Here is a 57671-nt window from a genome sequence, read left to right on the forward strand (position 1 = left end):
AGACTCTTGAGGGAACAGGACAAGTTGAAGACTATAGGCTGAAGTTGTCCGCTAAGAAACCAAGCCAACAATACAAAGTATTATAAATAAAAAGCCAGTAAATGAATTTATAAAAAACTCATTTACTGGCTATTTTTCTAGGATTTATATTCTATCCACATTTTAGTGTAATGATTAACGAATACCTTTCATTGCTTTAGAAATCTTAGGAATAAACGCTAATATAATTAACGTAATCACGGTTGCAACAACACCTAAGAAGATAAAGTAATTGGTTTGACCAAGTGGTTTAATTAATTTAACTAATGTACCGTTAATGGCCTGAGCTGAAGCGTTAGTTAATAACCAAAGGCTCATCATTTGTGCGTTAAATGCCTTAGGTGCTAATTTAACTGCTGCACTACTACCAGTTGGAGAGAGACAAAGCTCACCAATAACACAGATAACGTATGAAAGAATAACCCAGTTAACTGAGAATTGTGTATCCCCATAAATATGACCGATTGCTCCCATAAGTATGTAGGATGCGCCTGCTAAAATAGTACCAATTGCAAACTTAATAGGTAGGCTAGGTTGTTTCTTTCCTAGCTTTTGCCATAAAAGAGTAACCACGGGTGCAAATAATAAAATAAATAATGGGTTAATGGTTTGGAAAATAGCTTCACCAAAATGTGTTTTCCAACCAAATAAATTTAATTTCATATCAGAGTTTTCAATACCATAGATATTTAATACATTAGATCCTTGTTCTTGAATTGACCAAAATAACATACCTAAAATGAATAACGGAATAAATGCTTTTACTCTTGATCTTTCAGTATCTGTAACTTCTTTACTTCTAATCATTGTTGTAAAGTAAATGATTGGTAAAGCAATACCTAAAATTAAAACAGTATTACTGATTAAATTAAATGATAGCGTATGCGTAAAGTAAGCAATCATAAGGATTAATACTATTGCTATAACAACGATTCCGATGATTGTTCCGTACTTTTTCTTTTCAGAAGAAGATAATGGGTTTGTCGGTTTCATACCGATACTACCCAAAGTTTTTCGGTTAAATAGTAAGTACCAAACTAATCCAAGAGCCATCCCTATTGCTGCAATCAAGAAGCCGCCATGGAAATTTCTAATATCAATATAGTGTTGTAAAATAATTGGTGAAACGAGTGCACCCATGTTCACTGACATATAGAAGATAACAAATCCAGCATCCATGCGTACGTCGTTTTCTGGATAGAGTCTACCAACAATATTTGAAATGTTTGGTTTCATTAAACCTGATCCTACAATAATAAAGAACATAGAAGTGAATAAACCTACCATTGCAAAAGGAAGGCTTAAACATATGTGACCTATAATAATTAATATAGCTCCGATTAATGTGGCACCTCGGGTACCTGTAATTCTATCAGCTATCCAGCCACCTGGAATTGAAGACATATAAATTAATGATCCATATACAGACATGATAGACATGGCTGTTGTTTTGTCCATTCCAAGTCCGTTTTCCTGGAGTGCAAAATACATATAAAAAATAAGCATTGCTCTCATTCCGTAATAGCTGAATCTCTCCCAAAATTCTACGAAAAAGAGAACGCCTAATCCTTTTGGATGCCCGAAGAATCCATGTTGTGGTATTTCTTGAACTGCTTTTTCATGGGACTTATTTGAAGTCATAAATCATCCCAACCTTTCTTGCCCAAATCACCTTATTAAATTGTTTTAAGGTGATTTTACTATTGTGATAAGAAAATTTCAATAATTTTCAAAAAATTTAAAAAAAGAAAATTCTGTCAATTGATATAATCTGTAACATTTAATCCGATGATATAATTTCAATAATTTTATTACTATATTTATTCAATGACGCGCTATATATAAAATACGCTTTAATGCAGCAAAGTGCAACAAAAAATCTCTACCATCAAATATAACAGTAGAGATTTTTATAAAATATATATTAACGATTATCTATTTTTTCTGGATACATGTCATGATTCATTAATCGATGTTCAGCCATTTTTTCATATTTTGTATCAGGACGACCATAATTCGTGTAAGGATCTATGGAAATGCCACCTCTCGGAGTAAATTTACCCCAAACTTCAATATAATGTGGGTCCATTAAATTAATTAAATCATTCATAATAATATTCATACAATCTTCGTGAAAATCTCCGTGGTTTCTAAAACTAAATAAATATAACTTTAATGATTTAGATTCCACCATCTTGATATTAGGGATATACGAGATATAAATTGTCGCAAAATCTGGTTGACCCGTAATAGGGCATAGTGATGTGAATTCAGGACAATTAAACTTAACAAAATAATCACGACCTTGATGCTTATTATCAAAAGTTTCTAAAACTTCCGGTCTATAATCAAATTCATAAGTGTTATTTTGATTGCCTAATAAAGTAATATCTTTTAATTCATCTTTTTGACGTCCTTGTGTCAATTTTCTAGCTCCTTTAATTATTTTGATTTATAGTTGTTTCACGTCTTGCTTTATCAAACATATAGTAACTTGCTCCGATAATGACAATATATCCTACTGTTGCAAACATATCAGGTGATTCTCCAAACAGAATAAATCCAAATAATGCAGTAAATATTATAGACGCATATGTGAAGATGGAGATATCTTTTGCTGGAGCAAAACTATAAGCCAATGTTATACCAATTTGTCCCACAGCTGCTGATAATCCAGCGCCGAGTAAGAAAAGAATTTGAATTGTTGTCATAGGTGTATAAGTAAATATTGAAAAAGGTATAAGAACTACAACTGAGAATAATGAAAAATAAAACACTATCGTATAAGGTTTTTCACGAGTGCTGAGTGCTCTAACACATGTGTAGGCAGAAGCTGCAAAAATACCGGATAGTAATCCTGCTATTGAAGGAATAACTGATGATGAAAATTCTGGTTTAACAATTAATAGCATCCCTATTATAGCAATAATCATCGCCGTGATTTGATATTTTCGTACCTTTTCATGTAAAAAAATTAAACTAAGAACAATTGTCCAAAAAGGATTTAATTTCATTAATGTATCAGCATCACTTAATACCATGTGATCAATTGCGTAGATATTAAGTAAGACACCAATTAACCCAAGTGTTGAACGTGAGATGAGTAGGGGTTGACTACTTAATTTTCCAAACATAGGTTGCCTATATTTATAAATAAAAAATAATGGTATAAACATGGCTACAAAATTTCTAGCTAGAGATTTTTGAAAGACTGGTAAATCACCGGCCAATCTAAAAAAGACTGACATAAAACTAAAACCCACAGCTGAAATCAATATAGCAATAATACCTTTAACTTTTGAATTCAATATCATCGCCTCAATACTATATGATTAACGACATTATATTAGCATATAAAATCTAACTATGCATAAGTTCTTGATAATTCAATGGAAACGAGCTATAATAAAAAACGAACAAATGTTCGCTTTTAAAGATTGTTATTTCTTATGCGCAATTTAATAAAAAGCTAGAATCATGTTTTTAAAAATGTAATTTATATCTGTTATTGTAGAAATTTACGTAACTATTCTTTTAACCCTATATGTCTAATTTCAATAGAAAAGCAAGTAAAGACACTCAAAAAAATTTTTTTATTTTAAAATAATGACACTAATCTCGTAGTGATGCACTTTCCAAATGATAGGTTGTTTCTGCCATCAATTTTTAACTTTCATTAGTGATATGAGTTATGTATAATGAAACACAGAATATAGTATCAAATTAGAAATGCAAACACTATATATAGTGTTTAGCTGAGAATTTAACGTTGTAGAATTTAATCATTTTAATGCAATTTGACACTACTTTTATCTCGAAAATATTGCAATTATAGTAAAACCCTACTAAAAAGATAATTTATCATGTAGTGCAAATTTAAGTTTTAACCACTATATATTGTGGTTATTTATATATTTTAAAGGCTATTTACAGATTGAAAAAATTTTACGTAAAAGTAACTATTTTCAACTGTTTTTATAAGTAGATGATTTAAATTATATTAAAGATATTTAATCATTTCTAATCTACTTTTGGCTGAATCAATGGTTGACGAAAGAAGGTGATTCAATGAAAGTAGTATATTATTCATTTTCTGGTAATGTTAGACGATTTATTAGTCGTGCTGGTATTAAAGATACATTTGAAATTACTCAAGATAATTGTAACGAATCAGTTAATGAACCCTACATTTTAGTTACTGGCACTATTGGATTTGGAGAGGTGCCGCAGCCGGTTCAATCTTTTTTAAATGTAAATCATACTCAGTTACAAGCTGTTGCTGCGAGTGGAAATCGAAATTGGGGACAAAATTTCGCTAAAGCTGGCCATACAATTTCTGAGGAATATAAAGTTCCATTAATGATGAAGTTTGAAGTACAAGGGACAAATAAAGACATTATTGAATTTAAGGATAAGGTGGGCAATTTCAATGAAAACCATGGAAGAAAAGAAATACAATCATATTGAATTAAATAATGAAGTGACCAAGAGAAAAGACAATGGTTTCTTTGATTTAGAGAAAGATCAAGAAGCATTGAAAGTGTATCTTGAAGAAATCCATGATAAAATGATTTCTTTTGATGATGAAATCGAAAGACTTCATTATCTTGTTGATAATAATTTTTATTTTAATGTTTTCGAAAAATATAGCGAAGCAGAATTAATTGAAATTACTGAATACGCAAAATCAATTCACTTCCAATTTGCTAGTTATATGTCGGCAAGTAAGTTTTATAAGGATTACGCTTTAAAAACGAATGATAAAACTAAGTTTCTTGAGGATTATAATCAGCACGTCGCAATCGTTGCACTTTATTTAGCGAATGGTAATGTTAAACAAGCAAAACAATTTATTTCTGCAATGGTGGAACAACGTTATCAACCGGCGACACCAACATTCTTGAATGCAGGTAGAGCAAGACGTGGAGAACTTGTTTCATGTTTCTTATTAGAAGTAGACGATAGCTTAAATTCTATCAATTTCATTGATTCAACTGCAAAACAACTTAGTAAAATTGGTGGTGGTGTGGCCATTAATTTATCGAAACTTCGTGCACGTGGAGAAGCAATTAAAGGAATTAAAGGTGTAGCTAAAGGTGTTTTACCTGTTGCTAAGGCACTTGAAGGTGGATTTAGTTATGCAGATCAATTAGGACAACGTCCTGGCGCTGGGGCAGTGTACTTAAATATTTTCCATTACGATGTTGAAGAGTTTTTAGATACTAAGAAAGTGAATGCAGATGAAGATTTACGTTTATCTACTATTTCGACTGGTCTTATTGTACCTTCTAAATTCTTTGATTTGGCTAAAGAGGGTAAAGATTTCTATATGTTTGCACCTCATACAGTTAAACAAGAATACGGTGTGACTTTAGATGATATTGATTTAGAAAAGTATTACGACGATATGGTTGCAAACCCTAATATCGATAAAAAGAAAAAAGACGCACGTGAAATGTTAAATATGATTGCACAAACACAATTACAGTCTGGTTATCCATATCTTATGTTTAAAGATAATGCAAACAAAGTACATGCGAATTCAAATATTGGGCAAATTAAAATGAGTAATTTATGTACTGAAATTTTCCAATTACAAGAGACATCAGTAATTAACGACTATGGAATTGAAGATGAAATTAAAAGAGATATTTCATGTAACTTAGGCTCATTGAATATAGTGAATGTTATGGAATCAGGTAAATTCAGAGATTCTGTGTTCACAGGTATGGATGCTCTTACAGTTGTAAGTGATGAAGCAAATATTCAAAATGCACCAGGTGTAAAAAAAGCGAATAGTGAACTACATTCTGTTGGACTAGGAGTAATGAACTTACATGGTTATCTAGCTAAAAATAAAATTGGCTATGAATCTGAAGAAGCAAAAGACTTTGCTAATATATTCTTTATGATTATGAACTATTATTCCATCGAACGTTCAATGGAAATTGCAAAAGAGCGTGGAGAAAAGTATCAAGACTTTGAGCAATCAGACTATGCAAATGGTAAATATTTTGAATTCTATACATCTCAAGAATTTGAACCAAAATTTGAAAAGGTTCGCCAACTTTTTGATGGTATCGATATACCTACTTCAAATGATTGGAAAGAATTGCAAAATAAAGTAGAACAATATGGACTTTATCACGCTTATAGATTAGCTATTGCTCCGACTCAAAGTATTTCTTATGTTCAAAATGCGACAAGTTCTGTTATGCCTATTGTTGACCAAATTGAACGTCGTACGTATGGAAATGCGGAAACATTTTATCCAATGCCATTTTTATCACCAGAAACAATGTGGTACTACAAATCAGCATTTAATACTGACCAAATGAAACTTATTGACTTAGTAGCTACAATTCAAACTCACGTAGACCAAGGTATTTCAACGATACTTTATGTTAATTCAGAAATTTCAACACGTGAACTTTCAAGATTATATGTATATGCACACCATAAAGGCCTTAAATCTTTATACTATACACGTAATAAATTATTAAGTGTGGAAGAATGTACAAGTTGTGCGATTTAATTGATTAAGTTGTAAAGATTTTAGAGTAGAGTGATGAATTGATGTATTTCTTTAAATTATAGATTTACATTGGTTCAAAACTCTTTATTTTATACATAAATATGACAGGAGGATTTTAATGAAGGCGGTAAATTGGAACACCCAAGAAGATATGACTAATATGTTCTGGCGTCAAAATATCTCACAAATGTGGGTGGAAACAGAATTTAAAGTATCAAAAGATATAGCAAGTTGGAAAACATTAACAGATTCTGAGAAAAATACTTTTAAAAAAGCGCTTGCAGGTTTAACAGGTTTAGATACACATCAAGCTGATGATGGTATGCCATTAATCATGCTTCATACTACTGATTTAAGAAAGAAAGCTGTTTATTCATTTATGGCTATGATGGAACAAATCCATGCGAAAAGTTATTCTCATATCTTCACTACATTATTACCATCTAGTGAAACCAACTATTTATTGGATACTTGGGTTATTGAAGAGCCACATTTAAAATATAAATCAGATAAAATTGTAGAAAATTACCACAAACTTTGGGGTAAAGAAGCATCGATTTACGATCAATATATTGCTCGTGTTTCTAGTGTATTCTTAGAAACATTTCTATTCTATTCTGGCTTCTATTATCCATTATATCTCGCAGGACAAGGAAAAATGACTACGTCAGGTGAAATTATACGTAAGATACTTTTAGATGAATCTATACATGGAGTGTTCACAGGTTTAGATGCACAAAGTCTACGTAATGAGTTATCTGAAAGTGAGAAACAAAAAGCTGATCAAGAAATGTACAAATTATTAAATGAACTTTATGATAATGAAGTTTCATATACACATTTATTATATGATGATATTGGTCTTGCTGAAGATGTATTAAATTATGTTCGATATAATGGAAATAAAGCATTATCGAATTTAGGTTTTGAACCATATTTCGAAGAGAGAGAGTTTAACCCTATTATTGAAAATGCACTAGATACATCTACAAAGAACCACGATTTCTTCTCTGTTAAAGGTGATGGCTATACATTGGCTTTAAATGTTGAGCCTCTACGTGATGAAGACTTTGTTTTTGATAATTAATATAGTACTTTTAAAGAGATTTCTATTAAAATTAGTAGGAATCTCTTTTTTTATGAAAGTTGGTATTATAAAATATTTTGATGTATTATTACTGCTGGATAAAACATTTATAAAATTCCCAAAAAATATGAAAAAACTATTGAAAAAAGAAAATAGAGTCTATAATATTGATGTTAATGATAATCATTATCATTATCATTACTTTCGTATATTGACCTTATACATCTTTAATATTTAGCAAGGAGATTAACTAATGAAATTTATTTTTAAAGGTTATACCTTATTTATTTTATTAGTGATTTTAACTATTGTCTCTTTATTTATAGGGGTGAGTCAGCTCTCTCTAATAGATATTTTCCATTTAAGTGATGAACAAATAAACATTTTGTTTTCGAGTCGAATTCCCAGAACAGTTAGTATTCTACTTTCGGGTAGTTCACTAGCTTTATCAGGATTAATTATGCAACAGATGATGCAAAATAAATTTGTAAGCCCAACGACTGCTGGTACTATGGAGTGGGCAAAATTAGGTATTTTAATGTCATTGTTGTTCTTTCCTAATGGTCACATTTTAATCAAATTATTATTTGCTGTTGTTCTAAGTATTGTTGGAACGTTTTTATTTGTCCAATTAATTAATCTTATCCGTGTAAAAGATGTAATCTTTGTTCCACTTTTAGGCATTATGATTGGTGGTATTTTATCCAGTTTTACTACATTTGTAGCGTTGAGAACCAATGCTTTACAAAGCATTGGAAACTGGTTAACTGGTAACTTTGCAGTTATAACGAGTGGTCGTTTTGAGGTGTTGTATCTCACAATACCATTACTTATTTTGGCATTTGTATTTGCAAATCATTTTACTATTGCAGGTATGGGAAAAGACTTTAGTCATAATTTAGGTGTAAGTTATGAAAAAATCATTAAAATAGCATTATTCATAACAGCAACGCTAACAGCATTAGTTGTTGTTACTGTTGGAACATTACCATTTTTAGGTTTAATCGTACCGAATATCATATCTATCTATAGAGGCGATCATTTGAAAAATGCTTTACCACACACGCTTATGCTCGGTGCAATTTTTGTTTTAATTGCTGATATTATTGGTAGAATAATTGTTTACCCTTACGAAATTAATATTGGATTGACGATAGGTGTATTTGGCACAATTATTTTCCTAATCTTGCTAATGAAAGGTAGGAAAAATTATGCAAATGAGCGCTAATAAAAAAATAAGTATACTGGTCGTTATGGCAATTTGTATGGCAATTTTTTATTTATTGGTAGGTTTAGATTTTGATATATTTGAATATCAATTCCAAAGCCGTTTCAAAAAATTTATTCTTATATTATTAGTAGGAGCATCGATAGGAACGTCCGTAGTTATTTTCCAATCTATTACTACAAATAGATTATTAACTCCTTCTATTATGGGACTTGATTCTGTGTATTTATTTGTCAAAGTCTTACCTATTTTTATTTTAGGTGAACAAGCAACTGTTGTTACAAATATCTACCTTAATTTTTTAATCACTTTGATCGCAATGGTGTTTTTTTCATTGCTATTATTTCAAGTTATATTTAAACTAGGTCACTTTTCAGTCTATTTCATATTACTAGTTGGTGTAATATTAGGAACTTTCTTCCGTAGTATTACAAGTTTTCTCCAACTTATAATGAATCCTGAATCTTTTTTAGCAGTTCAAAATGTTATGTTTGCTAGCTTTGAAGCATCAAATTCTAAATTAGTAACTGTTTCAGGCATATTATTAGTTATATTAATAATTGTTACAATAATACTTCGACCATATTTAGATGTTCTTTTGTTAGGTAGAGCACAAGCAATTAATCTAGGTGTTTCTTATGAGAATATGACGCGTATGTTTCTTATTTTGGTTGCTTTACTCGTCTCTATATCTACTGCATTAATAGGTCCTGTAACATTTCTTGGCTTATTAACTGTCAACTTAGCACACGAATTTATGAAGACCTATGAACACAAATTTATTTTACCGGCAACAATATTATTCAGCTGGATTAGTTTATTTATAGCGCAATGGGTAGTTGAAAATCTATTCGAAGCAACAACTGAATTCAGTTTGATAGTAGATTTAGTTGGTGGAAGTTACTTCATATATTTGCTTGTCAAAAGGAGAAATGCAAATTGATTCAAATTCGAAATTTAGATAAAACGATAGACAATAAACCTATTTTAAAAGATATTAGCGTAGATATTAAAAAGGGAAAATTGACTTCACTCATAGGTCCTAACGGTGCTGGTAAGAGTACATTATTATCTGCTATCAGTCGCTTATTTAGTTATGAGAACGGTTCAATTTTGATTGAAGACAAAGAAATTTCAGAATATAAAACTGACGATTTAGCTAAAAAATTAAGTATTTTAAAACAATCTAATCACACTGATATGAACATAACTATCGAGCAACTAGTTAAATTTGGTCGTTTTCCATATTCAAAAGGTCGAATGAAGCAAGAAGACTATGACAAAGTGGAATATGCTCTTGACTTATTACAGCTTAATGAAATTAAACATCGTAATATTAAAACACTATCTGGAGGTCAGCGACAACGTGCATATATTGCTATGACTATAGCACAAGATACTGATTATATATTATTAGACGAGCCTTTAAATAATTTAGATATGAAACATTCAGTACAGATTATGCAAACGTTACGAGATTTATGTCGTCAGTTAAATAAAACAATCATTATCGTATTACATGATATCAACTTTGCTTCTTGTTATTCAGACGACATCATTGCGCTTAAACAAGGTGAGCTAGTTAAAGCTGATGATAAAGATAATGTTATTCAGTCTGACATTTTAAAAAGTTTATATGAAATGGAAGTACGTATAGAGGAGATAAGGGGACAACGTATTTGTCTATATTATGATGAAACTACTTTTGACTCAGTTTAATGATTAAAATTGAGACGCATAGTAAAAGAGGTTATCCATACGAAAAGAAATTATAAATTTGATTAGGGAGTTGCACATATGAAAAAAACAGTCTTATTTTTATTATTGTCTCTAGTTTTAGTTTTAACGGCTTGTAGTAATAGTTCGAATAATAATTCAACTTCGAAAAAGAAAAATAGTGATTCTAAAGAAACTGTAACCATCAAAAATAGTTTTGAAGCAAGTGGTAAAGAAAATAATGGCAGTGATAAGAAAAAAATCTCTAATACTGTCGAAGTACCAAAGAATCCTAAAAATGCCGTTGTATTAGATTATGGAGCGCTTGATGTGTTGAAAGAATTAGGTGTGGCTGATAAAGTAAAAGGTTTACCTAAAGGTGAAAATAACCAATCTTTACCTAAATTTTTAGATGAATTTAAAGATGATAAGTATATTAATACTGGAAATTTAAAAGAAGTGAACTTTGATAAAGTTGCATCAGCTAAACCAGATGTGATTTTTATTTCAGGAAGAACAGCTAATCAGAAAAATTTAGATGAATTTAAAAAAGCTGCATCAAAAGCTAAAGTTGTATATGTAGGTACAAGTGATGACAACTTAATTAAAGATATGAAAAAAAATACAGAAAATTTAGGGAAAATCTACGATAAAGAAGATAAAGCTAAAAAAATTAATAAAGATTTAGATAGAAAAATATCTGATATGAAAGATAAAACTAAAGACTTTAATAAGAAAGTAATGTATTTATTGGTTAACGAAGGTGAACTATCAACGTTTGGACCAGGAGGAAGATTTGGTGGTTTAGTGTTTGATACATTAGGATTTAAACCTGCAGACAAAAAGGTTAGCAAAAGCCCGCATGGTCAAAATATAAATAATGAATATATTAACAAGCAGAATCCAGATGTTATTTTAGCTATGGATCGTGGTTCAGTTGTAGGTGGTAAAGCAACAACAAATCAAGTTTTAAAAAACAAAGTTATAAAAAATGTAAAAGCAGTAAAAAGTAATCATATTTACGAATTAGATCCAAAACTATGGTATTTCTCTTCAGGATCTTCAACGACAACTATCAAACAAATTGATGAATTAAATGAAGTAGTAGAGAAAGTTGAAAAATAATCTTATAATAAGAGAAAATCAACCGAGGTATAAGAAGAAAACTTTAAATGCATGAATAGAATGTTGATATAAGAAGAGCTCCTAAAGCGAATTTTTAAATAAAATTCACTTTAGGAGCTCAAATATTTCAAAAACTTTGTAACAAGTTATTTATACTTCAAAATATAAATGATAATGAAATTTACAACGACTGTTAAAATGCGCTTTACAACGAGGACACATTTCTACCATCATATAGTCACGAATACGCATCTCATGTTTACAAACACCACACATAATAGCTTTTTCATCAAACTCATTTTCAGCCCATCTTTCAATTGTATGAGATACGTGTTCATTATGACATTTATAACACGGATAATATTTGTTGCAACATTTAAATTTAATGGCAATAACATCTAAAGATGAATAATAATGTGTACATCGTGTTTCATTATCTATGAGTGATCCATAAACCTTTGCCAATGATGTGTCCTCCTTGAAGAATTAATCTGTGGGATGATCACCTATAATACGTACCTCAGTATTCAATTCAACATCGAATTTTTCTTTAACTATTTTTTGTACGTGATGTATAAGTGCTTCATAATCAGTTGCTGTACCGTTGTCTACATTAACCATGAATCCCGCATGCTTAGTTGAAACTTCAACGCCACCGATTCGATAGCCCTGTAAATTAGAATCTTGAATGAGTTTACCTGCAAAATGACCCGGTGGTCTTTGGAAAACACTTCCGCAAGAAGGGAATTCAAGCGGTTGTTTAGATTCACGTCTTTCAGTAAGATCATCCATTTTGGCCTGAATTTCATCTAATTTACCTGGTTCTAAGGTGAAAGCAGCCTCTAATACAACTAAATGTTTTTGTTGTACCACACTATTTCTATAGTCTAATTCCAGTTCAGCTGTAGTGAGCTTTAATAAATCACCTTTTTCATTGACACATAATGCATAGTCAATACAGTCTTTAACTTCTCCGCCATAAGCACCAGCATTCATGAATACGGCGCCACCAATTGACCCAGGGATACCGCATGCAAATTCTAAACCGGTTAATACATGGTCACGTGCAACATTTGAAACGTCAATAATTGCTGCACCACTACCTGCTATAATTGCATCATCAGAGGTTTCAATATGATTGAGAGATAATAAGCTGAGGACGATTCCTCGAATTCCACCTTCTCGAATGATAATGTTAGACCCATTTCCTAAATAAGTTACCGGTATACTGTTCTCATGGGCAAACTTTACGATGGCTTGGACTTCTTCATTTTTGGTAGGGGATAAATAAAAATCTGCCTCTCCTCCTGTTTCTGTATATGTATAACGCTTGAGAGGTTCATCCACTTTAATAATATCTTTAGGAAGAATTGACTCTAATCCGCGTAAGATGTCATTTTTATTCAATGTTTTGAACATCCTTTCTCATCTTCTTAATATCAACATTATTATATCAATTATAAAAGTTATTTGCGAAATTTGGATATATGAATTGATTATAAATATAAAATGGTTATGTCGTACTTTATGAGTTTTTACGATAACAAATTAGATTCCTTATATAATTTCTCAAACAAATTTTGTTTTTGAGACTCATATTCACGTATCTTTTTAGCATGTTGCACAATTTCATTTTTCTTACTTGCAAACCATTCTGCTATTGCTTTATCGTTGTGTAGTAAATGATTGACTGTTTGATATTGTTTGAAAAGAGAAGTTTCCATTTGAATAATATGTAATCTTACTTCTTGTTTTAATTCACTTAAATTATTAAAACGTGCCATGACAACTTTTTTCTTGTAAGAATGGTGCAAACGATAAAAACCAGCATAATTTAGGCGCTTTTCATCTAGTGAAGTAATATCGTGCAAGTTATTTACACCAACAAGTATATCTAAAATGGGCTCAGTTTGATAATTAAAATGACAGGTACCACCGATATGCTGAGTGTATTTAATAGGAGAATCTAAAATAGTAAACAATACGTCTTTCACTTTGTTATATTCATATGTAAATTGTTTCACAGATTCATTTTTAATAAAAGGTTGGACATTAGCGTACATGAAATACTCCTCATTTATAAAAATAATATATACAATAAAGTCTGACATACTATAACACAATTCATTTTCATAATAAATACGTTTATGTATAATGTTTAGTGATAAGGAGTGCAAATATGAAAAAACTACTATTTATCATAACAGTTATCATTTTAACCATAGTTGTATCCGCTTGTGGAAATGAATCAAAAAGAGATATTAAACAATTTGAACGTCAATATAAAGAAATTCATCAAAAACAACACAGTGTAGAAAAAGTTATGGATAAAATACCATTAAAAGAGTTAGATAATTTAAGTAAAACTGATACCACTGATAAAAATAAAAAAGAATTTCGTGCACTTCAGCAGGATATTAATAACTATTTGATACCTGAGTTTAAAAAATATAAAAATTCCACTCAACATTTAACAGCAGATACTAATGAGGTTAAGCACTTGAAAGAGGATTATCTAAAAACTGTTGAAAATAAAGAGAAATCTATATATGATTTAAAAGAATTTGTAGATTTATGTAATCGCTCAATTAAAGATAATGAAGATATTTTGGATTATACTAAATTATTCGAGAAAAATAGAACTGAAGTGGAGTCTGACATTAATAAAGCACAAAATAAAGAAGATGCAAGTCAACTTAAATCAAAATTAGAAGAAAATAATCAACAATTAAAAGATACTGCTAAAAAATATTTAAATTCTTCAAATAATGATTCTGATTCAGCGAAAGAAGCAATCAAAAATCATATTTCACCACTTATTGACAAACAAATTACGGATATTAATAAAACAAATATTTCTGATAATCATGTTGATAATGCTAGAAAAAATGCAATTGAGATGTATTATAGTTTGCAAAATTATTATGATACGAGAGTAGATACGATTAAAACTAGCGAAAAATTAGCTCAAATTGATGTTGATCGATTGCCAAAAGAGGGAAAAGATATATCAGAAATGGATAAATCGTTCAAAAGAGAATTTAAAAAAATAAAAGAAAGTGTAAATTAAATACTATCTGAATTTAAAAAAATGAAAATTTATGGTTAACATTACATAGCAGAGTGTGTATAATTGTACCCATTGATAAGATTTTAGGGATAAAAATTTCACGCATATGCTTAGTATGAAGTGATAAATATTTTTAGAGGTGAATAGAATGGCTATTAAGCTGAGTTCAATTGACCAGTTTGAACAAGTATTAGAAGAAAATAAATATGTTTTTGTATTAAAACACAGTGAAACTTGTCCAATTTCTGCAAATGCGTATGATCAATTTAATAAGTTTTTATATGAAAGAGACATAGATGGTTATTATCTAATCGTTCAACAAGAGCGTAAACTATCTGATTATATCGCAGAGAAAACAAACGTAAAACACGAATCACCACAAGCTTTTTATTTTGTAGATGGTGAAATGAAGTGGAATGCAGACCACGATGATATTAACGTTTCTCAACTTGCTCAAGCTGAGGAATAATTAGAAAAGAATGAAATGATGAAGCAGCTTGCCTCAAATGTCAATGTTAGACAGATACAGGCAAGCTATTCTTATGTTATGAAAATTTTAAAATAGTTATGTATAATGTGATAATAAGTATAATTAAGGGACATAATGAAGAACACGCAGAAGATATGTTATTTCTTTAGTGTCAAATCATTGTTACTTAGATTTATAGATTATTCTCATACATCCTTTAGTATGTTTAAAATAATTTTTGGAAAAGAGAAAAATAAGGTGGTTAAGACAATGAAAGTTTTAGTAGCCATGGATGAATTTAATGGAATTATTTCTAGTTACCAAGCTAATAGATATGTTGAAGAAGCGGTAGCAAGTCAAATTGAAGATGCAGATATCGTTCAAGTTCCACTATTTAACGGTCGTCACGAATTATTAGATTCAGTCTTTCTTTGGCAATCAGGAAATAAATATCGTGTGAGTGCGCATGATGCTGACATGAAAGAAACCGAAGCAATATATGGACAAACGGATAGTGGTATGACTATTATCGAAGGTCACTTATTTTTAAATGGCAAAAAACCTATTCAACATCGATCAAGTTACGGTTTGGGAGAGGTTATAAAAGCAGCATTGGACAATCATACAGAACATCTTGTTATTTCTTTAGGTGGAATAGGAAGTTTTGATGGCGGTGCAGGCATGTTGCAAGCATTGGGTGCAACATTTTATGATGATGAAGCACAAATTGTCGATATGAGGAAAGGTGCATATTTAATAAAATATATTAGACGTATTGATTTATCAGGTGTTCATCCACAATTAACAAAGGTAAACATTCAATTAATGTCAGATTTCTCAAGTCGATTGTATGGGAAAAAAAGTGAAATCATGCAAACATACGAATCATTAGATTTGTCTCAAAATGAAGCAGCCGAGATAGATAATTTAATTTGGTATTTTAGTGAATTATTTAAGAATGAATTGAAAATAGCAATGGGACCAATCGAGCGCGGTGGTGCTGGAGGTGGTATAGCAGCTGTATTAAATAGTCTCTATCAAGCTGAGATTTTAACAAGCCATGAATTAGTGAATCAAATCACACATTTAGAAAACTTAATTCAACAGGCAGATCTTATTATTTTCGGAGAAGGTTTGAAAGAAGAAGATCAAATTCTAGAGACTACAACAATACGTATAGCAGAACTTACCCAACAATACAGCAAGCCAGCTATTGCAATTTGTGCTACAAATGATAAATTTGATTTGTTTGAATCATTGAATGTTACAGCAATGTTTAATACATTTATTGATATGCCTGATTCATATACAGATTTTAAGATGGGTATTCAAATCAGACATTACACAGTACAAGCACTAAAATTATTGAAAACGCAAATAAACTTACCGCTTTCATCCTAATATTAGAAAAAGTTTTTATACACATTTAATTTAAAAGCCATTGACAGTAAGAGTAGCTTTAGAGCTACATACTGACAATGGCTTTTTATGTTATTTATAAGATTGATGGCTGTTTGCTACTTCTTGAGCAATACCAACGACAACATGAACAGCCTTTTCCATTACATCGATAGAAGCGTATTCAAAAGGACCGTGGAAATTGCCACAACCAGTAAAAATATTAGGTGTAGGTAGCCCCATAAAAGATAATTGTGATCCATCTGTACCACCTCGAATAGGTTCAGTGTTAGGTACGATGTCTAAAGCCTCAAAGACACGTTTAGGTATATCAATGATGTGTTTCAAAGGTTCAATTTTTTCTGCCATGTTAAAATATTGGTCATGCACATCTACTTTAATTGGAAAATGATTATAATGAACATTAATATCATCACGAATTTCCATCATGCGTTTTTTACGTAGCTCAAACTGTTCTTTGTCATGGTCGCGAATAATATATTGTAGAGTTGCTTTTTCAACATTACCTGTAAAATTCATTAAATGATAGAACCCTTCGTATCCTTCAGTTCTTTCAGGAACTTCATGTGAGGGAAGTAAACTATTAAACTGTTGACCTAAACTAATTGCATTAACCATGGCATTTTTAGCTGAACCTGGATGAACGTTAACACCATGGCAAGTGACAGTTACCTCTGCCGCATTGAAACTTTCGAATTGTAGTTCTCCTAATTGACTGCCATCCATTGTATATGCAAAATCTGCATTAAATCGACTAACATCAAATTGATGCGGGCCTCGTCCAATTTCTTCATCGGGTGTAAAGCCAACTCGAATTGTACCGTGTTTAATGTCAGGATGATCAATTAAATACTTTATCCCTTCCATTATTTCTACAACACCTGCTTTATCATCGGCGCCTAGTAGAGATGTACCATCTGTCACCATTAGTGTATGACCCACAACTTTATTTAATTCAGGAAAAACATCAGGATCTAAGATACGCTGAGATTCACCAAGTTTGATAGGTTGCCCATTATAGGCTTCAATGATTTGCGGATTTACATGAGAAGCATTGAAATCTGGTGAAGTGTCTACATGTGCTAAAAAACCGACAGTAGGTACATTATAATTAATATTGCTTTCGAGTGTAGCAAATAAGTAACCATGTTCATCCATGTCTGTTTTAAGACCTAATGATTGAAGCTCTTCTTCTAATAGATTTAATAAATCCCACTGTTTATTCGTAGATGGTGTCGTCTTGGAATCAGGATTAGATTGTGTATCAATTTTTACATATCTCGTTAATCTTTCGATAATTTGTTTCTTCATACGAGTTCATCCCCTTAGATTTATACTCTATTATTCATATTATAGGATTTTTTATAAGTTTTACCCTTGATTTTACCATAAGATTGCTTGATGCGTGAATAAATGTAATAGACTATTTCAGATACAAGTATACCGAATGCAATTGCACCAGAAATTAATGTTACCTCTAAAAAAGTATTAACTGCATTCGTATAATCATTTGATACTAAAAATCTTGTAGCTTCATATGCTGCGCCACCTGGAACGAGAGGTATAATGCCGGGGACGATAAATATAATAACAGGTTGCTTGTACCGTCTACTCATTGTATGACTCATTAATCCTAATATTAGACTTCCTAAAAATGAAGCGCCAACTTTACCTAAATCCATACCTACTGTCATCTGATATATTGTCCAAGCAACAGCTCCAACAAATCCACAAGCTAATAGCAATTTTTTAGGTGCATTAAATATAATTGAAAAAAGGACTGTGGCAATGAAACTAATGATAAAGTGAAACAGATAAATAAACATAACTAACAGCCTTTCTTATAATAATAGTAATACAATAGCTACTCCTGCACCAATAGCAAATGCAGTTAAAGCAGCTTCAACACCACGTGACATACCAGCAAGTAACTCTCCGGCAAGTAAGTCACGAATAGCGTTAGTAATCAAAATACCGGGAACGAGAGGCATGACACTTGCAATAGTAATAATGTCTTGATTTTTAGCTATACCTAGTTTAGTGAATATTGCTGCAATACTAATAACAACAGCAGATGCTACAAACTCTGAAAAGAATTTAATTTGTATATATTTTTGCACGAAACTAAACGTTAAAAAAGCTATGCCACCCGCTAGGCATGCAATCCAAGCGTCGGAAGCTACGCCACCAAACATGAATAAGAAAAAACCACAAGCTACAAAGGCAGCAATGAGATTTGTTAAGAAAGAATACTGAAGAGACGCACGTTTAAGTTGCAGTAACTCACTTTTTGCTTCGTCAATTGTAAGTTGCTTACTCGAAATTTTACGAGATAGGCTATTGGTTAAAGCAATTTTCTCAAGATCGGTTGTACGTTCGCGAATACGAATCAACCTCGTACTAGTACGATCATTTAATGAGAAAATAATTGCAGTTGATGTCACAAAACTGTATGTATCATGTAAACCATAACTATGGGCAATACGATTCATTGTATCCTCAATTCGATATGTTTCAGCGCCTGCTTCAAGTAAGATTCGCCCAGCAATTAAGACTACATCAATCACTTTATTTTCATCAATGATAGTGATTGAATCTGACATATCTCATCACCTCCGAAGCTATTTAATATTTTTATGAACAATTGAAGTTTACAACTTGAAGACTTAAGTTTCAATAGACAGCTTGATTTTAATAACATTTTCAATACTAATTAAAAATAGTAAAAAATGCTATGCATAACTGTATACGCTTTAATAATTTTTTAACGTAGCAGTTAACATAGCATTTAGCTTGATTATAATTTGACAATAGGATTAAACATGACTTTATTTCTTCCTTCACTTTTAGCCACATGTACCATGTCATCAGCATCTTTAAATACTTTACGTTGAGATTTACGATCTTCTTGAGTTAAGTATCCTACACCAATTGAAACTGATAGCTTGATTACTTCTTTGTTTGGTAGGTGGAAAGAAGATTTTTCAACACCACTTCGAATATTTTCTGCTAATTTCACGCTTTGATCTAGTGTGTAATCTCTTATTACAACAGAAAATTCTTCGCCACCGTTTCTAAATATTTTGAACTGGTTTGGGACATAGTTTTTTAATAGTTGAGACATTTGTTTGAGAACAGCATCTCCTGATTGGTGTGAATAATGATCGTTTACATCTTTAAAGCCATCAATATCAATGAGAAGTAAGGCTAAACTTTGTTTCTTTTCTTCAGCTTTACTTGAGACCTCATTTAAGTGTCTATCAAATTCTTTCACATTACCTAGACCTGTAAGATAATCGTATTTATCTTCATTTTCATAACGATTGACTAAAGAGAAAAAGTGCCATATATCAACGAATGTTATTGCTGAAGCAATTGTAATAATAAATGAAATAGGGATAAGCACTAAAATCTCTACGAGTTCATAAATAGGGCTTAATAATGCTAAAAATAACAAAATGATAATGCTAATCAAATTTAAAATAAGTAAAGAAATGATATCGTTTTGCTTTAAGAATGGTCCCACTGCACTGACAATACCTGCAATAACGATTAATGTAATACCATAAATAATTGAGTTTCCAAAGATAAATACATCGACTAAAGATACGATAAAAGCAGCCGTGAGTGTATATATCATGTTGGTATAACGTCCTAAAAACAAAAGAGGTACAAATGTTAAATGGACGAGGTATTCGTTTTGAAATGGGATAGGGTATGCCGCTAAAAGTAAAGAAACGAATGTCATTAGTACTGTTACATATTCTTTAGAAAAAATCATTCTTTTATTTTCAGAATATTGTAACCTATGAAATAAATATATACCTGCCACCATGACAGATATGTTATATATGATAGCTTCAAACATTTCCATACCGACTCCTTTATTAACCATTAGCTATTGTAAGTGAAAACTTACAATTTGTCATCATCTAGCAACAGAAATTACACACAAACAATGGTATTTAATGTTAAAATTAGCACTTAAATGGTATGATTAAAAAAATGTATAGACAATGCAAAGATAATGTAAAGGTCAATCTTTGTAATTTAGACAATAGCTATGTAACATGGATATTTATAATTTAAACATTAATCATATAATTTTAGTTCAATGAAAACTACATTTATGGTTGATAAATATTGCATTAAAAACGATAGATAACAAATTTTACATAGCGTGAGGTACAACTTATTCAATGAAGGTGAACTGATGTATACACTATTACTTATAGCTTTTACTATGATAGTCAGTTTAATAATTACACCCATTATTATTGTAATATCAAAAAAATTAGATTTAGTAGATCGTCCTAATTTCAGAAAAGTACATACGAAACCTATCTCAGTGATGGGAGGAACGGTCATTTTATTTTCTTTCTTAATAGGGATTTGGCTCGGACACCCTATTGAACGTGAGGTTAAACCGCTTATATTAGGTGCAATTACAATGTATATGGTTGGATTGATTGATGATATTTACGATCTAAGACCTTATTTAAAGTTAGCAGGTCAAATTGTTGCAGCTTTAATTGTTACGTTTTATGGAATTACAATAGACTTTATTTCATTGCCAATTGGTCCAACGATTCATTTTGGCATATTCAGCATTCCTATTACAGTAATATGGATTGTAGCAATTACCAATGCTATTAATCTTATCGACGGACTTGATGGACTTGCCTCAGGCGTCTCAGCATTGGCATTAATGACTATTGGATTCATCGCTATTTTACAAGCGAACATATTTATTATCATGATTTGCTGTGTACTTTTAGGGTCTTTACTTGGTTTCTTATTCTATAACTTTCACCCAGCGAAAATTTTCCTAGGTGATAGTGGTGCATTAATGATAGGATTTATTATCGGTTTCTTATCCTTACTCGGCTTTAAGAATATCACATTTATTGCATTATTCTTTCCTATAGTTATATTAGCGGTGCCATTTATTGATACATTATTTGCAATGATTCGTCGAATGAAAAAAGGGCAACATATAATGCAAGCGGACAAGTCACATTTACATCATAAATTACTTGCTTTAGGATATACGCATAGACAAACCGTTTTACTTATTTATTCAATAGCGATTATGTTTAGTTTATCTAGTGTTATCCTCTATTTATCCCAACCGTTGGGTGCACTTATGATGTTCATTCTCATTGTCTTTACGATTGAGTTGATCGTTGAATTTACTGGATTAATAGATGATAATTATCGACCAATATTAAATTTAATTACAAAAAAAGGAAATGGTAAGCAACATCATTATGATGAGCATCACCGTTCATAATAAAAAAACACTATGTAGGTCATAAGCACGCGTTGCTTTAACTTGCATAGTGTTTTTTTTTTAATTGGTTTCAATATCAAAAGGTAATAGTTTAAGGTCTTCTTGTTTCAAATCATAATTTCCAGAAGTAATTCGATTTAAAAAGTCTATAAAAGCATCATATTCATTTTTTACTACGTCAATTTGATAACTTACTTTATCGGTATAAAATTGTTCTCTTAATAAGAATGTAGTAGAGGCAAGTTCATATTCAAATTTACCTGTCTGATCATAATCTAACGTAACGGTTACTGGAATAGCTTCTCTTAGTTCGACTCTACCTATATCATATATCACATCACGCACGGCGCCGCTATATGCTCTAATAAGACCGCCTGCACCTAACTTGATACCACCGAAGTAGCGTGTCACGACGACACAAACATTGTGTATCTCTTGTTTTTTCAGTATTTCAAGCATTGGGATGCCAGCTGTTCCACTTGGTTCGCCATCGTCGTTTGCCTTTTGAATATTCATCTCTGGTCCGACAGTATAGGCTGAACAATTATGAGTTGCATCTTTATGTTTTGTTTTAATTTCATCTATAAAAGCTTTTGCTTCATTTTCAGTCGAAACAGGCTTAATATATGCTATAAAGCGTGATTTACTTATCACATTTTCAATTGAATGTGCTTGTTTAATAGTAATTATGGATTTATCCATCTTATTTTTGCCACCTACAATTCAGTTTTCTAACATTATTATACACGTAACAAGATAGGTTCTAAATTATTACGATGATATTTTCTTTTTTAAAAAATTATTGTATCATAACTATGAGTATAATTGAGGAGGATAAGTATTAAGATGAAGATTGCAGTTATGACCGATTCTACAAGTTATTTACCACAACATATAATAGAACAATATAACATACCAGTCGCTTCACTAAGTGTAACTTTCGATGATGGAGTGAATTTCACTGAGAGTGATGATTTTTCTGTAGATGATTTTTATAAAAAAATGGCTTCATCTAAAACTATACCAACAACAAGCCAACCTGCTATTGGCGATTGGATTGAAAATTTTGAGAGATTAAGAGAACAAGGATACACTGATGTCATCGTGATTAACTTATCAAGTGGTATAAGCGGAAGCTATCCTTCAGCAACACAAGCTGGTGAAATGGTTGAAGATATTCAAGTACATACGTTTGATAGCCGTCTTGCTGCGATGATTGAAGGTAGCTTTGCAATTTACGCTGCTCAATTGGTACAAAAGGGATATAAACCTGATGATATTATTAATGAACTAACTGAAATAAGACAACATATTGGTGCATACTTAATTGTTGATGATTTAAAAAATTTACAAAAAAGTGGTCGTATCACTGGAGCTCAAGCTTGGGTAGGTACATTATTGAAAATGAAACCTGTCTTGCGTTTTGAAGAAGATGGTAAAATACATCCACACGAAAAAGTACGTACTAAAAAACGTGCGCTAAAATCTTTAGAAACAAACATTTTTAAAGAAATAGAAGGCATGGAAGATGTGACAGTATTTGTAATAAACGGTGATAAAACTGAAGATGGAAAGTCATTTCTTCAGCAATTAAAGGAAGATCATCCTAATGTTCATATTCAGTATTGTGAATTTGGACCAGTGATAGCATCACATTTAGGATCAGGCGGTTTAGGATTGGGTTACTTCCCAAGAAGAATCGACATTAATTAATATATAATCAAAAGTCTGAAAGCTTGATAGGAAAGAACACAGTGGTAATATCATTAGATATCACTTGTGTTCGCTTATTTGAGTATTTCAGACTTTTTTGAAAGTAGTGAAGTAAAATTAAATATTACGGTAGACTGATTTCTCCAACGCATCAACTTGAAGATGAATCAGTATCTCAAGTTTCAAAAGGTGTTATAAAAGACAGTGAGCGTTGGTATTGTATTCAATGTGGAAACACTTCCTTGCAATATTTTGTGACTTACAATTCAACGATATTGGATAAAACAATCACATACTGTAGACGATGCATTCAATTAGGCAGAATGGATAGTATTACAGATATATGTCTCGTAAAAAGTTTTCAAAAAGCAACAAAAGCGAATTATCAGTTACCCTTTGAATTATCAAAGCAACAGCAATACGCTTCAGAAACTATCGTTCAAGCTATAAAAAATAATAATGACCTCTTGTTATATGCCGTCACAGGAGCAGGGAAAACTGAAATGATGTTTGAGGGAATTAGGATAGCTCGTCAGATGGGACATAATATTGCTATTGTATCACCTCGTGTAGACGTTATTATTGAGATAAGTCATCGAATAAAAGATGCTTTTATCGATGAACATATAGATGTGCTACATCAATCTAGTAGACAGCAATATAATGGTCATTTTGTTATTGCTACTATCCATCAATTATTGAGGTTTAAACAGCATTTTGATACTGTATTTGTCGATGAGGTAGATGCTTTTCCGTTGTCTATGGATCCACAATTATCAAATGCAATACAACTTGCTTCAAAATCGAATCATTCACATATTTTCATGACGGCCACACCACCGCGTCATTTTTTAAAACAATTCCCCCCAGAAAAAATAATTAAGTTACCAGCCCGTTTTCACCGATCCCCCCTTCCTATTCCTAAGTTCAAATATTTCAAATTAAAATCAACACGAAAACAAAATTTATTACTTAATATATTTAGATATCAAATTAACCAACAACGTTTTACTTTGGTCTTTATTAATAATATAGAAATTATGAATAAAATGTATCAACAGTATAAAATGGACATCCCTGATTTGATTTGCGTTCACAGTGAAGATGATTTACGATTTGAAAAAATTGAAGCTTTAAGACGAGGACAACACAAAATTGTATTCACTACAACTATTTTAGAAAGAGGATTTACAATGACACACTTAGATGTCGTTGTAGTTGATGCTGGAAGTTTTCAACAAGAGGCTTTAATTCAAATTGCTGGTCGCGTAGGACGTAAACAGCAGTCTCCAAGTGGCTTAGTTTTATTTCTTCATGAAGGTGTTACATTATCGATGATTTTAGCTAAAAGAAACATTATTTCAATGAATCGTTTAGCAATTAAAAGGGGATGGATTGATGCATAAATGTATCCAGTGCAATCAACCTATTCATGAGACCATTCATATTTATAACTTATTTAAACCACCTCAGATATTTTGTGAACGATGTGAAACATTATGGCTTAACTCCAAAATTCATAAAGATGGTAGGTGTCCTAAGTGCCTTAACAACAAAATTTCTACTGATGGCGAATGTCATGACTGTCAATTCTTAAGTAAAACATTTTATTTAATGGAACAATTGTTTTGTGATTATAGTTATGATGGTATGATGAAAGAAATCATACACCAGTATAAGATTAAGCGAGACTTCTATTTGGCAGAAGTATTGGCGAGAAAATTAGTTTTACCTCAAACGCAATATGATTATATAGTTCCCATTCCTTCTCCAATTGAACGCGACATTGAACGTACATTTAATCCTGTGACCACTGTCTTAGATAAAATGGGCATCTCATATCAAGATGTATTAGGTACACATATACGTCCTAAGCAGTCAAAGTTAGGAAAGATTGAACGTTCAAAAGCCCCTAATCCATTTTATATAAAAGATGAAGAGATAAATATCGAAGGGAAAGTAATACTACTCATAGATGATATTTATACAACAGGGTTAACTATTCATCACGCAGGGTGTAAATTGTACGATAAAAAAGTCAGAAAATTCAAAGTGTTTGCGTTTGCACGATAACATAAACATGGTAAAATATAGGTAAGAAGTATCAATATAGAGGTTTAAGGAGAGATTACTATGATTAGATTTGAAATTCATGGAGATAACCTCACTATCACAGATGCAATTCGCAACTATATTGAGGAGAAAGTAGGTAAATTAGAAAGATACTTTAACAATGTGCCAAATGCTGTAGCACATGTTAGAGTTAAAACTTATTCTAATTCTACAACTAAAATTGAAGTTACAATTCCTTTAAAAGATGTCACTCTTAGAGCTGAAGAAAGACATGATGATTTATATGCAGGCATTGATTTAATTACTAACAAATTGGAAAGACAAGTACGTAAATACAAAACTCGTGTAAATCGTAAACATAGAGATCGTGGAGATCAAGATATCTTTGTTGCTGAAGTACAAGAGTCTACAACAAACAATCATGCAGATGATATAGAAAGTGAAAATGATATTGAAATTATTCGTTCTAAACAATTCAGCTTAAAACCAATGGATTCTGAAGAAGCAGTATTGCAAATGAATTTATTGGGACATGATTTCTTTATTTTTACCGATAGAGAAACTGATGGCACAAGCATTGTTTATAGACGAAAAGATGGCAAATACGGTCTGATTGAAACAACTGAATAAATTGACTTGTATATTATAGACTATAATATTGCCGAAGTTGAATTAAGAATTCTTATCAGTTTATTGAATAAGGTAATAATGATTAATAGAATCAGGGTTACTAATACACATATGTATTCTTAGTTTGCTTGACTACAAAATAGAACTTAATAAACATAGGCTGGGGCATTGTTTTGATATGTTCACTTCAAAGTAGATATGACATTAATCAAGCTTTGGAGTTCGTATTCTTAATAAGTGTCTCAGCTTATTTTGTTTGCTTAAATTTTGAATTAACCAATTAAATGAGTATTTAATAGACAGTATGCTTACAAATATGCTAGTGTGATTTGACGATTTATATTTAAACTTTGATTTTAAATTTCTATATTAGTTAAAGGTATCGCGTTGCGTTATTTTTTAAAAACGTGTTTGATTGCGAGAAAAAAATGATTGCAACGTGTTAAAATAAAATTATTGTTAATTGAAATGTTTATATACATTTTATAATATAAATGATTGTCTATAGAAAAAGGCTGTTGCCAGTCGAATCAAAGTGAAGTGTTGTGAAAAATTGAGTTAACACGCATTACTTCATGAGTATATAAGTATAAATTTAGCGATATAAATGATAAGATAAATTGTTGTAAGCCAAACAGTTTTTAGTTAAAGGAGCGACGCGTGCAATGGGATTTTTATCGAAAATTGTTGACGGCAATAAAAAAGAAATTAAAAGATTAGGTAAGTTAGCAGATAAAGTACTTGCTTTAGAGGAAGATACTGCGATATTAACCGATGAAGAAATACGTGAAAAAACAAAATCTTTTCAAAAAGAGTTAGCAGAAATTGAAGATGTAAAAAAACAAAATGATTATTTAGATAAAATTTTACCTGAAGCTTATGCACTTGTACGTGAGGGGTCAAAGAGAGTATTTAATATGATTCCTTATAAAGTACAAGTAATGGGTGGTATTGCTATACATAAAGGTGATATTGCAGAAATGAGAACAGGTGAAGGGAAAACATTGACTGCAACCATGCCGACGTATTTGAATGCTTTAGCTGGTAGAGGTGTACATGTTATTACAGTCAATGAATATCTATCAAGTTCACAAAGTGAAGAAATGGCTGAACTATATAACTATCTTGGCTTAACTGTAGGTTTGAACTTAAATAGTAAGTCAACTGAAGAAAAACGTGAGGCTTACGCACAAGATATCACTTATAGTACGAATAATGAACTTGGGTTTGATTATCTTAGAGATAATATGGTGAACTATGCTGAAGAGAGAGTAATGCGTCCTCTACATTTTGCAATTATTGATGAGGTCGATTCCATATTGATCGACGAAGCAAGAACACCTTTAATTATTTCTGGTGAAGCGGAAAAATCTACTTCTTTATATACTCAAGCAAATGTTTTTGCAAAAATGCTTAAAGCGGAAGATGATTATAATTATGATGAAAAAACCAAAGCTGTACATCTTACAGAACAAGGTGCAGATAAAGCTGAACGTATGTTCAAAGTAGATAATCTTTATGATGTTCAAAATGTGGAAGTGATTAGTCATATTAATACAGCTTTAAGAGCTCATGTTACTTTGCAACGCGATGTTGATTACATGGTCGTTGACGGTGAAGTATTAATTGTTGACCAATTTACTGGACGTACAATGCCTGGACGTCGTTTTTCTGAAGGTTTACACCAAGCAATTGAGGCTAAAGAAGGTGTAGCAATTCAAAATGAGTCTAAAACGATGGCATCCATTACTTTCCAAAACTATTTCAGAATGTATAATAAGTTAGCGGGGATGACTGGTACAGCGAAAACCGAAGAGGAAGAATTTCGTAATATCTATAATATGACAGTTACCCAAATTCCAACAAACAAACCTGTTCAACGTAAAGATAATTCAGACTTAATTTATATTAGTCAAAAAGGAAAGTTTGATGCGGTAGTTGAAGATGTTGTAGAAAAACATAAAAAAGGACAACCCGTCTTACTAGGTACTGTTGCTGTTGAGACTTCTGAATATATTTCAAATTTACTAAAAAAACGTGGTGTCAGACATGACGTATTAAACGCTAAAAATCATGAACGCGAAGCTGAAATCGTTTCAAACGCGGGGCAAAAAGGTGCAGTTACAATTGCCACAAATATGGCTGGACGTGGAACAGATATTAAACTTGGTGATGGTGTTGAAGAGTTAGGTGGACTTGCTGTTATTGGTACTGAGCGTCATGAATCAAGACGTATTGATGATCAATTACGTGGACGTTCAGGACGCCAAGGTGATAGAGGAGATAGTCGTTTTTACCTATCTTTACAAGATGAATTAATGGTACGTTTTGGTTCAGAACGCTTACAGAAAATGATGAACCGTTTAGGAATGGATGATTCAACGCCAATCGAGTCGAAAATGGTATCTCGAGCTGTAGAATCAGCTCAAAAACGAGTAGAAGGTAATAACTTTGACGCGCGTAAACGTATTCTAGAATACGATGAAGTTTTACGTAAGCAACGTGAAATTATTTATAATGAGCGTAATGAAATCATTGATAGTGAAGAAAGTTCTCAAGTCGTTAACGCGATGTTACGTTCTACATTGCAACGTGCGATTAATCATTTTATTAATGAAGAAGACGATAATACTGACTACACGCCATTTATCAATTACGTTAATGATGTGTTCTTGCAAGAAGGAGATCTTCAAGATACAGAAATTAAAGGTAAAGATTCAGAAGATATTTTTGAAATTGTATGGTCTAAAATTGAAAAAGCATATGCACAGCAACAAGAAACATTAGGAGACCAAATGAGTGAATTTGAGCGGATGATTTTATTACGTTCAATTGATACACATTGGACTGATCATATTGATACGATGGATCAATTGCGTCAAGGTATTCATTTACGTTCATATGCACAACAAAATCCACTTCGTGATTATCAAAATGAAGGTCATGAATTATTTGATATCATGATGCAAAATATCGAGGAAGATACATGTAAGTATATCTTGAAATCAGTGGTTCAGTTTGAAGATGATGTAGAACGTGAAAAATCTAAAAGCTTTGGTGAAGCAAAACATGTAACTGCTGAAGATGGCAAAGAAAAAGCAAAGCCCCAACCGATTGTAAAAGGTGATCAGGTAGGTAGAAATGATCCATGCCCATGTGGTAGTGGTAAAAAATATAAAAATTGTCATGGGAAAGCGTAATCAATAAAATAGTTTAAATATAAAGGCTGAGGCATATCAAATTATGAATGACTCAGCCTTTATTTACATCGCTTGTAAGTTAAATGCTTAGTAATATGATATAGCGATGGAATGGCCGTTTATTTTTAAAAAATAGGCATATACTGTATGATATAAATATTATGACATAGAATGATTAAATAGGAGAGAAGATGAATGGAACTATCTGAGATTAAAAGAAATTTAGAAGAATATCAAAATCACTTAAATCAAATTAGGGGGTCTCTTTGACTTAGAAAATAAAGAGACGAACATACAAGAGTATGAAGAAATGATGACTGATCCTGATTTTTGGAATGATCAAACTAAAGCACAAGATATCATTGATAAGAACAATGCACTAAAATCTATAGTAAATGGGTATTATCAACTGACAAATGCTGTCGATGATATGAGTGCGACGAGAGAGTTATTACAAGAAGAATATGATGAGGATATGAAGATAGAATTAGAAGAGGAAGTTCAGCAATTTGAAGAACAAATTGATCAATATGAGTTACAATTACTCCTCGACGGACCACATGATGCAAATAATGCTATATTAGAGCTTCATCCCGGTGCTGGCGGTACAGAATCACAAGATTGGGTAAGTATGCTTCTTAGGATGTATCAACGTTACTGTGAACAAAATGGCTTTAAAGTTGAAACGGTTGATTATCTTCCAGGAGATGAAGCAGGCGTTAAAAGTGTCACATTACTTATTAAAGGACATAATGCTTATGGTTATTTAAAGGCAGAAAAAGGTGTTCATCGTTTAGTTAGAATTTCACCTTTCGATTCATCTGGTAGACGCCATACTTCTTTTGCATCATGTGATGTTATTCCTGATTTTAATAATGATGAAATTGAAATCGAGATTAACCCAGATGATATCACAGTGGATACTTTTAGAGCTTCAGGCGCTGGTGGACAACATATTAACAAAACTGAGTCTGCAATTAGAATTACACATCACCCTACAGGTATTGTAGTCAACAACCAAAATGAACGATCTCAAATAAAAAATAGAGAAGCTGCAATGAAAATGTTGAAGTCCAAACTTTATCAATTAAAGTTAGAAGAGCAAGAGCAAGAAATGGCTGAAATTCGAGGCGAACAAAAAGACATTGGATGGGGAAGTCAGATTCGTTCTTACGTCTTTCATCCATATTCAATGATTAAAGATCATCGTACGAATGAAGAAACTGGTAAAGTAGACGCTGTTATGGATGGAGAAATAGGCCCATTCATAGAAGCTTATTTAAGAAAAGAAATGGATAGTCGAGACGTATAATTGATATACGCATAATCATTATTTGATTTATCAATGATTATGCGTATTTTTCATTAAGCAGACAGAATAGGGAGTTAATTTTTAAAGTTATATTTACTTTATATGTAGTCTGCATTTTCTAATGTTACCGTAGTAAATTCAATCTTATACGAGAATGACTTTAATTTGACCTGTACATCATAAGGTTAGGAACTAGTGGAGTAGATAATCACCTCTAGATGTAAAAATACACTTGTTAACTATTATATTACATCAATATAACAATACCCTTAGCTTCATTTGATTGTGCTATATTAAATTTGTGAATTAATAATCAACTAGCAAAGGAATGACAACTAGATGAAAAAAACGCTAACTGTAACGTTAAGTTCGATTGCAGCTTTTATTACAATCAACACTGCAGCTAACGCACAAGAATCTGAGACGTCGCAACTAGACACATATGCAACGGGTGATGTAATTACAAATCAATCAAACTTAGGTATTTACATTGTAAAACCTGGAGATAGTTTATATAAAATTGCTTTAGAACATAATCTTTCTTTAGAAGAGCTTTATGCATTAAATCCTGGTGTAGAACCTCTTATTTTTCCGGGAGATGAAATTGTAGTATCTGAAACTGCATTTGAACAATTTAATAACACAAACACATTCGTAAATTATGAAACTAACTACATTCCAGTAGGATATAATAATGTATCAACTGATACATCCAACACTACTTATGATAATTATGATAGTGAATCAACTGATACATACTCTGTGTCAAACGCCTATGATGGTCTAAGAAGTGTATCTAACTCAGGTAATTTATACACTACTGGTCAATGTACTTATTATGCATTCGATCGTCGAGCTGAGCTAGGGAAACCAATTGGAAGTCTATGGGGCAACGCTAGTAACTGGGCATATTCAGCTAATCAGGCTGGCTTTAATGTAGATCACACACCTGAGGTTGGTGCTGTATTCCAAAGTGGTCCGGGTCAAAATGGGGCTGGTGCTTATGGACATGTTGGCGTTGTTGAATCAATCAATTCTAATGGTTCTGTAACTGTTTCGGAAATGAACTGGAATGGTGGCGTTAACGTAAAATCTTACAGAACTATTAGCAACCCTAATTCATATAATTACATTCACTAAATGGCTATTTATATTCAAAGTGTGAATGAACTGCGCGTATAATTGTCTCTTATGTTATATAAACGTTCTAGACAATTAAATTGAAAATCATGTTGGTTGAACAACACCTCCATATATATCAACATGTTTTACCCATAAATTACGTATTAGAGTAGAATAGTGAGTTCAAAATGAATTCATTATTCTACTTTTTCTTTTGTAATAAAATAGAAATGATTTACATGATAATTTACTTTCAATAATAATATTGATTGATATAATAACAATAAGAATATAGACTAATTTTAATATTAAGGAGGTGTCTTATTATGGGAATGCATCAATATTTTAAAAGACTATCAGATTTAGAAAAATTAATAAGATTACCAGGTAAATTTAAATATTTTGAACACAATGTCGCAGCTCATTCTTTTAAAGTAACTAAAATTGCGCAATATATGGCTACTGTCGAAGAATATCATGGAAATAAAATCGATTGGAAGAGTCTTTATGAAAAGTCACTCAACCACGACTTTGCTGAAGTGTTTACAGGTGATATCAAAACACCGGTAAAATACGCAAGTAAGGAATTAAAACATTTATTCTCCCAAGTTGAAGAAGAAATGGTCGATACGTTTATCAAAGAGGAGATACCAACACAATATCAGCACGTGTATCGTGAACGTTTACAAGAAGGTAAAGATGATTCTCTAGAAGGTCAAATTCTATCTGTTGCTGATAAAATTGATTTATTGTATGAAACATTTGGAGAAATACAAAAACGTAATCCTGAGCCACTATTTTTTGAAATATATGAAATGAGTTTAGAAACTATTATACAATTTGATCACTTAGAATCTGTAAAAAATTTTATTGAAAATGTTATACCTGAAATGCTCACAGAAAACTTTATTCCTCGAACTGAATTACGTGAAACAACAATGTCAATTCTAAACAGAAGAAATGGGTGACGATAATGATTTGGTATGTTTGTGCGGCCTTCTTTCCTTGTATATTAGTTGTGCTGTTTAGTGTGGTGACTAGAAGTAAATGGATTGGTACATTAGTCACACTGGTAATAATAGGGGCATCAGTTTATAAAGGATTCTTTCACAACGAATGGATTATTTTTATAGATGTGACAAGTTTATTAGCTGGTTATTTAATAATTGATCAACTTGAATTTCATAAGAACCAAAATGATTCTTAAGAATGCGTTTGTTCAAACAAAAATTTTGAAGTATTTGTTTTTTTGATTTATTATTACATTAAATTGTAATAATAGTGATTATAATTTTATTTTAAAATTGTTGAATCATCATTATTGCTCATTTTTTACTTTAAATTGATGTTTATAGTATTTTGAATATTAAGTAATCCATGGTGTAAACATTAATAACTAAATATTAAATAGTAAATATTTTAATAGCTAGAACATAATAATTGATACATTGTGAATATAAAAGCGAAAGATTTTAAAGTACAGTGTGTATATAATATGTATTTGATTGTACGTTTAAGAAAAACATCGCACATCATACATTACTGATAAATAAAGCTCTAAGACAATTTCTTACATAAGAAATCATCTTAGAGCTCTTGTTTTAGAATAAGCATTATAAATGTTATATTTCACAAGCGAACAAATGTTTGTATTGTTCTTATAGAATTTGTTAAAATAGAAAATGATATTCATGAAAAAGTAATTGATTTGAGATGTGTAAAATCTTTATAAATGATAACAATATTAGGAGGCGTATTTTGGAATGGTAGAACATGTTCCATTTAAGTTAAAGTCTGAATTTGAGCCACAAGGTGATCAGCCACAAGCGATACAAAAAATTGTGGATGGCGTAAATGAAAGGAAACGTCATCAAACCTTATTAGGTGCAACTGGGACAGGTAAAACTTTTACTATGAGTAACGTAATTAAAGAGGTTGGTAAACCTACACTTATTATTGCACATAACAAGACATTAGCAGGTCAACTATATAGTGAATTTAAAGAATTTTTCCCAGAAAATAGAGTTGAATATTTCGTTAGTTATTACGACTACTATCAACCTGAAGCATACGTGCCTTCAACAGATACTTTTATTGAAAAAGACGCCTCCATTAACGATGAAATTGACCAACTACGACATTCTGCTACAAGTTCTTTATTTGAACGTGATGATGTCATTATTATCGCAAGTGTTAGTTGTATCTATGGTTTAGGTAATCCGGAAGAATATAAAAATTTGGTTGTTAGTGTACGTGTTGGTATGGAGATGGAACGAAGCGAATTGTTGAGAAAGTTAGTTGATGTACAATACTCACGTAATGACATAGATTTTCAACGTGGTACATTTAGAGTGCGTGGAGATGTTGTTGAAATATTCCCAGCTTCTAGAGAAGAAATGTGTATTCGCGTAGAATTTTTTGGAGATGAAATTGATCGCATCAGAGAAGTTAACTATTTAACTGGTGAAGTAATTCGAGAACGTGAACATTTTACAATTTTCCCTGCTTCACACTTCGTTACTCGTGAAGAGAAAATGAAAGTAGCTATTGAACGTATAGAAAAAGAATTAGAAGAGAGACTAAAAGAATTACGTGATGAGAATAAATTATTAGAAGCTCAAAGGTTAGAACAACGTACTAACTACGATTTAGAAATGATGAGAGAAATGGGCTTTTGTTCAGGTATTGAAAATTATTCTGTTCACTTAACTTTAAGACCATTAGGTTCAACACCATATACATTGCTTGATTATTTTGGAGATGATTGGCTTGTCATGATTGATGAGTCTCACGTTACGTTACCTCAAATTCGTGGTATGTACAATGGGGATAGAGCTCGTAAACAAGTATTAATAGACCATGGATTTCGTTTGCCAAGTGCGTTGGATAACCGACCATTAAAATTTGAAGAATTTGAAGAAAAAACAAAACAACTTGTTTATGTTTCAGCTACACCAGGCCCATATGAGTTAGAACATACAGATGAAATGGTTGAACAAATTATACGACCTACTGGTTTACTTGATCCTAAAATTGATGTGCGTCCAACTGAGAATCAAATCGATGATCTTTTAAGTGAAATCCAAGATCGCGTTGACAAAGATGAACGTGTACTTGTGACAACACTTACTAAAAAAATGAGTGAAGATTTAACTACATATATGAAAGAAGCGGGGATTAAAGTTAATTATTTACACTCAGAAATTAAAACATTAGAACGAATAGAAATTATTCGAGACTTACGTATGGGTACTTACGACGCAATAGTTGGGATCAATCTGCTGAGAGAGGGTATAGATATACCTGAAGTATCTTTAGTTGTAATTTTAGATGCAGATAAGGAAGGCTTCTTACGTTCTGATAGATCTCTTATTCAAACTATTGGGCGAGCAGCACGTAATGACAAAGGAGAAGTCATTATGTATGCGGATAAAATTACAGATTCTATGCAATATGCAATAGATGAAACACAAAGACGTAGAGAAATACAAATTGCTCATAACAAAGAACATGGCATCACGCCGAAAACAATTAACAAAAAGATTCACGACGTCATTAGTGCTACTGTGGAGAGCGATGAGACAAATCAACAACAACAAACTGAATTACCTAAGAAAATGACAAAGAAAGAACGTCAAAAAACAATAGAAAATATAGAAAAAGAAATGAAAAAAGCAGCCAAAGATTTAGATTTCGAAAAAGCAACAGAGTTAAGAGATATGTTATTTGAATTAAAAGCAGAAGGGTGACGATTAAATGAAAGGACCGTCAATTGTAGTAAAAGGTGCACGAGCACATAATTTAAAAGGAGTAGATATTGAATTACCTAAAAACAAGTTGATTGTCATGACTGGACTTTCAGGTTCAGGTAAGTCTTCGTTAGCGTTCGATACTATTTATGCTGAAGGTCAACGACGTTATGTGGAATCGTTAAGTGCATATGCGCGACAATTTTTAGGACAAATGGACAAACCTGATGTAGATACCATTGAAGGTTTGTCACCAGCAATATCTATTGATCAGAAGACGACAAGTAAAAACCCACGTTCTACCGTTGCCACTGTGACTGAAATCTATGATTATATTCGATTATTATATGCGCGTGTCGGTAAACCGTACTGTCCTTATCACGGTATAGAAATTGAATCACAAACTGTTCAACAAATGGTTGATCGTATTTTAGAATTGGAAGAACGTACAAAAATTCAATTACTTGCTCCAGTTATATCACATAGAAAAGGAAGTCATGAAAAATTAATTGAAGATATAGGTAAGAAAGGATATGTGCGTTTACGTGTTGATGATGAAATCGTCGATGTAAATGAAGTGCCTCAATTGGATAAAAATAAAAATCACACAATTGAAGTTGTTGTTGATAGACTTGTAGTTAAAGACGGCATTGAGACGCGTTTAGCGGACTCTATTGAGACAGCACTTGAACTTGCTGAAGGTAATTTAACAGTTGACGTTATTAATGGAGAAGAACTTAAATTCTCTGAGAACCACGCATGTCCTATATGTGGTTTCTCTATTGGTGAATTAGAACCTAGAATGTTTAGTTTCAATAGTCCGTTTGGTGCGTGTCCAACTTGTGATGGTTTAGGTCAAAAACTAAAAGTAGACCTAGATTTAGTCATTCCTGATAAAAATAAAACTTTAAATGAAGGTGCAATTGAACCATGGGAACCAACAAGTTCGGATTTTTATCCAACTTTATTAAAACGTGTATGTGAAGTCTACAAAATTAATATGGATAAGCCATATAAAAAATTGACTGATAGACAAAAAAACATACTTATGAATGGTTCTGGAGAAAAAGAAATTGAATTTACTTTCACGCAACGAAATGGTGGTACTCGTAAACGTAAAATGGTTTTTGAAGGTGTGGTACCTAACATTGACCGTCGTTACCATGAATCCCCCTCTGAATATACACGCGAAATGATGAGTAAATATATGACAGAGTTACCGTGTGAAACTTGTCATGGCAAACGCTTAAGCAAAGAAGCGTTATCTGTATACGTAGGCGACTATAATATAGGTGAAGTCGTTGAATATTCAATAAAAAACGCGCTTTATTATTTCGAAAACTTAAAATTAAGCGACCAAGATAAATCGATTGCAGATCAAATTTTAAAAGAGATTATTTCAAGATTATCATTTTTAAATAATGTTGGTTTGGAATATTTGACTTTAGATCGCTCATCAGGGACTTTATCTGGAGGGGAAGCACAACGTATTCGTTTAGCAACACAAATTGGTTCACGATTAACCGGAGTACTATATGTTTTAGATGAACCTTCTATTGGATTACATCAAAGAGATAATGATAGATTAATTAATACTTTAAAAGAAATGCGTGATTTAGGTAATACACTCATTGTCGTTGAACATGACGATGATACTATGAGAGCAGCTGATTATTTAGTTGATGTGGGCCCGGGAGCTGGTAACCACGGTGGAGAGGTTGTCTCAAGTGGTACCCCTAATAAAGTAATGAAAGATAAAAAATCCTTAACTGGTCAATATTTAAGTGGAAAAAAACGAATTGAAGTCCCTGAATACAGACGAGAAATCACCGATAGAAAGATTCAAATTAAAGGTGCTAAAAGTAATAATTTGAAAAATGTAAATGTAGACTTCCCACTATCTGTCTTAACTGTTGTTACAGGTGTGTCAGGTTCTGGTAAAAGTTCACTCGTCAATGAAATTTTATATAAAGCATTAGCTCAAAAAATTAATAAATCTAAAGTGAAACCTGGGAATTTTGATGAAATTAAAGGAATTGATCAATTAGATAAAATCATTGATATTGATCAATCGCCAATAGGTAGAACACCACGATCTAACCCAGCCACATACACTGGTGTCTTTGATGACATAAGAGATGTCTTTGCACAAACGAATGAAGCTAAAATACGAGGTTATCAAAAAGGTAGATTTAGTTTTAATGTCAAAGGTGGACGATGTGAAGCTTGTAAAGGTGATGGAATTATAAAAATTGAAATGCATTTTTTACCAGATGTCTATGTACCTTGTGAAGTGTGTGATGGTAAACGTTATAATCGTGAGACTTTAGAGGTAACATACAAAGGTAAAAATATTGCGGATGTGTTAGAAATGACTGTTGAAGAAGCTACGCATTTCTTTGAAAATATTCCTAAGATTAAACGTAAATTACAAACACTTGTAGACGTTGGGTTGGGGTACATTACTTTAGGTCAACAAGCTACTACATTATCTGGTGGCGAAGCGCAACGTGTAAAACTCGCATCAGAATTGCACAAACGTTCAACGGGGCGTTCTATTTATATTCTTGATGAACCAACTACAGGATTACATGTCGACGATATAAGTCGTTTATTAAAGGTATTGAATCGTATAGTGGAAAATGGTGATACGGTCGTTATTATCGAACACAATCTTGATGTTATTAAAACGGCTGATCATATTATTGATTTAGGTCCAGAAGGCGGTGAAGGTGGAGGAACAATCATCGCAACTGGTACACCTGAAGAGATTGCTCAAAATAAAGGGTCTTACACTGGTCAATACTTAAAACCAGTATTAGAGAGAGACAGCGTTGAATAGTAAGGTGTATGACTAGTAATAAAATGATAGATTAACTTAAAAAGCTTTAAGATGACTTTTACACAAAGAATCTTAGAGCTTTTTATATTAAATTAATTTCATTAATTTGAGCATAAATCATCAAATAGTCATTTGAAATTCGATTTAGATTATTATTTAAGGTATATTTTTTAACTCAATCAGTCAACTACTCGATTGTAAAATGGAGATAAAATCTAGTTTGTCTTAAAACAGTAATGATTTAAGAAACTTTTAAAATTTTAAATCATCATTTTAATATAAAACATGTGTTGATTTTTGATATGATAATAGAAAAGGAAGATACGAATGGCTTATGAAATTTGAGGTGAATGCATGTTAACAACAGATAGATTAGTTAATACGTTAAATTTAGAATTACTTACTGGTGAAGAAGGTTTAGATAGACCAATTAAAAACACAGATATTTCACGTCCAGGTTTAGAAATGGCTGGATATTTTTCACATTATGCTTCAGACCGTATTCAATTATTAGGGACAACGGAGTTATCATTTTATAATTTACTTCCAGATGAAGAGAAGAAAGGAAGAATGAGAAAATTATGCCGACCTGAAACTCCAGCGATTATTGTTACACGTGGGTTAGAACCACCCGAAGAACTTATACAAGCATCTCAAGAAACGCATACACCAATTATTGTTGCGAAAGATGCCACAACGAGTTTAATGAGTAGGTTAACGACATTTCTCGAACATGAACTCGCGAAAACTACTTCTTTGCACGGTGTACTTGTTGATGTTTACGGTGTAGGTGTACTAATTACAGGAGATTCTGGCATTGGGAAAAGTGAAACTGCATTAGAATTAGTCAAACGAGGCCATAGATTAGTGGCTGATGATAATGTAGAAATCAAAGAAATTACTAAGGATGAACTTGTAGGGAAACCGCCTAAACTTATCGAACATTTGCTAGAGATTCGTGGTCTCGGAATCATTAATGTTATGACTTTGTTTGGAGCAGGATCAATATTAACTGAAAAACAAATTCGATTAAATATTAATTTAGAAAATTGGAATAAGAATAAATTATACGATCGTGTAGGTCTTAATGAAGAAACATTGAAAATTCTTGATACGGAAATCACTAAAAAAACGATACCAGTTAGACCAGGGCGTAATGTAGCAGTAATTATTGAAGTAGCTGCTATGAATTATCGTCTTAATATCATGGGTATTAATACAGCAGTTGAATTTAATGAGAGACTTAATGAAGAAATCGTTCGAAATAGTCATAAAAGTGAGGAGTAACACACATGAATATAACATTAGGATATATCGATCCTGTTGCCTTTAGCTTGGGACCAATCCAAGTTCGATGGTATGGAATTATTATTGCTTGTGGTATCTTACTTGGATACTTCATTGCACAAGCAGCATTGAAACAGGTTGGATTACATAAAGACACCTTAATCGATATTATATTTTATAGCGCGATTGTTGGATTCATAGTTGCGAGAATATACTTTGTTACATTTCAATGGCCATATTACATGAATCACTTGAGTGAGATACCAAAAATTTGGCATGGTGGTATTGCCATACATGGTGGCTTAATTGGTGGACTTATCTCTGGGATTATTGTTTGTAAAATCAAAAATCTACATCCGTTTCAAATAGGAGATATTGTGGCACCAAGTATTATTTTAGCTCAAGGGATAGGACGCTGGGGAAACTTTATGAATCATGAAGCGCATGGAGGTCCAGTATCTAGAGCTTTTCTAGAACATTTACATTTGCCAGACTTTATTATTAGAAATATGTATATTGAAGGCCAATATTACCACCCGACGTTTCTATATGAGTCTATTTGGGATGTAATAGGTTTTGTCATTTTAATTACTTTAAGGAAACGTCTAAAACTTGGAGAGACATTCTTTGGTTATCTTATTTGGTATTCTGTAGGGCGCTTTTTCGTTGAGGCGATGAGAACCGATAGTTTGATGCTTACGAGTCATATACGTGTCGCGCAACTTGTTTCTGTTGTGCTTATTTTGATTAGTGTGATATTCGTAATTTATAGAAGAGTTAAATACCAACCAATAAAATATGAAAATTCAGGACCATTAACATGGCCGATTAAAAAGGCTAAGTGATTATTTTGAGAAGATTAAGTAAAGAGAAGCATCATCAAGTGAATCCTTTATGGCATATATATAGAAAAATTAAATTCGTAAAAGTGCTAAAGCAAACGTTGATTATAGAAATTGCAAGATTTGTTCCTAGTATGAAACTTAAAAATAAAATATATAAAAAGCTTTTAAAAATGGATGTCGGGAATCATACTTCATTTGCATATAAAGTGTTGCCTGATTTGTTTTATCCAGAATACATTTCGGTTGGCAAGAATACAGTCATTGGTTATAATACAACAATATTAACTCACGAAGTACTTGTTGATGAGTGGAGAGTAGGAAAAGTCATTATAGGCGATTACACTTTAATAGGTGCAAATACGACAATATTACCAGGAATAACCATAGGAAATCATGTTAAAATTGGTGCGGGTACGGTTGTGTCTAAAGATGTTCCCGATTACAGTTTTGCATTTGGTAATCCTATGCAAATACAATTAGATTCAGGAGGTGACAATGAATGGCACAAAAAGAAAATAACATCATTCCAATGATTTTTGATGAGGCTTTTTATCGTAAAATGGCTACCCAAAAGTGGCGACAACAGGACTACAAGAAGGCGGCAGAATATTATGAAAAAGTGCTTGAGTTGTCACCTAAGGATTTTGATATTCAACAACACTATGCTCAATGTTTAGTTAAATTAAATATCGGCAAAAAAGCAGAACGTCTATTTTATGAGAATATTGTTAAAGACTTTCATGTAGCAGAAAGTTTCTATGAACTAAGTCAATTAAATATAGAATTAAACGAGCCAAACAAGGCATTCTTGTTTGGTATTAATTATGTAATATTGTCAGAGGATAAAGATTTTAGAGAAATGCTTGAAAAAACATTCGAAGTCGCGTATACAAATGAACAAAAAATTGAATTAGAAGCACAATTGTTTTCAACACAACTTTTATTTCAATTTCTCTTTTCGCAAGGTAGGTTAGAAGAAGCCCGAACATATATTTTGAATCAATCTTACGAGATACAACAGCATAGGGTGATTAGGAATTTACTTGCAATGTGTTATTTGTATCTAGGTGAGTATGATAGCGCCAAAGCAATGTTTGAAGAACTTTTAAAGGAAGATAATTCAGACGTGCATGCACTTTGTCACTACACATTATTACTTTATAATAAAAAAGAAACAGAAAAATATCAAAAATATCTTAAAATACTTAATAAAGTAGTACCACTAAATGACGACGAAACCTTTAAATTAGGAATCGTATTGAGTTATTTAAAACAGTATCGTGCTTCTCAAAATTTACTTTATCCACTTTATAAAAAAGGTAAATTTGTCTCTATTCAAATGTATAATGCATTGAGTTTCAATTTTTATTACCTAGGAAATAAAGACGAAAGTATTGAGATGTGGAACAAGCTCACTCAAATTTCTAAAGTTGATGTTGGTTATGCACCTTGGGTAATTGAGGAAAGTAAAACGGTATTTGAATCACGAGTGTTACCATTATTACTAGATGATAATAATCATTATCGACTTTACGGTATTTTTTTACTTCATCAATTAAATGGAAAAGAAATACTAATGACTGAAGATATTTGGTCAATTCTTGAATCAATGAATGACTATGAGAAACTTTATCTCACATATTTGGTACAAGGACTCACACTCAATAAATTAGATTTTATACACAGAGGTATGCAAAGGTTGTATAATTTTAAGAAATTCAAATATAACACGTCTTTATTTACAGATTGGATTAATCAAGCAGAAATGATTATATCTGAAAATGTAGATTTAGTAGATGTCGATAGATATGTAGCTGCATTTGTTTACCTATCGTATCGTCGTTCTAGCCAACCACTTACCAAGAGGCAATTGATGGACGATTTTAATGTTTCTAGATACAAACTGAATAAAGCAATTGAATTTATATTGAGCATATAAATTTATGAAATGAAAAGTATGATATATAATGCGCATAATGATTAATAAGTAGGAGGCATTTAAAATGACTGAAGTAGATTTTGATGTAGCAATAATCGGTGCAGGTCCTGCCGGTATGACAGCAGCAGTATATGCATCTCGTGCCAATTTAAAAACTGTCATGATTGAACGCGGTATGCCAGGCGGTCAAATGGCAAACACTGAAGAAGTAGAGAATTTTCCAGGATTTGAGATGATCACAGGTCCTGACTTATCTACTAAAATGTTTGAACATGCTAAAAAATTTGGTGCGGAATACCAATATGGCGATATTAAATCTGTTGAAGATAAAGGCGACTATAAAGTTATCAATTTAGGGAATAAAGAGATAACAGCACATGCAGTTATTATCTCAACTGGAGCAGAGTATAAAAAGATTGGCGTTCCTGGTGAACAAGAATTAGGAGGACGTGGAGTAAGTTATTGTGCGGTTTGTGATGGAGCATTCTTTAAAAATAAACGTCTTTTCGTAATTGGCGGCGGAGATTCAGCGGTAGAAGAAGGTACTTTCTTAACTAAATTTGCAGATAAAGTAACGATTGTTCACCGTAGAGATGAATTACGTGCACAAAACATCTTGCAAGAACGTGCCTTCAAAAATGATAAAGTTGACTTTATTTGGAGTCATACACTTAAAACAATTAATGAAAAAGATGGTAAAGTTGGTTCAGTTACACTTGAATCAACTAAAGATGGTGCTGAACAGACTTATGATGCCGACGGTGTATTCATTTATATTGGAATGAAACCACTCACAGCACCATTTAAAAATCTTGGTATTACAAATGACGCGGGATACATTGTCACACAAGATGACATGAGTACTAAAGTACGAGGTATTTTTGCTGCAGGTGACGTTCGTGATAAAGGGTTACGTCAAATTGTTACTGCTACAGGAGACGGTAGTATTGCGGCTCAAAGTGCAGCTGATTATATTACAGAATTAAAAGATAATTAAAATTTAACTCATTTTACACATAGCTAGAACATTGTTTGCGTCAAAGTATCGTCATCAATGATTCTAGCTTTTTTAATTACAATATAAGTATGTTACTTTGCATATTTGAGTGTGATAAGATGAATTTAATATAATGATATTGATTGAAGATTATAATTGGCGGTGACTTAAGAAAATGACAAGCAACGAAAAAGAAATGGGTAAAAGTGAATTGTTAGTTGTTACAGGTATGTCTGGAGCGGGTAAATCATTGGTGATTCAAAGTCTCGAAGATATGGGATTTTTCTGTGTAGATAATTTACCACCTGTACTATTACCTAAATTTGTAGAATTGATGGCTCAAGGAAATCCTTCATTGCAAAAAGTAGCAATTGCAATAGATTTAAGAGGTAAGGAATTATTTAAATCTCTAGTTAAAGAAATTGATATTATTAAAAGTCGTAATGACGTGATTTTAGATGTTATGTTTTTAGAAGCTAAAACTGAAAAAATTATTTCACGTTATAAAGAATCAAGAAGAGCGCACCCACTAAATGAACAAGGACAAAGATCATTAATAGATGCAATAAATGAGGAACGTGAACATCTATCAGAAATCCGAAGTATCGCTAATTACGTGATTGATACAACAAAATTAAAACCTAAAGAATTAAAGCAACGCATTTCAAAGTTTTATTTAGATGAAAACTTTGAAACATTTACAATCAACGTGACAAGTTTCGGTTTCAAGCATGGTATACAAATGGATGCTGATTTAGTTTTTGATGTCAGATTTCTACCTAATCCCTACTATGTAGAGGAATTGCGTCCATTTACTGGTTTAGATGAGCCAGTGTACAATTACGTTATGAAGTGGAAAGAAACCCAAATATTTTTTGATAAATTAACAGATTTATTAAAATTTATGATTCCTGGCTACAAAAAAGAAGGTAAATCGCAATTGGTTATTGCTATAGGTTGTACGGGTGGACAACATCGATCAGTCGCATTAGCTAAACGTTTAGCTGAATATCTTAACGAGATTTTTGAATATAATGTTTATGTGCATCATAGAGATGCGCATATTGAAAGTGGAGAGAGATAATGAAACAAATGAATGTAGTACTTATTGGTGGTGGCACTGGACTTTCTGTCCTTGCTAGAGGCCTTAGAGAATTTCCAATAGACATTACTGCCATTGTTACTGTAGCGGACAATGGTGGGAGCACGGGGAAAATTAGAGATGTCATGGATATTCCAGCGCCTGGTGATATTCGTAATGTCATTGCTGCTTTAAGTGACTCAGAATCGATATTAACTCAATTGTTCCAGTACCGTTTTGGTGAAAATCAAGTAGATGGGCATTCATTAGGTAATTTAGTTATTGCTGGAATGACTAACATTACTAATGATTTTGGACACGCTATTAAAGAGTTAAGCAAAGTTTTAAATATTAAAGGCCAAGTCATCCCTTCAACAAACGCAAGTGTGCAACTCAACGCGGTGATGGAAGACGGTGAAATTGTACATGGAGAAACTAATATACCTAAAACACATAAAAAAATAGATCGTGTGTTTTTAGAACCAAGTGATGTTGAACCAATGAATGAAGCGATAGAAGCTTTAGAACAAGCAGATTTAATTGTCTTAGGACCAGGTTCATTATATACAAGTGTTATATCAAATTTATGTGTCAAAGGTATTTCAGAAGCATTATTACGTACATCTGCTCCAAAACTTTATGTATCTAATGTTATGACACAACCAGGCGAGACTGATAATTATGATGTCAAAGAGCATATTGATGCACTTACTCGACAAGTTGGTGAACCATTTATTGATTTTGTCATATGTAGCTCAGAATCCTATAGTAAAGATGTTTTACAACGATATGAAGAAAAGAATTCGAAACCAGTAGCAGTACATAAAGAACAATTAAAAGATAGTGGAATTAGAGTTTTAACGGCATCTAATTTAGTTGAAATATCTAATGAACACTATGTCAGACATAACACAAAAGTATTATCAAAAATGATTTATGAACTTGCCTTAGAATTAACAAGTACAATTCGCTTTACTCCTAGTGATAAAAAGAAATAATTATAAGCGAATTCGTAGTTATGATATGATAGCTTAAGTGTGTGTTTAGAATTAGAAAATAACTTTACACCTCATTGGCGATACTATAAATAAGAATAGAAAAAAGGGTTAGGAAGGGTGAGTGTTCAATGAGCTTTGCATCAGATATGAAAAATGAACTAACACGCATAGAAGTTGACGAATCGAATGCTAAAGCAGAGCTCAGTGCATTAATTCGCATGAATGGCGCACTTAGTCTATCAAATCAACAATTTGTAATTAATGTACAGACAGAAAATGCGACAACAGCTCGTCGAATTTACTCTCTTATCAAACGTATATTTAATGTTGAAGTTGAAATTTTAGTTAGAAAAAAGATGAAATTGAAAAAAAACAATATTTATATATGTCGAACAAAGATGTTAGCGAAAGAAATACTAAATGATTTAGGAATTTTAAAAAAGGGAGTTTTTACTCACGATATTGATCCGGATATGATTAAAGATGATGAAATGAAAAGAAGTTATTTAAGAGGGGCTTTCTTAGCAGGTGGTTCTGTAAATAATCCTGAAACATCTTCATATCATCTTGAAATTTTTTCACAATATGAAGATCATTCCGAAGGTCTTACTAAATTGATGAATAGTTATGAACTCAATGCGAAACATTTGGAACGTAAAAAAGGGAGTATTGCGTATCTTAAAGAAGCTGAAAAAATTTCCGACTTTCTTAGTTTGATAGGTGGCTATCAAGCATTGTTAAAGTTTGAAGATGTAAGAATTGTCCGTGATATGCGTAATTCGGTTAATCGTCTTGTTAATTGTGAAACAGCAAATCTTAATAAAACTGTTAGCGCAGCAATGAAACAGGTTGAAAGTATACAATTAATTGATGAAGAAATTGGGCTTGAAAATTTACCTGATCGTTTAAGAGAAGTAGCGAAGCTCAGAGTAGAACATCAAGAAATATCGTTAAAAGAATTGGGTGAGATGGTTTCTACAGGGCCTATATCTAAATCAGGTATGAATCACCGTTTAAGAAAGTTGAATGAATTAGCGGATAAAATAAGAAATGGTGAACAAATTGAATTATAAAAAATGAGATTTTAAGACTGAGATTACAAATAAGCTCAGACATTAAAATCTCCTCATCATTCAGCAACCCCCTCGAGAGGAATCGAACCTCTATTTTAAGAACCGGAATCTTATGTGTTATCCATTACACTACGAGGGGTAAATATTGAAATAATCACATTTCTGTACGTCGTTCAATAATGACGGTACAATGAAAACGATAATTCTAGTTTACAAATGAAAAGGTTAAGCGTCAAATTGAATTTTTGATTAATAAGCTTAATCTTTGACCATTTTTGACTTTTAAGGTAAAATAATTTTAACAGTTATTATAAGGAGGAAAAATAAATGAATTTAATTCCTACAGTTATTGAAACAACTAACCGCGGTGAACGTGCGTATGATATATATTCACGTTTGTTGAAAGACCGTATTATCATGCTAGGTTCTCAAATTGATGATAACGTAGCTAACTCTATTGTGTCACAATTATTATTCTTGCAAGCGCAAGATTCTGAAAAGGATATTTATTTATATATTAATTCACCAGGTGGCAGTGTAACTGCTGGATTTGCTATTTATGATACTATCCAACATATCAAACCAGACGTTCAAACAATCTGTATTGGTATGGCAGCGTCTATGGGTTCATTCTTGTTAGCAGCAGGTGCAAAAGGTAAACGATTTGCGCTACCTAATGCTGAAGTTATGATTCACCAACCATTAGGTGGTGCACAAGGACAAGCAACTGAAATTGAAATTGCAGCAAATCATATTTTAAAAACACGTGAAAAATTAAATCGTATTTTATCAGAACGTACAGGTCAATCAATTGAAAAAATTCAACAAGATACTGATCGCGACAACTTCTTAACAGCTGCAGAAGCTAAAGAATATGGATTAATTGATGAAGTAATGGAACCAGAAAAATAATAAAATAAACGTTGTATGATTATTGATTAATACACAAAACCCTAGTAGACGACAATGTATATTTTGTCATTTGTCTACTAGGGTTTTTATTTTAAATAATATATGAATATAGATTTAGAAAAAACGATGTAATTAAAAAAAGATAAATACCTTACAAAATGGATTATTACCGTTTTTCATTTATTAAAAGTGTTATTCAAACCGAGAGATTTTCATTTATCTATGTTTAATAAAATGATTGTTACTTTAAACTGATGAAATTTAACGTTTTGAGTGTTTTGATGATTGATACATGGTATTCAATGTTGTTGATAATAAAATGATTCCAACTAATATAAATAATATCGACATTAATATCATTGATAACGTACGTTCAAATGCAAATATACCATTAGCAATTAATAAAATACTTGCAATGATTAATAATATATATGTTAACTGAGTATCTTTCATTTTATATCCCTTCTTCTTACGATGTAATTCTTAAGCTTTAATTAAATCATCTAAAGCATTTCTTAAATTATTATACTTAAACTCAAAACCTAGTGCATGTAATTTATTTGGAAGTACTTTTTGTGTATCTAATATGACAGTAGACATCTGACCTAGCACTGCACGTAGTATCAATTTAGGTGCCCACGTTTCATGTGGTTTATGCATCGCACGTGCTAAAGTATAACCAAATAAGTTTTGTCTTTCAGGAATAGGTGCAGTTAAATTAAATGGACCTTCAGCGTTATCATGATTGATAGTAAATAAAATACCTCTAATTAAGTCATCGATATGAATCCAAGAGTACCATTGTCTTCCAGAGCCGAGTTTTCCCCCAACATATAAACGATACGGAAGTTCCATCATTTCAAGAGCACCACCATCGTCTGATAGAATAAGACCGAATCGACCTAAAACGACACGTGTACCGAATTGCTTAAATTTATTCGCAAACCGTTCCCATTGATATACAATTTCTGATAAGAAATCAAATGGAAGTGTTCGATATAATTCCGTATAACTTGTAAATAAATCTGGAGGGTAGTAGCCCATTGCACTTGCGTTAAATAAAACTTCTGGTTTGTGTTCACGTGTTTCAAAAAGTTCAAATAGTGTTTGCGTTGATTGAATACGACTAAGCATCATCGCTTGTTTGTGGGAAGATGTCCAACGTTTATTCAACGTTGCACCAGCTAGATTAATAACAATATCTATATCTGGTACTTGATGTTGCCAACCCTCTTTTGACCAGTTGATATACGTGATTTTGGGATGATTAGAAGTTTTATCCTGTCTGGTTAAAATTGTAATATGTGCATCGGTTTGTTTAATTTCGTTGACCAAGTGGGAACCGACCATGCCAGTTCCACCAGTAATTAAATAGCGTTTCATAGTTTCACCTCATCTGAAAATAAAAAGCTGTCATCTTATTGATACTTATTATTATTATTCATATTTTATACATTTTTTAGCCAATAAGATGTCAAAGACTTTTTTTAATATGCATTTAAAATAAAAACAGATTAGTTATAATAAAATTGTACCTTCGATAATTAATTAAACATCTCTTAATTAGTATGAGTATACCCCATAATATACTAACGAAGGTAAATTTTGACTCCCTTTAGTAGTGGATCCGTGCGAGCAACGTATGGATCCTTTTTTTCTATCCTAGAATACATATACCCATTTAATAGTGAATACTGTATAAAAGATTACAATTTTAATATTGTTTATTCCGTAAAATAAAAGGTTAGAGTGGTAATAAATTAAAGTATCTATGTTCTAACTATAAAATGTTTTTTAAATAATTATAAAATAGTAAAAATGAAGTTAAAACTAATTCTACTTTTTATACTTGTGAAATGGTTTCACTTTATAACACTGTTTATTTTAAACTTTTTTAAATGATGTTGTGAATCATTTTGCACAGGCAAATGTAATAGGTAAATTTACGAACACTCGTGTTAAGATTTGATTAAGTTATTTAAAAATGATGTTAATCAATCAGTATGATGTTATCATGTATGAGATAATTAAATATAAAGTTGTATTGATTGATTAAACTCAAATATCACTATTATATAATCTCATTAAACTTTTTATTTAATTATTCCCAAAAGTTCTTATGAAAAAATTTTAGGGAAATACTACTTTTAATTATTGAAAATAGTTGAGATTTGATTTTTTACAATGATTCAATAGTATTGTTTTTAAGATAAATTCGTGTTTAAGAATGAAAGAGAGGTAAACAATATGAGCGGTATCTCCAAATTTATTAGTGCGATTGTAGTTTTGCTATTATTAATAGGTTTAGCATTTGGTATTTACTCATTTGTCGATAGTTCAAAAAAAGGTAACGAACGACTCAGTGATAAAACAACACAGCAAGAAAAGAAAAAAGACGATAAAGACAAAAAGGAAAAAAAAGATAAAAAATCGGTGGAAGAAAAAAAGAATAATACACAACAAACGCAACAAGTTCCTCAAACTCAACAAACGCAACAAACGCAACAAACGCAACAAACTGTTCAAACGCCACAAAGACCTACAACTCAAACTCCGGTGAGACAAAATCCACAAACAGGAGAAAAGAGAGCAAAAGAACCAAAAACTGATGAAAGAAAAAAAACTAGACAAGACAGTTCAAATTCTAAAGAAAGCCCAAATGAAAAAGATCAATCGTCAACACAACAAAAGCCACAACAAAATAAATCTAACCAGTCATCAGAGAATCGTCAAAGTACCCAAAATAAATCAAATCAAACACAGTCAACCAGACCACAAAACAATGGAAATAGTGGCAATCAAAATGCTAGTTCGGGGCAGAACACACAAAAACAAAATAATAACAATCAAAATTCTCAAAGCTCAAAAAAGGATTAATAAGAAATAACTTAAAAATTTTTGGAAAGTTCATCTTGTGACTATTCCTAAAAATAGTTTTAAGGTCACTTAAGTAAGCCATGATTCGTTAATTTTAATCTTTATTAACTCGAGTTAGCCCAAAGGGTGGGACTTCGAATTCAAAATGAATTCAGTCCCACCCTTTTTATGTTTATATAATCCAAAAAATTAGTAATGAAAGTAAGAATGAAATAAGTGAAATAGTTAAACAGCCTAATATACAGCCGCATCCTGAATGTGTGCAACCATAAGAATAAGTTTGATTAAAAGTTTTTAAATTTTGATTGTTTTGAGATGAATTTTTATTAAAATAATCATCTCCTTTATATCTATCATCACTCGGATCTATAACTTCGATTTTTTCGTCAGAATAATTATGATTCGACATTGTTTTACCTCACTCTAATTTTATTCAGATTCAAATTATAGAGTTAATCATAACAACTAAATAAAACAAATGCATGAATAAAATTTAATTTGGGTAGAGTTATTTAGAAAGCGAACAGTGATTAAATTACTATATAAGAATGGGGTCTATACTTTGTTTGTAATCGTTTTCCTACAAACTTTTATAATTTAACTTAGAAATTAAGTGAATTCACTTGCAATTTATAATACGTAATAGTAGTATTGCAAGTGTAAAGAGGTTAGATTTTGTCCCACCTGGGACTTAAAAAGTCAAAGCTTAGTTATGATTGCCTCTCAAGTACCTTTGTTACAAAGATATAAGGAGGAAGGTAGTAGTGAAAGACTTAATTAAAGTTCAACAAAAGCTTATACCTGATCTTATAGATAAGATGTATAGACGCTTTTATATTTTATCTACTATCTCTCAAAATCAACCTGTAGGAAGAAGAAGTCTAAGTGAACATATGGATATGACTGAGAGAGTTTTACGGTCGGAAACAGATATGTTAAAGAAGCAAGAATTAATTCGTGTCAAACCTACGGGAATGGAAATTACTAATGAAGGTACTGAAGTATTAGCACAACTAGGTGAATACTTTAATGTTTATAGCGATGACCATAAATTGGCCAGTGCTATCAAAGATAAATTTCATATTAAAGATGTACATGTCATTCCAGGAGATTCCGATTCTAATCGAACTGTAAAACGTGAAATGGGTCAACAAGCTGGGCAACTTTTAGAAGGTATACTTTATGAAGATGCTATTGTCTCTGTAACTGGTGGTTCAACAATGGCGTGCGTGAGTGAGTCGATACATTTATTACCGTTTAACGTATTCTTTGTTCCAGCTAGAGGTGGACTTGGAGAAAATGTTGTTTATCAAGCGAATACAATCGCTTCGAGTATGGCCCAACAAGCTGGTGGCTATTATACAACACTCTATGTTCCAGACAACGTGAGTGAGTCCACATACGATACGTTAATGTTGGAACCTTCTGTCATGCATACACTAGATAAAATCAAGCAAGCTAATATAACAATACACGGCATTGGTGATGCGCTGAAGATGGCGCATCGACGTCAATCATCTCAAAATGTGATTGATAACCTTCAACATCATCAAGCCGTTGGAGAAGCTTTTGGATATTATTTTGATGCTCAGGGTCAAATAGTTCATAAGGTCAAAACGATTGGCCTTCAGCTAGAGGATCTTGAGAACAAAGACTTTATCTTTGCGGTTGCTGGTGGACAATCAAAAGGAGAAGCTATTAAAGCTTATCTTTCAATTGCACCGGAAAACACTGTATTGATTACAGATGAAGCCGCAGCAAAAGTCATTTTACAATAGTAATAAAAAGTTTAATACTTTTTAAATATCATTTTAAAGGAGGCCATTATAATGGCAATTAAAGTAGCAATTAATGGTTTTGGTAGAATTGGTCGTTTAGCATTCAGAAGAATTCAAGATGTAGAAGGTCTTGAAGTAGTTGCAGTTAACGACTTAACAGATGACGATATGTTAGCTCATTTATTAAAATACGATACTATGCAAGGTCGTTTCACTGGAGAAGTTGAAGTTATCGAAGGTGGATTCCGTGTGAACGGTAAAGAAATTAAATCATTCGATGAACCAGATGCTGGTAAATTACCATGGGGCGATTTAGATATCGACGTAGTATTAGAATGTACTGGTTTCTATACTGATAAAGAAAAAGCACAAGCTCACATCGATGCAGGTGCTAAAAAAGTATTAATCTCAGCTCCAGCTAAAGGTGATGTAAAAACAATCGTATTCAACACTAACCATGATACATTAGATGGTTCAGAAACAGTTGTTTCAGGTGCTTCTTGTACTACTAACTCATTAGCACCAGTTGCAAAAGTTTTAAGTGACGAATTCGGTTTAGTTGAAGGTTTCATGACTACAATTCACGCTTACACTGGTGACCAAAATACACAAGACGCACCTCACAGAAAAGGTGACAAACGTCGTGCACGTGCAGCAGCTGAAAATATTATCCCTAACTCAACAGGTGCTGCTAAAGCTATCGGTAAAGTTATTCCAGAAATCGATGGTAAATTAGACGGTGGAGCACAACGTGTTCCAGTTGCTACTGGTTCTTTAACTGAATTAACTGTAGTATTAGACAAACAAGATGTAACTGTTGACCAAGTTAACAGTGCTATGAAACAAGCTTCTGACGAATCATTCGGTTACACTGAAGACGAAATCGTATCTTCTGATATTGTTGGTATGACTTACGGTTCATTATTTGATGCGACTCAAACTCGTGTTATGACTGTTGGAGATCGTCAATTAGTTAAAGTTGCAGCTTGGTACGACAATGAAATGTCTTACACTGCTCAATTAGTACGTACATTAGCTCACTTAGCTGAACTTTCTAAATAATTGAAGCTTAACGGATAAGCACGTTATTTAAAGTTATAGCGTGGAGAGTGTAAAGCTCTTCTACACGTTCATAATTTGACTAGTGCTCTGTACTGTTTAATTAGATATATAAGCTTATGAGTAAGCGGGGAGCACATACGCTTCTCCGCTTATTTTTATATAAAGTTTTCCTATACGAAGGAGGAAATAGATAATGGCTAAAAAAATCGTTTCAGACTTAGATTTAAAAGGTAAAGTTGTTCTTGAGCGCGCTGATTTTAACGTTCCAATTAAAGATGGTGAAATCACTAATGACAACAGAATTGTTCAAGCATTACCAACAATCGAATATATTATTGAACAAGGTGGTAAATTAGTTTTATTCTCTCACTTAGGTAAAGTTAAAGAAGAGAGTGATAAAGAAGGACTTTCACTTAAGCCTGTTGCTGAAAACTTATCTAAGAAATTAGGTAAAGAAGTTATATTCGTTCCTGAAACACGTGGCGAAAAACTCGAAACAGCAATTGAAAACTTAAATGAAGGCGATGTTTTATTAGTTGAAAATACACGTTTCGAAGATTTAGATGGTAAAAAAGAATCTAAAAATGATCCTGAATTAGGTAAATATTGGGCGTCATTAGGTGATGTATTTGTTAATGATGCATTTGGTACAGCGCACCGTGAACATGCGTCAAACGTAGGTATTTCTACTCATCTAGAAACAGCAGCTGGTTACTTAATGGAAAAAGAAATTAAATTTATTGGTGGCGTAGTGAATGATCCACAAAAACCAGTAGTTGCTATTTTAGGTGGCGCTAAAGTTTCAGATAAAATTAATGTTATCAAAAATTTAGTTAATATCGCAGATAAAATCTTAATCGGTGGCGGTATGGCTTATACATTTATTAAAGCGCAAGGTAAGGAAATAGGTCTTTCATTATTGGAAGAAGACAAAATTGATTTTGCTAAAGACTTGTTAGAGAATAATGGCGATCAAATAGTATTACCTGTAGATTGTAAAATCGCTAAAGAATTTTCTAATGATGCAAAAATCACTGAAGTATCTATCAATGAAATCCCTTCAGATCAAGAAGCAATGGATATTGGACCTAAAACAGTAGAATTATTTAATAAAGAATTACAAGGTGCACATACTGTAGTATGGAATGGACCTATGGGTGTATTCGAATTTAGTAATTTTGCTAAAGGTACAATCGGTGTATGTGAGTCTATTGCTAAATTGGAAGACGCTACTACTATTATTGGTGGTGGTGACTCTGCCGCAGCAGCAATTTCATTAGGTTTCGAAGATGACTTTACACACATCTCTACTGGTGGAGGAGCATCATTAGAATACTTAGAAGGTAAAGAATTACCTGGTATAAAAGCTATTAATGATAAATAAGTTTTTAAATACTTTGATGTGGGAATAAAACAATAGAAAGTCATTTTTGCTTTCAACGTTTATTTCGAAATAAGCAAGTATTTGGATAAAAGCTTACAAATTTAACACTAAAAATTAAGGAGTGTAATGAATGAGAACACCAATTATAGCCGGAAACTGGAAAATGAATAAAACAGTTCAAGAAGCTAAAGACTTTGTAAACGAATTACCAACATTACCTGATCCTAAAGAAGTAGAATCAGTTATTTGTGCACCAACAATCCAATTAGACGCTTTAGTAACAGCTGTTAAAGATGGTAAAGCAAAAGGGTTAAAAATTGGAGCACAAAACGCTTACTTTGAAGAAAGCGGTGCTTATACTGGAGAAACTTCACCAGTAGCATTATCTGAATTAGGTGTTAAATATGTAGTGATTGGTCACTCAGAGCGTCGTGACTATTTCCACGAAACTGACGAAGAAGTAAACAAAAAAGCGCATGCTATCTTCAATCACGGTATGACACCTATTATTTGTGTAGGTGAATCTGATGAAGAACGTGAAGCTGGTAAAGCAAATAAAATCGTAGGTAATCAAGTGAAAAAAGCTGTCGAAGGTTTATCAGATGATCAACTTAAAGAAGTTGTTATTGCATATGAACCAATTTGGGCTATCGGTACTGGTAAGTCATCTACATCTGAAGATGCAAATGAAATGTGTGCTCACGTACGTCAAACATTAGCTGACTTATCTAGTCAAGAGGTTGCTGACGCTACACGTATTCAATATGGTGGTAGTGTTAAACCTAATAACATTAAAGAATATATGGCTCAATCAGATATCGATGGCGCTCTTGTAGGTGGCGCATCATTAAAAGTTGAAGATTTCGTACAATTGTTAGAAGGTGCAAAATAATTATGGCAAAACAACCAACTGCCTTAATCATCTTAGATGGTTTCGCAAATCGTGAAAGTGAACATGGCAATGCAGTTAAGCAAGCACATAAACCTAATTTTGATCGATATTATGAAAAATATCCTACAACACAAATAGAAGCTAGTGGCTTAGATGTAGGTCTTCCTGAAGGTCAAATGGGTAACTCTGAAGTAGGACATATGAATATTGGTGCAGGACGCATCGTATATCAAAGTTTAACTCGTATTAATAAATCGATTGAAGACGGAGAATTCTTTGATAACACTGTATTAAATAACGCTGTTAAACATGTTAAAGACAATGGCTCTGCGCTTCATGTATTCGGATTGCTTTCTGATGGTGGTGTACACAGTCATTATAAGCATCTATTTGCTATTTTAGAATTAGCTAAAAAGCAAGGAATAGATAAAGTATATGTCCACGCATTTTTAGATGGTCGTGATGTTGATCAAAAATCTGCTTTGAAATATATAGAGGAAACTGAAGATAAATTTAAAGAATTAGGTGTAGGCCAATTCGCTTCTGTTTCAGGACGTTATTATGCTATGGACCGTGACAAGCGTTGGGATCGTGAGGAACGTGCCTATAATGCTATTCGTAACTTTGAAGGTCCTACATTTACTTCAGCTAAAGCAGGCGTTGAAGCTAATTATAAAAATGATGTGACTGATGAATTCGTCGAACCGTTTATAGTTGAAGGCCAAAACGATGGTGTGAACGACGGAGACGCAGTAATCTTTTATAATTTCCGTCCAGATAGAGCAGCTCAACTTTCAGAAATCTTTACTAATAAAGCGTTTGATGGATTTAAAGTTGAACAAGTGGACAACTTATTCTACGCTACATTCACGAAATATAATGACAATGTAGATGCTGAAATTGTATTTGAAAAAGTTGACTTAAATAATACAATCGGTGAAGTTGCTCAAGATAATGGCTTGAAACAATTACGTATTGCTGAAACTGAAAAGTATCCACATGTAACATACTTTATGAGTGGTGGACGAAATGAAGAGTTCGAAGGAGAACGTCGTAGACTCATCGATTCTCCAAAAGTAGCGACTTATGATTTAAAACCTGAGATGAGTGCATATGAAGTTAAAGATGCATTATTAGAAGAGTTAGACAAAGGTGACTTAGATTTAATTCTACTGAACTTTGCTAACCCAGATATGGTTGGACATAGTGGTATGCTTGAACCAACAATTAAAGCAATCGAAGCAGTAGATGAGTGTCTTGGTGAAGTCGTTGACAAAATTATTGATATGGGTGGTCATGCCATCATCACTGCAGACCACGGTAACTCAGATCAAGTATTAACTGATGACGACCAACCTATGACGACACACACAACTAATCCTGTTCCAGTTATTGTAACTAAAGAAGGTGTTACATTAAGAGAAACTGGACGTTTAGGCGATTTAGCGCCGACATTATTAGATTTATTAAATGTTAAACAACCATCTGAAATGACAGGTGAATCACTGATTAAACATTAGAATAGATGCATTAAGATTAAGAATTTACAGCAACGTATAGATGTTCAAATTTTCTTGGTTTTATATGTATTATCATTTTATAAAAGTTTAGAAAAAGGCTATAATAGTCATATAATATAATTAAAGGAGATATTAAACATGCCAATTATTACAGATGTTTACGCTCGCGAAGTCTTAGACTCACGTGGTAACCCAACAGTTGAAGTTGAAGTATTAACTGAAAGCGGTGCTTTCGGACGTGCATTAGTACCTTCTGGTGCTTCTACTGGTGAACATGAAGCAGTTGAATTACGTGATGGAGATAAATCACGTTATTTAGGTAAAGGTGTGACTAAAGCGGTAGAAAATGTTAACGAAATGATCGCACCAGAAATCGTTGAAGGTGAATTTTCAGTTTTAGATCA

At 32.2% G+C, this 57671-nt stretch carries 53 protein-coding genes and 1 tRNA gene (1 of these 54 running past the window's edge); 39 read left to right on the forward strand and 15 right to left on the reverse strand.

Features of this window, described 5'->3' with window-relative positions; all coding sequences use genetic code 11:
* Nucleotides 1-174: 174 nt before the first annotated feature.
* The 3 genes from HMPREF2576_RS07295 to HMPREF2576_RS07305 all read right to left on the reverse strand — a co-directional run bounded on the left by HMPREF2576_RS07295 (nt 175) and on the right by HMPREF2576_RS07305 (nt 3353).
* Nucleotides 175-1680, reverse strand: a complete 1506-nt coding sequence (locus HMPREF2576_RS07295; protein WP_002438897.1) for a peptide MFS transporter — start codon at nt 1678-1680, stop codon at nt 175-177.
* Nucleotides 1681-1963: 283 nt separating this feature from the next.
* On the reverse strand, nt 1964-2464 hold the full coding sequence (queF, locus tag HMPREF2576_RS07300; protein WP_001832596.1) for a preQ(1) synthase: 501 nt from the start codon (nt 2462-2464) through the stop codon (nt 1964-1966).
* A 13-nt stretch (nt 2465-2477) separates the two neighbouring features.
* A complete protein-coding gene (locus tag HMPREF2576_RS07305; RefSeq protein ID WP_001829684.1) occupies nt 2478-3353 on the reverse strand; it encodes a DMT family transporter in 876 nt (291 codons plus the stop codon).
* 754 nt (nt 3354-4107) lie between these two features.
* Here HMPREF2576_RS07305 and nrdI point away from each other — a divergent pair.
* From nrdI to HMPREF2576_RS07345, 8 genes are all read left to right on the forward strand, one after another.
* A complete protein-coding gene (gene nrdI / locus HMPREF2576_RS07310; protein ID WP_001829589.1) occupies nt 4108-4506 on the forward strand; it encodes a class Ib ribonucleoside-diphosphate reductase assembly flavoprotein NrdI in 399 nt (132 codons plus the stop codon).
* Nucleotides 4469-6574: a class 1b ribonucleoside-diphosphate reductase subunit alpha gene (gene nrdE, locus HMPREF2576_RS07315; protein ID WP_001829582.1), complete on the forward strand. Its 2106-nt coding sequence runs from the start codon at nt 4469-4471 to the stop codon at nt 6572-6574. The genes nrdI and nrdE overlap by 38 nt, the downstream gene beginning before the upstream one ends.
* Nucleotides 6575-6692: 118 nt before the next feature.
* On the forward strand, nt 6693-7661 hold the full coding sequence (gene nrdF / locus HMPREF2576_RS07320) for a class 1b ribonucleoside-diphosphate reductase subunit beta (protein WP_001829597.1): 969 nt from the start codon (nt 6693-6695) through the stop codon (nt 7659-7661).
* Nucleotides 7636-7899, forward strand: coding sequence for a hypothetical protein (locus tag HMPREF2576_RS07325; protein ID WP_002456931.1), 264 nt, complete (start codon nt 7636-7638; stop codon nt 7897-7899). The genes nrdF and HMPREF2576_RS07325 overlap by 26 nt, the downstream gene beginning before the upstream one ends.
* 15 nt (nt 7900-7914) lie before the next feature.
* Nucleotides 7915-8889, forward strand: a complete 975-nt coding sequence (locus tag HMPREF2576_RS07330) for an ABC transporter permease (RefSeq protein WP_002487913.1) — start codon at nt 7915-7917, stop codon at nt 8887-8889.
* Nucleotides 8873-9832 carry an iron chelate uptake ABC transporter family permease subunit gene (locus HMPREF2576_RS07335; protein ID WP_002438903.1) on the forward strand — a complete coding sequence of 320 codons (960 nt, stop codon included), beginning with the start codon at nt 8873-8875 and terminating at the stop codon, nt 9830-9832. The genes HMPREF2576_RS07330 and HMPREF2576_RS07335 overlap by 17 nt, the downstream gene beginning before the upstream one ends.
* Nucleotides 9829-10608 (forward strand): iron ABC transporter ATP-binding protein, encoded by a 780-nt coding sequence (locus HMPREF2576_RS07340; RefSeq protein WP_001829596.1) that lies wholly within the window; start codon nt 9829-9831, stop codon nt 10606-10608. The genes HMPREF2576_RS07335 and HMPREF2576_RS07340 overlap by 4 nt, the downstream gene beginning before the upstream one ends.
* Before the next feature lie 78 nt (nt 10609-10686).
* The gene (locus tag HMPREF2576_RS07345) at nt 10687-11730 is read left to right on the forward strand and encodes a ferrated catecholamine ABC transporter substrate-binding lipoprotein SstD (RefSeq protein ID WP_002470481.1); all 1044 of its coding nucleotides are present in this window, start codon (nt 10687-10689) and stop codon (nt 11728-11730) included.
* A 150-nt stretch (nt 11731-11880) separates the two neighbouring features.
* Here the strand turns inward: HMPREF2576_RS07345 and HMPREF2576_RS07350 are convergent, their stop codons facing one another.
* The 3 genes from HMPREF2576_RS07350 to HMPREF2576_RS07360 form a co-directional block, all read right to left on the reverse strand.
* Nucleotides 11881-12195: a CHY zinc finger protein gene (locus HMPREF2576_RS07350; RefSeq protein WP_001829567.1), complete on the reverse strand. Its 315-nt coding sequence runs from the start codon at nt 12193-12195 to the stop codon at nt 11881-11883.
* A 21-nt stretch (nt 12196-12216) separates the two neighbouring features.
* Complete coding sequence (gene murB, locus HMPREF2576_RS07355) at nt 12217-13149, reverse strand: UDP-N-acetylmuramate dehydrogenase (protein WP_001829600.1); 933 nt, start codon at nt 13147-13149, stop codon at nt 12217-12219.
* 116 nt (nt 13150-13265) lie between these two features.
* A complete protein-coding gene (locus HMPREF2576_RS07360; RefSeq protein ID WP_001829625.1) occupies nt 13266-13793 on the reverse strand; it encodes a GrpB family protein in 528 nt (175 codons plus the stop codon).
* Nucleotides 13794-13909: 116 nt separating this feature from the next.
* Here HMPREF2576_RS07360 and HMPREF2576_RS07365 point away from each other — a divergent pair, with 116 nt between their 5' ends.
* From HMPREF2576_RS07365 to HMPREF2576_RS07375, 3 genes are all read left to right on the forward strand, one after another.
* Nucleotides 13910-14800 carry an EMYY motif lipoprotein gene (locus HMPREF2576_RS07365; protein ID WP_001829568.1) on the forward strand — a complete coding sequence of 297 codons (891 nt, stop codon included), beginning with the start codon at nt 13910-13912 and terminating at the stop codon, nt 14798-14800.
* 148 nt (nt 14801-14948) lie between these two features.
* Nucleotides 14949-15269: a bacillithiol system redox-active protein YtxJ gene (gene ytxJ / locus HMPREF2576_RS07370; protein ID WP_001829675.1), complete on the forward strand. Its 321-nt coding sequence runs from the start codon at nt 14949-14951 to the stop codon at nt 15267-15269.
* 270 nt (nt 15270-15539) lie between these two features.
* On the forward strand, nt 15540-16670 hold the full coding sequence (locus HMPREF2576_RS07375) for a glycerate kinase (protein WP_002456129.1): 1131 nt from the start codon (nt 15540-15542) through the stop codon (nt 16668-16670).
* 90 nt (nt 16671-16760) lie between these two features.
* On the opposite strand, the gene pepT is transcribed toward HMPREF2576_RS07375, so the two are convergent.
* The 4 genes from pepT to HMPREF2576_RS07395 form a co-directional block, all read right to left on the reverse strand.
* Complete coding sequence (pepT, locus tag HMPREF2576_RS07380; protein WP_002438906.1) at nt 16761-17999, reverse strand: peptidase T; 1239 nt, start codon at nt 17997-17999, stop codon at nt 16761-16763.
* A gap of 20 nt (nt 18000-18019) precedes the next feature.
* Nucleotides 18020-18514, reverse strand: coding sequence for a threonine/serine exporter family protein (locus HMPREF2576_RS07385; protein WP_001829634.1), 495 nt, complete (start codon nt 18512-18514; stop codon nt 18020-18022).
* A gap of 15 nt (nt 18515-18529) precedes the next feature.
* Complete coding sequence (locus tag HMPREF2576_RS07390; RefSeq protein ID WP_001829644.1) at nt 18530-19291, reverse strand: threonine/serine exporter family protein; 762 nt, start codon at nt 19289-19291, stop codon at nt 18530-18532.
* Between the two features lie 194 nt (nt 19292-19485).
* The gene (locus HMPREF2576_RS07395; protein WP_002494710.1) at nt 19486-20556 is read right to left on the reverse strand and encodes a GGDEF domain-containing protein GdpS; all 1071 of its coding nucleotides are present in this window, start codon (nt 20554-20556) and stop codon (nt 19486-19488) included.
* A gap of 345 nt (nt 20557-20901) precedes the next feature.
* Between HMPREF2576_RS07395 and HMPREF2576_RS07400 the strand changes: the two genes are divergently transcribed.
* On the forward strand, nt 20902-21981 hold the full coding sequence (locus HMPREF2576_RS07400) for a glycosyltransferase family 4 protein (protein WP_001829686.1): 1080 nt from the start codon (nt 20902-20904) through the stop codon (nt 21979-21981).
* Nucleotides 21982-22041: 60 nt separating this feature from the next.
* Here HMPREF2576_RS07400 and HMPREF2576_RS07405 read toward each other — a convergent pair whose 3' ends face one another.
* Entirely contained in the window at nt 22042-22683 is a 642-nt protein-coding gene (locus HMPREF2576_RS07405; RefSeq protein WP_001829639.1) for a YigZ family protein, read from the reverse strand.
* Between the two features lie 144 nt (nt 22684-22827).
* On the opposite strand from HMPREF2576_RS07405, the gene fakB1 reads away from it, so the two are divergent.
* The 19 genes from fakB1 (at nt 22828) to whiA (ending at nt 46842) form a co-directional block, all read left to right on the forward strand.
* On the forward strand, nt 22828-23694 hold the full coding sequence (fakB1, locus tag HMPREF2576_RS07410) for a fatty acid kinase binding subunit FakB1 (protein WP_001829661.1): 867 nt from the start codon (nt 22828-22830) through the stop codon (nt 23692-23694).
* Nucleotides 23695-23828: 134 nt separating this feature from the next.
* Nucleotides 23829-25100, forward strand: a complete 1272-nt coding sequence (locus HMPREF2576_RS07415; protein WP_153647370.1) for a DEAD/DEAH box helicase family protein — start codon at nt 23829-23831, stop codon at nt 25098-25100.
* The gene (locus HMPREF2576_RS07420) at nt 25093-25767 is read left to right on the forward strand and encodes a ComF family protein (RefSeq protein WP_002485567.1); all 675 of its coding nucleotides are present in this window, start codon (nt 25093-25095) and stop codon (nt 25765-25767) included. Before HMPREF2576_RS07415 ends, HMPREF2576_RS07420 begins: the two co-directional genes overlap by 8 nt.
* A 60-nt stretch (nt 25768-25827) precedes the next feature.
* On the forward strand, nt 25828-26397 hold the full coding sequence (gene hpf / locus HMPREF2576_RS07425; protein ID WP_001829676.1) for a ribosome hibernation-promoting factor, HPF/YfiA family: 570 nt from the start codon (nt 25828-25830) through the stop codon (nt 26395-26397).
* Between the two features lie 665 nt (nt 26398-27062).
* Complete coding sequence (gene secA, locus HMPREF2576_RS07430) at nt 27063-29597, forward strand: preprotein translocase subunit SecA (RefSeq protein WP_002501750.1); 2535 nt, start codon at nt 27063-27065, stop codon at nt 29595-29597.
* Nucleotides 29598-29792: 195 nt separating this feature from the next.
* Nucleotides 29793-30909, forward strand: a protein-coding gene (gene prfB, locus HMPREF2576_RS07435) for a peptide chain release factor 2 (RefSeq protein ID WP_010959142.1) whose coding sequence is annotated in 2 segments (ribosomal slippage) — nt 29793-29864 and nt 29866-30909 — 1116 coding nt in all. Because the reading frame shifts where the segments join, the coding sequence is not laid out codon by codon here.
* A gap of 339 nt (nt 30910-31248) precedes the next feature.
* A complete protein-coding gene (locus HMPREF2576_RS07440; RefSeq protein WP_002501749.1) occupies nt 31249-32049 on the forward strand; it encodes a COG3942 and LysM peptidoglycan-binding domain-containing protein in 801 nt (266 codons plus the stop codon).
* 308 nt (nt 32050-32357) lie between these two features.
* Nucleotides 32358-32999: a YfbR-like 5'-deoxynucleotidase gene (locus HMPREF2576_RS07445; protein WP_002468687.1), complete on the forward strand. Its 642-nt coding sequence runs from the start codon at nt 32358-32360 to the stop codon at nt 32997-32999.
* 5 nt (nt 33000-33004) lie between these two features.
* A complete protein-coding gene (locus HMPREF2576_RS07450) occupies nt 33005-33238 on the forward strand; it encodes a CsbA family protein (RefSeq protein WP_001832593.1) in 234 nt (77 codons plus the stop codon).
* Between the two features lie 556 nt (nt 33239-33794).
* Entirely contained in the window at nt 33795-35780 is a 1986-nt protein-coding gene (gene uvrB, locus HMPREF2576_RS07455) for an excinuclease ABC subunit UvrB (RefSeq protein ID WP_001829601.1), read from the forward strand.
* Nucleotides 35781-35787: 7 nt separating this feature from the next.
* Entirely contained in the window at nt 35788-38622 is a 2835-nt protein-coding gene (gene uvrA, locus HMPREF2576_RS07460) for an excinuclease ABC subunit UvrA (RefSeq protein WP_001829652.1), read from the forward strand.
* A 354-nt stretch (nt 38623-38976) separates the two neighbouring features.
* Nucleotides 38977-39909 carry an HPr(Ser) kinase/phosphatase gene (hprK, locus tag HMPREF2576_RS07465; protein ID WP_001829649.1) on the forward strand — a complete coding sequence of 311 codons (933 nt, stop codon included), beginning with the start codon at nt 38977-38979 and terminating at the stop codon, nt 39907-39909.
* Nucleotides 39910-39914: 5 nt separating this feature from the next.
* Nucleotides 39915-40754 carry a prolipoprotein diacylglyceryl transferase gene (gene lgt / locus HMPREF2576_RS07470; RefSeq protein WP_002468680.1) on the forward strand — a complete coding sequence of 280 codons (840 nt, stop codon included), beginning with the start codon at nt 39915-39917 and terminating at the stop codon, nt 40752-40754.
* Nucleotides 40751-41287 (forward strand): acyltransferase, encoded by a 537-nt coding sequence (locus HMPREF2576_RS07475; protein WP_001832606.1) that lies wholly within the window; start codon nt 40751-40753, stop codon nt 41285-41287. Before lgt ends, HMPREF2576_RS07475 begins: the two co-directional genes overlap by 4 nt.
* Nucleotides 41254-42693: a tetratricopeptide repeat protein gene (locus HMPREF2576_RS07480; protein WP_002468672.1), complete on the forward strand. Its 1440-nt coding sequence runs from the start codon at nt 41254-41256 to the stop codon at nt 42691-42693. The genes HMPREF2576_RS07475 and HMPREF2576_RS07480 overlap by 34 nt, the downstream gene beginning before the upstream one ends.
* 64 nt (nt 42694-42757) lie before the next feature.
* Nucleotides 42758-43690, forward strand: a complete 933-nt coding sequence (gene trxB / locus HMPREF2576_RS07485; protein WP_002438914.1) for a thioredoxin-disulfide reductase — start codon at nt 42758-42760, stop codon at nt 43688-43690.
* A gap of 175 nt (nt 43691-43865) precedes the next feature.
* Nucleotides 43866-44774, forward strand: coding sequence for an RNase adapter RapZ (gene rapZ, locus HMPREF2576_RS07490; protein WP_001829594.1), 909 nt, complete (start codon nt 43866-43868; stop codon nt 44772-44774).
* A complete protein-coding gene (gene yvcK, locus HMPREF2576_RS07495; protein WP_001829626.1) occupies nt 44774-45769 on the forward strand; it encodes a gluconeogenesis factor YvcK family protein in 996 nt (331 codons plus the stop codon). The genes rapZ and yvcK overlap by 1 nt, the downstream gene beginning before the upstream one ends.
* A gap of 128 nt (nt 45770-45897) precedes the next feature.
* Complete coding sequence (whiA, locus tag HMPREF2576_RS07500) at nt 45898-46842, forward strand: DNA-binding protein WhiA (protein WP_002438915.1); 945 nt, start codon at nt 45898-45900, stop codon at nt 46840-46842.
* A 67-nt stretch (nt 46843-46909) separates the two neighbouring features.
* Here the strand turns inward: whiA and HMPREF2576_RS07505 are convergent.
* Nucleotides 46910-46981: transfer RNA gene (locus HMPREF2576_RS07505), tRNA-Arg, on the reverse strand.
* A gap of 188 nt (nt 46982-47169) precedes the next feature.
* On the opposite strand from HMPREF2576_RS07505, the gene clpP reads away from it, so the two are divergent.
* Nucleotides 47170-47754, forward strand: coding sequence for an ATP-dependent Clp endopeptidase proteolytic subunit ClpP (gene clpP / locus HMPREF2576_RS07510; protein ID WP_001829659.1), 585 nt, complete (start codon nt 47170-47172; stop codon nt 47752-47754).
* 261 nt (nt 47755-48015) lie between these two features.
* Here clpP and HMPREF2576_RS07515 read toward each other — a convergent pair whose 3' ends face one another.
* A complete protein-coding gene (locus HMPREF2576_RS07515) occupies nt 48016-48207 on the reverse strand; it encodes a hypothetical protein (RefSeq protein WP_001829614.1) in 192 nt (63 codons plus the stop codon).
* 30 nt (nt 48208-48237) lie between these two features.
* Nucleotides 48238-49137 (reverse strand): TIGR01777 family oxidoreductase, encoded by a 900-nt coding sequence (locus tag HMPREF2576_RS07520; RefSeq protein WP_001829630.1) that lies wholly within the window; start codon nt 49135-49137, stop codon nt 48238-48240.
* An 864-nt stretch (nt 49138-50001) separates the two neighbouring features.
* Here HMPREF2576_RS07520 and HMPREF2576_RS07525 point away from each other — a divergent pair.
* Nucleotides 50002-50631, forward strand: coding sequence for a DUF4887 domain-containing protein (locus tag HMPREF2576_RS07525; protein ID WP_002487885.1), 630 nt, complete (start codon nt 50002-50004; stop codon nt 50629-50631).
* Nucleotides 50632-50803: 172 nt separating this feature from the next.
* On the opposite strand, the gene HMPREF2576_RS07530 is transcribed toward HMPREF2576_RS07525, so the two are convergent.
* Nucleotides 50804-51040 carry a hypothetical protein gene (locus HMPREF2576_RS07530; protein ID WP_001829687.1) on the reverse strand — a complete coding sequence of 79 codons (237 nt, stop codon included), beginning with the start codon at nt 51038-51040 and terminating at the stop codon, nt 50804-50806.
* A 355-nt stretch (nt 51041-51395) separates the two neighbouring features.
* Between HMPREF2576_RS07530 and HMPREF2576_RS07535 the strand changes: the two genes are divergently transcribed.
* From HMPREF2576_RS07535 to eno, 6 genes are all read left to right on the forward strand, one after another.
* Nucleotides 51396-52409, forward strand: a complete 1014-nt coding sequence (locus tag HMPREF2576_RS07535) for a sugar-binding transcriptional regulator (protein WP_002438918.1) — start codon at nt 51396-51398, stop codon at nt 52407-52409.
* Between the two features lie 51 nt (nt 52410-52460).
* Complete coding sequence (gene gap / locus HMPREF2576_RS07540; protein ID WP_001829667.1) at nt 52461-53471, forward strand: type I glyceraldehyde-3-phosphate dehydrogenase; 1011 nt, start codon at nt 52461-52463, stop codon at nt 53469-53471.
* A 193-nt stretch (nt 53472-53664) separates the two neighbouring features.
* On the forward strand, nt 53665-54855 hold the full coding sequence (pgk, locus tag HMPREF2576_RS07545) for a phosphoglycerate kinase (protein WP_001829665.1): 1191 nt from the start codon (nt 53665-53667) through the stop codon (nt 54853-54855).
* A 130-nt stretch (nt 54856-54985) separates the two neighbouring features.
* Nucleotides 54986-55747, forward strand: a complete 762-nt coding sequence (gene tpiA, locus HMPREF2576_RS07550; protein WP_001829574.1) for a triose-phosphate isomerase — start codon at nt 54986-54988, stop codon at nt 55745-55747.
* Nucleotides 55748-55749: 2 nt separating this feature from the next.
* Nucleotides 55750-57267: a 2,3-bisphosphoglycerate-independent phosphoglycerate mutase gene (gene gpmI, locus HMPREF2576_RS07555; protein ID WP_001829591.1), complete on the forward strand. Its 1518-nt coding sequence runs from the start codon at nt 55750-55752 to the stop codon at nt 57265-57267.
* A gap of 138 nt (nt 57268-57405) precedes the next feature.
* A protein-coding gene (gene eno / locus HMPREF2576_RS07560) for a surface-displayed alpha-enolase (protein WP_001829595.1) crosses the window boundary here: on the forward strand, nt 57406-57671 show its start. 1039 nt of this gene lie beyond the right edge of the window; 266 of the gene's 1305 nt are visible here — the first part of the coding sequence; the start codon lies at nt 57406-57408; the stop codon falls past the right edge of the window.

Origin of the sequence: Staphylococcus sp. HMSC063F05, assembly GCF_001837075.1 — a bacterium.
Classification (GTDB): domain Bacteria; phylum Bacillota; class Bacilli; order Staphylococcales; family Staphylococcaceae; genus Staphylococcus; species Staphylococcus epidermidis.

Excerpts from the sequence above, each read along its gene's own strand:
- HMPREF2576_RS07295 (WP_002438897.1), bottom strand. The coding sequence starts at position 1,680 with ATGACTTCAAATAAGTCCCATGAAAAAGCAGTTCAAGAAATACCACAA.
- HMPREF2576_RS07305 (WP_001829684.1), bottom strand. The coding sequence starts at position 3,353 with ATGATATTGAATTCAAAAGTTAAAGGTATTATTGCTATATTGATTTCA.
- nrdI (WP_001829589.1), top strand. The coding sequence starts at position 4,108 with ATGAAAGTAGTATATTATTCATTTTCTGGTAATGTTAGACGATTTATT.
- nrdE (WP_001829582.1), top strand. The coding sequence starts at position 4,469 with ATGAAAACCATGGAAGAAAAGAAATACAATCATATTGAATTAAATAAT.
- nrdF (WP_001829597.1), top strand. The coding sequence starts at position 6,693 with ATGAAGGCGGTAAATTGGAACACCCAAGAAGATATGACTAATATGTTC.
- HMPREF2576_RS07325 (WP_002456931.1), top strand. The coding sequence starts at position 7,636 with ATGAAGACTTTGTTTTTGATAATTAATATAGTACTTTTAAAGAGATTT.
- HMPREF2576_RS07330 (WP_002487913.1), top strand. The coding sequence starts at position 7,915 with ATGAAATTTATTTTTAAAGGTTATACCTTATTTATTTTATTAGTGATT.
- HMPREF2576_RS07335 (WP_002438903.1), top strand. The coding sequence starts at position 8,873 with ATGCAAATGAGCGCTAATAAAAAAATAAGTATACTGGTCGTTATGGCA.
- HMPREF2576_RS07345 (WP_002470481.1), top strand. The coding sequence starts at position 10,687 with ATGAAAAAAACAGTCTTATTTTTATTATTGTCTCTAGTTTTAGTTTTA.
- murB (WP_001829600.1), bottom strand. The coding sequence starts at position 13,149 with ATGTTCAAAACATTGAATAAAAATGACATCTTACGCGGATTAGAGTCA.
- HMPREF2576_RS07360 (WP_001829625.1), bottom strand. The coding sequence starts at position 13,793 with ATGTACGCTAATGTCCAACCTTTTATTAAAAATGAATCTGTGAAACAA.
- HMPREF2576_RS07365 (WP_001829568.1), top strand. The coding sequence starts at position 13,910 with ATGAAAAAACTACTATTTATCATAACAGTTATCATTTTAACCATAGTT.
- ytxJ (WP_001829675.1), top strand. The coding sequence starts at position 14,949 with ATGGCTATTAAGCTGAGTTCAATTGACCAGTTTGAACAAGTATTAGAA.
- HMPREF2576_RS07375 (WP_002456129.1), top strand. The coding sequence starts at position 15,540 with ATGAAAGTTTTAGTAGCCATGGATGAATTTAATGGAATTATTTCTAGT.
- pepT (WP_002438906.1), bottom strand. The coding sequence starts at position 17,999 with ATGAAGAAACAAATTATCGAAAGATTAACGAGATATGTAAAAATTGAT.
- HMPREF2576_RS07385 (WP_001829634.1), bottom strand. The coding sequence starts at position 18,514 with ATGTTTATTTATCTGTTTCACTTTATCATTAGTTTCATTGCCACAGTC.
- HMPREF2576_RS07390 (WP_001829644.1), bottom strand. The coding sequence starts at position 19,291 with ATGTCAGATTCAATCACTATCATTGATGAAAATAAAGTGATTGATGTA.
- HMPREF2576_RS07395 (WP_002494710.1), bottom strand. The coding sequence starts at position 20,556 with ATGTTTGAAGCTATCATATATAACATATCTGTCATGGTGGCAGGTATA.
- HMPREF2576_RS07400 (WP_001829686.1), top strand. The coding sequence starts at position 20,902 with ATGTATACACTATTACTTATAGCTTTTACTATGATAGTCAGTTTAATA.
- HMPREF2576_RS07405 (WP_001829639.1), bottom strand. The coding sequence starts at position 22,683 with ATGGATAAATCCATAATTACTATTAAACAAGCACATTCAATTGAAAAT.
- fakB1 (WP_001829661.1), top strand. The coding sequence starts at position 22,828 with ATGAAGATTGCAGTTATGACCGATTCTACAAGTTATTTACCACAACAT.
- HMPREF2576_RS07420 (WP_002485567.1), top strand. The coding sequence starts at position 25,093 with ATGCATAAATGTATCCAGTGCAATCAACCTATTCATGAGACCATTCAT.
- hpf (WP_001829676.1), top strand. The coding sequence starts at position 25,828 with ATGATTAGATTTGAAATTCATGGAGATAACCTCACTATCACAGATGCA.
- secA (WP_002501750.1), top strand. The coding sequence starts at position 27,063 with ATGGGATTTTTATCGAAAATTGTTGACGGCAATAAAAAAGAAATTAAA.
- HMPREF2576_RS07440 (WP_002501749.1), top strand. The coding sequence starts at position 31,249 with ATGAAAAAAACGCTAACTGTAACGTTAAGTTCGATTGCAGCTTTTATT.
- HMPREF2576_RS07445 (WP_002468687.1), top strand. The coding sequence starts at position 32,358 with ATGGGAATGCATCAATATTTTAAAAGACTATCAGATTTAGAAAAATTA.
- HMPREF2576_RS07450 (WP_001832593.1), top strand. The coding sequence starts at position 33,005 with ATGATTTGGTATGTTTGTGCGGCCTTCTTTCCTTGTATATTAGTTGTG.
- uvrB (WP_001829601.1), top strand. The coding sequence starts at position 33,795 with ATGGTAGAACATGTTCCATTTAAGTTAAAGTCTGAATTTGAGCCACAA.
- uvrA (WP_001829652.1), top strand. The coding sequence starts at position 35,788 with ATGAAAGGACCGTCAATTGTAGTAAAAGGTGCACGAGCACATAATTTA.
- hprK (WP_001829649.1), top strand. The coding sequence starts at position 38,977 with ATGTTAACAACAGATAGATTAGTTAATACGTTAAATTTAGAATTACTT.
- lgt (WP_002468680.1), top strand. The coding sequence starts at position 39,915 with ATGAATATAACATTAGGATATATCGATCCTGTTGCCTTTAGCTTGGGA.
- HMPREF2576_RS07480 (WP_002468672.1), top strand. The coding sequence starts at position 41,254 with ATGGCACAAAAAGAAAATAACATCATTCCAATGATTTTTGATGAGGCT.
- trxB (WP_002438914.1), top strand. The coding sequence starts at position 42,758 with ATGACTGAAGTAGATTTTGATGTAGCAATAATCGGTGCAGGTCCTGCC.
- rapZ (WP_001829594.1), top strand. The coding sequence starts at position 43,866 with ATGACAAGCAACGAAAAAGAAATGGGTAAAAGTGAATTGTTAGTTGTT.
- yvcK (WP_001829626.1), top strand. The coding sequence starts at position 44,774 with ATGAAACAAATGAATGTAGTACTTATTGGTGGTGGCACTGGACTTTCT.
- whiA (WP_002438915.1), top strand. The coding sequence starts at position 45,898 with ATGAGCTTTGCATCAGATATGAAAAATGAACTAACACGCATAGAAGTT.
- clpP (WP_001829659.1), top strand. The coding sequence starts at position 47,170 with ATGAATTTAATTCCTACAGTTATTGAAACAACTAACCGCGGTGAACGT.
- HMPREF2576_RS07515 (WP_001829614.1), bottom strand. The coding sequence starts at position 48,207 with ATGAAAGATACTCAGTTAACATATATATTATTAATCATTGCAAGTATT.
- HMPREF2576_RS07520 (WP_001829630.1), bottom strand. The coding sequence starts at position 49,137 with ATGAAACGCTATTTAATTACTGGTGGAACTGGCATGGTCGGTTCCCAC.
- HMPREF2576_RS07525 (WP_002487885.1), top strand. The coding sequence starts at position 50,002 with ATGAGCGGTATCTCCAAATTTATTAGTGCGATTGTAGTTTTGCTATTA.
- HMPREF2576_RS07530 (WP_001829687.1), bottom strand. The coding sequence starts at position 51,040 with ATGTCGAATCATAATTATTCTGACGAAAAAATCGAAGTTATAGATCCG.
- gap (WP_001829667.1), top strand. The coding sequence starts at position 52,461 with ATGGCAATTAAAGTAGCAATTAATGGTTTTGGTAGAATTGGTCGTTTA.
- pgk (WP_001829665.1), top strand. The coding sequence starts at position 53,665 with ATGGCTAAAAAAATCGTTTCAGACTTAGATTTAAAAGGTAAAGTTGTT.
- tpiA (WP_001829574.1), top strand. The coding sequence starts at position 54,986 with ATGAGAACACCAATTATAGCCGGAAACTGGAAAATGAATAAAACAGTT.
- gpmI (WP_001829591.1), top strand. The coding sequence starts at position 55,750 with ATGGCAAAACAACCAACTGCCTTAATCATCTTAGATGGTTTCGCAAAT.